The organism is Amycolatopsis sp. NPDC054798 (assembly GCF_053611505.1).
Window position 1 is genome coordinate 56,994 of record NZ_JBSHAM010000025.1, and the last position, 44,266, is coordinate 101,259.

42 protein-coding genes (1 of these 42 running past the window's edge) are annotated in these 44,266 nt (G+C 69.0%); 24 read left to right on the plus strand and 18 right to left on the minus strand.

The genetic code is table 11. From position 1 onward, the window contains the following. Positions 1–60, minus strand: partial view of a thioredoxin domain-containing protein gene (locus ACWGIC_RS17850; RefSeq protein WP_452077030.1) — the 5' end (the start) only. It extends 1,932 nt beyond the left edge of the window; only the first 60 of its 1,992 coding nucleotides appear in the window; its start codon is at positions 58–60; its stop codon lies off the left edge, out of view. A 131-nt stretch (positions 61–191) separates the two neighbouring features. Between ACWGIC_RS17850 and ACWGIC_RS17855 the strand changes: the two genes are divergently transcribed. Continuing rightward, positions 192–599 (plus strand): hypothetical protein, encoded by a 408-nt coding sequence (locus ACWGIC_RS17855; RefSeq protein WP_452077031.1) that lies wholly within the window; start codon positions 192–194, stop codon positions 597–599. Next, entirely contained in the window at positions 596–886 is a 291-nt protein-coding gene (locus ACWGIC_RS17860; protein ID WP_452077032.1) for a winged helix-turn-helix domain-containing protein, read from the plus strand. The genes ACWGIC_RS17855 and ACWGIC_RS17860 overlap by 4 nt, the downstream gene beginning before the upstream one ends. Here ACWGIC_RS17860 and ACWGIC_RS17865 read toward each other — a convergent pair. Then, on the minus strand, positions 883–2,334 hold the full coding sequence (locus tag ACWGIC_RS17865) for an MFS transporter (RefSeq protein WP_452077033.1): 1,452 nt from the start codon (positions 2,332–2,334) through the stop codon (positions 883–885). The two genes, ACWGIC_RS17860 and ACWGIC_RS17865, sit on opposite strands and share 4 nt — an antisense overlap. A 78-nt stretch (positions 2,335–2,412) precedes the next feature. Here ACWGIC_RS17865 and ACWGIC_RS17870 point away from each other — a divergent pair, with 78 nt between their 5' ends. From ACWGIC_RS17870 to ACWGIC_RS17895, 6 genes are all read left to right on the plus strand, one after another. After that, positions 2,413–2,574 carry a hypothetical protein gene (locus ACWGIC_RS17870; protein WP_452077034.1) on the plus strand — a complete coding sequence of 54 codons (162 nt, stop codon included), beginning with the start codon at positions 2,413–2,415 and terminating at the stop codon, positions 2,572–2,574. 11 nt (positions 2,575–2,585) lie between these two features. Continuing rightward, positions 2,586–4,133: a hypothetical protein gene (locus ACWGIC_RS17875; RefSeq protein ID WP_452077035.1), complete on the plus strand. Its 1,548-nt coding sequence runs from the start codon at positions 2,586–2,588 to the stop codon at positions 4,131–4,133. A gap of 250 nt (positions 4,134–4,383) precedes the next feature. Continuing rightward, on the plus strand, positions 4,384–4,785 hold the full coding sequence (locus tag ACWGIC_RS17880) for a hypothetical protein (protein ID WP_452077036.1): 402 nt from the start codon (positions 4,384–4,386) through the stop codon (positions 4,783–4,785). Beyond that, positions 4,782–5,393, plus strand: coding sequence for a DUF3558 domain-containing protein (locus tag ACWGIC_RS17885; RefSeq protein WP_452077037.1), 612 nt, complete (start codon positions 4,782–4,784; stop codon positions 5,391–5,393). The genes ACWGIC_RS17880 and ACWGIC_RS17885 overlap by 4 nt, the downstream gene beginning before the upstream one ends. After that, entirely contained in the window at positions 5,393–6,589 is a 1,197-nt protein-coding gene (locus ACWGIC_RS17890) for a PPE domain-containing protein (protein WP_452077038.1), read from the plus strand. Before ACWGIC_RS17885 ends, ACWGIC_RS17890 begins: the two co-directional genes overlap by 1 nt. Before the next feature lie 21 nt (positions 6,590–6,610). Further along, a complete protein-coding gene (locus tag ACWGIC_RS17895) occupies positions 6,611–7,324 on the plus strand; it encodes an ESX secretion-associated protein EspG (protein WP_452077039.1) in 714 nt (237 codons plus the stop codon). A 20-nt stretch (positions 7,325–7,344) separates the two neighbouring features. Here the strand turns inward: ACWGIC_RS17895 and ACWGIC_RS17900 are convergent, their stop codons facing one another. Both ACWGIC_RS17900 and mca read right to left on the minus strand, forming a co-directional pair. Further along, entirely contained in the window at positions 7,345–7,692 is a 348-nt protein-coding gene (locus ACWGIC_RS17900) for a hypothetical protein (RefSeq protein WP_452077040.1), read from the minus strand. After that, positions 7,689–8,603 carry a mycothiol conjugate amidase Mca gene (gene mca / locus ACWGIC_RS17905; RefSeq protein ID WP_452077041.1) on the minus strand — a complete coding sequence of 305 codons (915 nt, stop codon included), beginning with the start codon at positions 8,601–8,603 and terminating at the stop codon, positions 7,689–7,691. The genes ACWGIC_RS17900 and mca overlap by 4 nt, the downstream gene beginning before the upstream one ends. Before the next feature lie 159 nt (positions 8,604–8,762). Here mca and ACWGIC_RS17910 point away from each other — a divergent pair, with 159 nt between their 5' ends. From ACWGIC_RS17910 to ACWGIC_RS17920, 3 genes are all read left to right on the plus strand, one after another. After that, a complete protein-coding gene (locus tag ACWGIC_RS17910; RefSeq protein WP_452077042.1) occupies positions 8,763–9,239 on the plus strand; it encodes a DUF4307 domain-containing protein in 477 nt (158 codons plus the stop codon). A gap of 187 nt (positions 9,240–9,426) precedes the next feature. Beyond that, positions 9,427–9,927 carry a transcription elongation factor GreA gene (gene greA / locus ACWGIC_RS17915; RefSeq protein WP_037816721.1) on the plus strand — a complete coding sequence of 167 codons (501 nt, stop codon included), beginning with the start codon at positions 9,427–9,429 and terminating at the stop codon, positions 9,925–9,927. A gap of 98 nt (positions 9,928–10,025) precedes the next feature. Further along, a complete protein-coding gene (locus ACWGIC_RS17920; protein ID WP_452077043.1) occupies positions 10,026–10,829 on the plus strand; it encodes an MBL fold metallo-hydrolase in 804 nt (267 codons plus the stop codon). Here the strand turns inward: ACWGIC_RS17920 and ACWGIC_RS17925 are convergent. Continuing rightward, positions 10,813–11,283 (minus strand): Lrp/AsnC family transcriptional regulator, encoded by a 471-nt coding sequence (locus ACWGIC_RS17925; protein ID WP_009083170.1) that lies wholly within the window; start codon positions 11,281–11,283, stop codon positions 10,813–10,815. The two genes, ACWGIC_RS17920 and ACWGIC_RS17925, sit on opposite strands and share 17 nt — an antisense overlap. A gap of 122 nt (positions 11,284–11,405) precedes the next feature. On the opposite strand from ACWGIC_RS17925, the gene hppD reads away from it, so the two are divergent. The 6 genes from hppD (at position 11,406) to ACWGIC_RS17955 (ending at position 20,813) form a co-directional block, all read left to right on the plus strand. Then, positions 11,406–12,605 carry a 4-hydroxyphenylpyruvate dioxygenase gene (hppD, locus tag ACWGIC_RS17930; RefSeq protein WP_452077044.1) on the plus strand — a complete coding sequence of 400 codons (1,200 nt, stop codon included), beginning with the start codon at positions 11,406–11,408 and terminating at the stop codon, positions 12,603–12,605. Positions 12,606–12,801: 196 nt separating this feature from the next. Further along, positions 12,802–13,362 carry a YbaB/EbfC family nucleoid-associated protein gene (locus ACWGIC_RS17935; protein ID WP_452077045.1) on the plus strand — a complete coding sequence of 187 codons (561 nt, stop codon included), beginning with the start codon at positions 12,802–12,804 and terminating at the stop codon, positions 13,360–13,362. 30 nt (positions 13,363–13,392) lie between these two features. Further along, the gene (locus ACWGIC_RS17940; RefSeq protein ID WP_452077046.1) at positions 13,393–13,698 is read left to right on the plus strand and encodes a type VII secretion target; all 306 of its coding nucleotides are present in this window, start codon (positions 13,393–13,395) and stop codon (positions 13,696–13,698) included. Then, positions 13,698–18,050 carry a hypothetical protein gene (locus tag ACWGIC_RS17945; RefSeq protein ID WP_452077047.1) on the plus strand — a complete coding sequence of 1,451 codons (4,353 nt, stop codon included), beginning with the start codon at positions 13,698–13,700 and terminating at the stop codon, positions 18,048–18,050. The genes ACWGIC_RS17940 and ACWGIC_RS17945 overlap by 1 nt, the downstream gene beginning before the upstream one ends. 5 nt (positions 18,051–18,055) lie before the next feature. Then, the gene (locus tag ACWGIC_RS17950; RefSeq protein ID WP_452077048.1) at positions 18,056–18,907 is read left to right on the plus strand and encodes an immunity 49 family protein; all 852 of its coding nucleotides are present in this window, start codon (positions 18,056–18,058) and stop codon (positions 18,905–18,907) included. Between the two features lie 40 nt (positions 18,908–18,947). After that, positions 18,948–20,813 (plus strand): hypothetical protein, encoded by a 1,866-nt coding sequence (locus ACWGIC_RS17955; protein WP_452077049.1) that lies wholly within the window; start codon positions 18,948–18,950, stop codon positions 20,811–20,813. A 4-nt stretch (positions 20,814–20,817) separates the two neighbouring features. Here ACWGIC_RS17955 and ilvA read toward each other — a convergent pair whose 3' ends face one another. Continuing rightward, on the minus strand, positions 20,818–22,023 hold the full coding sequence (ilvA, locus tag ACWGIC_RS17960) for a threonine ammonia-lyase (protein WP_452077050.1): 1,206 nt from the start codon (positions 22,021–22,023) through the stop codon (positions 20,818–20,820). 96 nt (positions 22,024–22,119) lie between these two features. Between ilvA and ACWGIC_RS17965 the strand changes: the two genes are divergently transcribed. Then, complete coding sequence (locus ACWGIC_RS17965) at positions 22,120–22,383, plus strand: hypothetical protein (protein ID WP_452077051.1); 264 nt, start codon at positions 22,120–22,122, stop codon at positions 22,381–22,383. Between the two features lie 673 nt (positions 22,384–23,056). Here the strand turns inward: ACWGIC_RS17965 and ACWGIC_RS17970 are convergent. The 7 genes from ACWGIC_RS17970 to ACWGIC_RS18000 form a co-directional block, all read right to left on the minus strand. Continuing rightward, the gene (locus tag ACWGIC_RS17970) at positions 23,057–24,214 is read right to left on the minus strand and encodes a cystathionine gamma-synthase (protein ID WP_452077052.1); all 1,158 of its coding nucleotides are present in this window, start codon (positions 24,212–24,214) and stop codon (positions 23,057–23,059) included. Positions 24,215–24,310: 96 nt separating this feature from the next. Further along, entirely contained in the window at positions 24,311–24,967 is a 657-nt protein-coding gene (locus ACWGIC_RS17975) for a hypothetical protein (protein ID WP_452077053.1), read from the minus strand. An 86-nt stretch (positions 24,968–25,053) separates the two neighbouring features. Continuing rightward, complete coding sequence (locus ACWGIC_RS17980; RefSeq protein WP_452077054.1) at positions 25,054–25,599, minus strand: hypothetical protein; 546 nt, start codon at positions 25,597–25,599, stop codon at positions 25,054–25,056. Between the two features lie 228 nt (positions 25,600–25,827). Beyond that, positions 25,828–27,129: a hypothetical protein gene (locus ACWGIC_RS17985; protein ID WP_452077055.1), complete on the minus strand. Its 1,302-nt coding sequence runs from the start codon at positions 27,127–27,129 to the stop codon at positions 25,828–25,830. A gap of 235 nt (positions 27,130–27,364) precedes the next feature. Beyond that, the gene (locus ACWGIC_RS17990; protein ID WP_452077056.1) at positions 27,365–28,735 is read right to left on the minus strand and encodes a cystathionine beta-synthase; all 1,371 of its coding nucleotides are present in this window, start codon (positions 28,733–28,735) and stop codon (positions 27,365–27,367) included. Positions 28,736–28,855: 120 nt separating this feature from the next. Further along, the gene (locus ACWGIC_RS17995) at positions 28,856–28,984 is read right to left on the minus strand and encodes a hypothetical protein (protein WP_452077057.1); all 129 of its coding nucleotides are present in this window, start codon (positions 28,982–28,984) and stop codon (positions 28,856–28,858) included. Positions 28,985–29,052: 68 nt separating this feature from the next. Further along, a complete protein-coding gene (locus ACWGIC_RS18000; RefSeq protein WP_452077058.1) occupies positions 29,053–29,967 on the minus strand; it encodes a pentapeptide repeat-containing protein in 915 nt (304 codons plus the stop codon). Positions 29,968–30,087: 120 nt separating this feature from the next. On the opposite strand from ACWGIC_RS18000, the gene ACWGIC_RS18005 reads away from it, so the two are divergent. After that, on the plus strand, positions 30,088–31,308 hold the full coding sequence (locus ACWGIC_RS18005; protein ID WP_452077059.1) for an acetyl-CoA C-acetyltransferase: 1,221 nt from the start codon (positions 30,088–30,090) through the stop codon (positions 31,306–31,308). A 60-nt stretch (positions 31,309–31,368) separates the two neighbouring features. On the opposite strand, the gene ACWGIC_RS18010 is transcribed toward ACWGIC_RS18005, so the two are convergent. Next, positions 31,369–31,842, minus strand: coding sequence for a MarR family winged helix-turn-helix transcriptional regulator (locus ACWGIC_RS18010; protein ID WP_452077060.1), 474 nt, complete (start codon positions 31,840–31,842; stop codon positions 31,369–31,371). Positions 31,843–31,893: 51 nt separating this feature from the next. Between ACWGIC_RS18010 and ACWGIC_RS18015 the strand changes: the two genes are divergently transcribed. Beyond that, the gene (locus ACWGIC_RS18015; protein WP_452077061.1) at positions 31,894–33,267 is read left to right on the plus strand and encodes an MFS transporter; all 1,374 of its coding nucleotides are present in this window, start codon (positions 31,894–31,896) and stop codon (positions 33,265–33,267) included. 50 nt (positions 33,268–33,317) lie between these two features. Here ACWGIC_RS18015 and ACWGIC_RS18020 read toward each other — a convergent pair whose 3' ends face one another. The 4 genes from ACWGIC_RS18020 to ACWGIC_RS18035 form a co-directional block, all read right to left on the minus strand. Next, a complete protein-coding gene (locus ACWGIC_RS18020; RefSeq protein WP_452077062.1) occupies positions 33,318–34,847 on the minus strand; it encodes a DHA2 family efflux MFS transporter permease subunit in 1,530 nt (509 codons plus the stop codon). A gap of 185 nt (positions 34,848–35,032) precedes the next feature. Beyond that, positions 35,033–36,310, minus strand: coding sequence for a YeeE/YedE family protein (locus tag ACWGIC_RS18025; RefSeq protein ID WP_452077063.1), 1,278 nt, complete (start codon positions 36,308–36,310; stop codon positions 35,033–35,035). A gap of 151 nt (positions 36,311–36,461) precedes the next feature. Further along, positions 36,462–37,079 carry an LppU/SCO3897 family protein gene (locus ACWGIC_RS18030; RefSeq protein WP_452077064.1) on the minus strand — a complete coding sequence of 206 codons (618 nt, stop codon included), beginning with the start codon at positions 37,077–37,079 and terminating at the stop codon, positions 36,462–36,464. 146 nt (positions 37,080–37,225) lie between these two features. Beyond that, a complete protein-coding gene (locus ACWGIC_RS18035) occupies positions 37,226–38,086 on the minus strand; it encodes a Bax inhibitor-1/YccA family protein (RefSeq protein WP_452077065.1) in 861 nt (286 codons plus the stop codon). 318 nt (positions 38,087–38,404) lie between these two features. Here ACWGIC_RS18035 and ACWGIC_RS18040 point away from each other — a divergent pair, with 318 nt between their 5' ends. From ACWGIC_RS18040 to ACWGIC_RS18055, 4 genes are all read left to right on the plus strand, one after another. Further along, positions 38,405–39,904, plus strand: coding sequence for an MSCRAMM family protein (locus tag ACWGIC_RS18040; protein WP_452077066.1), 1,500 nt, complete (start codon positions 38,405–38,407; stop codon positions 39,902–39,904). Between the two features lie 19 nt (positions 39,905–39,923). Beyond that, the gene (locus ACWGIC_RS18045; protein ID WP_452077067.1) at positions 39,924–40,637 is read left to right on the plus strand and encodes a class F sortase; all 714 of its coding nucleotides are present in this window, start codon (positions 39,924–39,926) and stop codon (positions 40,635–40,637) included. A gap of 239 nt (positions 40,638–40,876) precedes the next feature. Next, complete coding sequence (locus tag ACWGIC_RS18050) at positions 40,877–42,868, plus strand: SDR family oxidoreductase (RefSeq protein ID WP_452077068.1); 1,992 nt, start codon at positions 40,877–40,879, stop codon at positions 42,866–42,868. A 120-nt stretch (positions 42,869–42,988) separates the two neighbouring features. Next, a complete protein-coding gene (locus tag ACWGIC_RS18055; protein WP_452077069.1) occupies positions 42,989–44,179 on the plus strand; it encodes a cell division protein DivIVA in 1,191 nt (396 codons plus the stop codon). The last annotated feature ends 87 nt before the right edge of the window (positions 44,180–44,266 follow it).

Consider the following 44,266-nt stretch of genomic DNA (forward strand, 5'->3'; position numbering starts at 1 on the left):
GGGGTTGCCGGCGTGTTGCAGGAGGTAGGGGGACGTCGCATCGGCGAGGCGGTTCGTCATGGTGCCGAGTGTGCCTCATGCCGCTGGAGACCGGTCCCGTCCCCGCCTCGTCGGTAGTTTCCAACTTGGAAAGTACCTGCTAGTTTGGTAGGTACTTGATGGAGTGCCATCAGCCAAGGGGGTCTGGCGACATGGACAAAGCAGCGGCCGAACAGGCGTTACGCACCGCCGAATCGGCGTCGTCGAAGGTGCTCGCACAGGGACGGTGGCACCCGATGGCGTTGCTCGCGCTTGGTGTGCTCGAGGCCGCCGTCCTGCTGGTCGGCGGGCTTGGAAACATGGGACTGCTGCTCATGCCGGGAAGTCTGGTCCCGCTTTTCGTCTTCATCGTCTACACCGCGACCCGCCCGGTGGTCGGCCGGCACCAGCGCGTCCTTTATCCGATCCTCGGCGCGGGCGTCAGCTTGGTCATCGCGATCGCCGCCCCGCTCGGACAGGTGCGTTTCGCCGCGAATCCGGCCTGGTGGGTCCCTGCCGCGGTGCTCGGCGCGATCCCGTTCGCGGTCGCCGCCTGGTTCGAAACGCGGGGCCGCCGATGAACCACCCCCGGCTCGCGCTGGATTCGGTGATCCACTCGCCGATCCGGTTCTCCATCACCGCGGCCCTCGCAGCGGTCGACGAAGCCGATTTCAAATCGGTTCGGGACGCGGTGGAAATCTCCGATTCCGTGCTGTCCAAACAGATCTCGACGCTTGAAGCGGCGGGGTACGTCGCAGTCCGCAAGATCTTCGTCGGCAAACGCCCCCGCACCTACCTGTCGCTGACCTCGCAGGGGCGCAAGGCCTGGGACGCCCACGTCCGGGCCTTGCGCGAGATCGCCGGTTAAAGCGAGTTTCCAGCTGGCTGCTCCGAAAACGCAGCCTTCCGTCGCCAAGCAGCGGTACCCCGCCAGACACACCACGCGCCCGCCACTCCAGCCAATCCGATGCCGCAGAGCGCGACTCGGGCCTGTCCTGCCGGAGCCGGTCCGCCGAGGTGGACCAATACCCCCGCGACGGCGGACCCGATGGCGTTCGAGACGAGTTGCACGGTGTTGATCGCCGCGGCGGCGGTGTCGCCCTCGTCGTCGGAACCGACCCCGCCCATGATCCGCGCGGCCACGTGCGGCCAAGCGATGCCGATTCCGGCCCCGCCCACCAGGAGCGCCGCCGTCCAGGCCACCGTCGCTCCGGTTCCCATGGCGTCGCCTACCAGCAGTCCAGCGGCCACGAAACCGACGGTGATCAACAGCGGTCCCGCCGACGCCACCCGGCTTTTGGCCCGCAGCCCCGTGACGCCCGCGCTGGGCACCTCGCCCAGAGTCCAGCCCAGCGCGATCGCGGCGCCCACGAATCCGGCCAGTAACGGGGCGAGCCCCGCCAGGCGTTGCCCGAACAGCGGAATGAACGCCTCGATCTGCGAAGCGAGAGCCAGCAACGCGACGGCGCCGTAGCACCACGGAAGCGGAGACGAGAGGGAGAAAGCCGACCGCGGCAGAATCCGTCCGCCGCGTCGCTTGTCGTCAGCGAACGCCAAGCCGAGGCCGAGCAGGGCCACCACGAGCAGCACGCCGAGCAGGACCGTGGAATCCACGATGTTGGCGATGCTGACCAGCAGCGCGGAGACGACCAAAAGTCCCACCGTGAGCGGGGACGGTACGGGCGGCAAATCGCCTGCGCGCGTCGCGGGCACGGTGAGCGGAACGAGGATCGCCACCAGCGCCGTCACGACCAGGAGCGTGACCATCGCCCCGCGCCACATGCCGTACTGCGCGAAGACCCCGCCGACCGCCGGTCCCAAGAACGTGCCGACGCCCCACATCCCGGAAACCAGTGCGGCACCAAGGGACCACAAGCGTTCCGGCAACAGCGATCGGATCAGCGCGTACCCCAACCCGCACAACAGACCGCCGCCGAGCCCCTGAACGAACCGTCCAGTCAGCAGCACCTCCATGACCGGGGCGGCTGCGCAGATCACTGTGCCGAGCGCGAACGCGCCGAGGGCCACGAAATAGGTATTGCGCGCGCCGAGTCGTGGCAGCGCCGTGCTCACCAAGGCCGACGAAATGACTGACGCCACCAGGAAAACTGTGGTCACCCAGGCGTAATAGCGACCGCCTCCGATGTCCTGCACCGCGGCGGGGAGCAGGCTGGTCGTCAGGAATACATTGGTCGCGTACAGCCCCACGCCTCCGGCTAGTACGGCGGCTACGCGACGATGTCTGCCGGTGAGCAGGTCACGCCAACTTCCTTTGGTTGCCGGGTTTTCGGCGTTCTGAGCAGAAGAGCTGGACATCAGGCGAACCTAAAACCTCTAGTTTGATAGAGGTCAATGCCGGACGATCCGTTTGCCCGGACGGATACTGTGATCTTCATGGCAACGGAGGACGCCGTCAGGAAGGTCTACGCGCTGCTGCCGTCGGCGGAGCCCTCCCTGCCCGGCCGCCTGCGTGCCCAGCAGGCGCGAGACTGGCTCGACGGGGACCGCCGAGAAATCCGACCATTGGCCTTGGCCGCGCGGCGAGGAAATCGCTAAGGTCCGCACCTATGAAGCGATTCCCCGGAGCTGGCTCGCTGAAATCCATCACCGCGATCGTATTCATCGGATGTCTAGGTTTGTCCGGTTGCAGCACTCCTGCGGCATCCGCAGCGCCGAACTGGCTCACCTTCACGAACGGCCGCCTCTCCTACGGCACCGACGCCCAAGGCAACCGGATCCCCGACTTCTCCCGCGTCGGCTATCGCAACGGCGATGCCCCGCCGCCTGAACTGCCAGTCGCGGCCACCGTCGGGCCACAGCCGTCCGACGATGACACCGCGCGTATTCAGCAGGCCATCAACCAGGTCGCGAGCAGCGGCAAGCCAGGCGCGGTCCAGCTGACAGCCGGCAACTACCGGCTCGAAGGCACGTTGCGGATCAACGCCAGCAACGTCGAACTGCGCGGCGCGGGCAGAGGAGCAAACGGGACCAGACTGGTCGCGGCAGGCAAACTGCACACCCTGGTCACCATCGCCGGAACCGGTTCGCGCGCCACCGCCGGTTCGGCGATCCCGGTCACCAGCAGCTATGTCCCGGTCGGCGCGGATCGGCTCGACGTAAGCGATGCCTCGTCCCTGCACGTCGGCGACCACGTCATCGTGCAGCGTCCGCAGGAACAACCGTGGATTCACGCGATCGGCATGGACAAGATCCCGCCGCGGCCCGACGGCACCCCGAGCAAGCAGTGGACACCGAACGCAGGCCTCCAGTTCGACCGGACAATCACCGCCGTCAACGGCAAAACCGTCCAATTCGACGTGCCGCTGACCAACGCACTGGAAAGCCAGTACACGCACGCGACTGTCACGCGCTACTCGTATCCCGGCCGGATCAGCGGCTCCGGCCTCACGCACCTGTCCGCGGACGGCGCCGAGTTCGAGAAGGACCCCGCCTGGCACGACAACGGCTACTTCAATTCCCAGCTGGTATCCGTCGACGCCGCGCAGGACAGCTGGGTCGACGACGTGATCGCGACCCACTTCGGCTCCGCCTTCGGAATCGGGCAGAACGCGATCCGGGTCAGCCTGCTGCACACGTCGTCCCTCGACGAATCCGTCCCTCAGGACATCCACGCCCAGCCCGCCGCCTACACCATCAGCGGCCAGGAAACCCTGGTGCGGCAATGCGTTGTCACCGGCAGCAACCTGCACGCCTGGATCACGCAGGCGAGGGTGCCCGGCCCGAACGTGGTCAGCCACTGCACCGCGACCAACACCGGCTCCCGGATCCTCGACGCCGGACCGCACCAGCGCTGGGCCAGCGGGACGCTGTACGACGACGTCACGATGAGCCCGCCGTCAGGCCATCTTGAGTTGTCCGACCGCCAATGGATGGGCAGCGGCCAGGGCTGGGCCGGGGCGAATTCGGTGCTGTGGAACTGCGGGACCGGCTCGTATCTTGTGGAGAATCCGCCTACCGCGCACAATTGGGCGCTGGGTTGCACGGGCGCGCAGAGTAAGCCTCCGTCGGGGCATCGGCCCGGCGAGATCGGGTCGCCGGGCAAGCATCTGGCACCGGAGAGTCTTTACGAAGAGCAACTGGCGGAACGGCGCTGATCCCATCGCAGTAACGAACGGGTGAACTCCGCTGTTTATGGTTTGAGACATTCGGGTGACTCTTGCTATTGGCACCGGGACAGCCGCCCTGCTCACCTCCATAAAACGCGAACTCGGCTGCGATTTGCAGTTCGCAGTTGCAGACAGGCTTAATCGCAGCGACTACAGTAACTCTCCGGTTCCAGAGGGTGACGACGCACACCTGGGCCCATCGGACCCGGGACGGTCTACGCAAGGGGAGGCGTACATCGTGGCCGACAATCAGCAGTCCAGCCTGCCTCCGGCCCGGAGGTATGGCGGCGCGTCGATCGAGACGCTGGCGATCGCGCCGTTGCTGGGCGACGGGTACTCCTACGACGGGGCGACGCTGAAAGAAATCGCGAGACTCTATGAAAGTCTTGCTGACAAATACCACATCGATCAGAACCATGCAATTATCATCGCGCGAACACAGCCGCCCGGACTGGATTTTTCCAGCGCAGACAACGCCGCTGTATTCCAAAGTTCCGGCGAAGTCTTGCGCAGATCGTTGGAGCAATGCGAGCGGTACTGCCGCGATCAGGCCGCCAAGTATCGCGCGGCGCTCAAAAAATACACGGATACTGAGAGCACGCACTCCGCCGAAATAGGCAAGGCCAGGGGAAGCCTGTGAGACGCTCCCTAGCGCTCGCCCCATTAGCCCTGTTCGCTCTCGCTGGCTGCTCGAGCACAGCCCCAGGGCAAGCCGTCCCGGCCGAGCACACCGATCAACCGGCATCGAGCAGCACCTCGGATCAGGTGCCCGGCCCCGGCGTGCCGAAAGTTCAGAGTCCCATCGACATCACCAAGTTCAAACAGAACCCTTGCGAATCCCTGACCTCGGCGCAAATTTCAGACCTGCTCGGCGACGGAGCCCGGGTCAACCCCGATCCGCGGGGCCCTGGCGGACCTGGCTGCGGCTGGTTCTCCCAGGCTCAGATCGTGGTTGTGTTCCCGAACGTCGACAAGCTGGGCCTGACCTCAGTCTATCGCGCGAAAGGCGGCGCGTATCCGTTCTTCATGCCCCTCGCTCCGGTCGACGGATACCCCGTCGTGGCCTATGGCACAGCCGACCTGCGGGGAAGGCTCGGCGAATGCAACGTCGCGCTGGGAACCAGCGACCGCGAAACCCTCGACGTATCGATCACTCAATCGGCAGCGCACAAAGGCGAGAAGGATCCGTGCGAATCTGCCCGCGAGGTCGCGGAGAAGGTACTCGGCAATCTGCGAGGAGGACGCTGATGCCCGGTCGATCATTGACCCCGGCGGAGATTTACCAGCAAATCACCGGCGGACAAGGTCCCGAATCGCTCGGCGAGACCCATAAAGCCGCGAAAGACCTTAGCCAGCGACTGCTGGAACGTGCCGACGAAATCGCCCGTCTCGTGGATAAAATGCGCGCCGGCTGGCATGGAGCCTCCGCTGAGGGGGCCGCGAATTCGGCTGCCCCGCTGATGGCTGTCTCTGGGGACCACAGCGCGAACCTGACCTTCGCGCAGAGCGCGGCGGACGGGCAAATCTCTGCTTTTCAGACCGTCAAGCACACGGTGAGACCGATCGGTGCACGACCGGAAATCACCGCGCAGGACGTGTACGACCTGCTCAGCGGGAAGCTTGGCTACTTCGCCAAGCTCGACCAATGGCAGGCCGACGCCCAGCACAACGTCGACGCCTACACCGGCTATCACGCAACGACGGGGATGAACTCCGATCGCATTCCAGCGCGCTACGCGGAGTTAGACGAGACCGGCGCACCCATCGACCTCACCAGGACCAGCGGGTCTCCGAAGCACCCGCGCAAGGGCCCCGTCGGACCGGGTGGGAAACCGCCCGATGGCCACCGTCCCGGAGCGCACCATCCCAGGGCGATCGAAACACCTCCGACCGTGGAAGTACCGGTTCCGAAACCACGTACGCCGATACCCGAAACAGGCAGCAAAAGCCCGGCTGCGCACCCGCACAAGCCTGGGCCTGAGCCGTCCGGCGACCGCTCATCCGCCTCGTCCCCGAAGGCAATCACCGCGCAACCAGACGCGACTCACGTCAGTTCGTCCGAACCCGGTTCGCCCGCGTTGCCGCCCGGCTATCAGTTCGGGCCGTCCGGTCGGGCGGTCAATCCCCTCGGGTCCAGTGGGTTCGTTCCGCTCGGCGTTCCCGGATCAGGCAACGGCGACAGGCGCGGCGGTCTAGGCGCGGGGAACCGCGTCGGCGCACGCGTACCCGGCGAATCGGTACCGGCACGCGGTGGCACCGCCGGAACCCCTGGCGCGACGGGGAAATCCGGCAGCGTGGTGGGCAGCGGAATGCCGGGAAAGAACAAAGAAAAGGACGCGGAAAGAACAGCTCCGCCCTATCTCCGGGAGACCGACCCGGAAGTATTCGGCGGAAGCGACATCAAACCGACACCCCCGGTGATCGGGGACCGACCGGCCCGCTAGGCCGTCGGGGAGGAATCAGCGGTGCGCACGACCGAGCTGTCCCTCGACGCCCTTCTCGGCGCGCTCCGGGAAGCCGGGTTCGACGAGCCGCATCCGGTGTTCTCGGGGCGGCTCCGGTTCACTGCCGAGCGGTTCGACGAGGCCGTCCGGGAAGAGCTGGCCTGGCTGGGGCTCCTCGACCACGGACGGTTCATCGACGAGTTCGAGGACCTGCTCTACGCGCTGGGCCGCGCCGACACCGAGTACGTCGCCCACGTGGAAAACCAGGACACTCGCTACGGCGTGCTGGTCGCCGTCCGTGGCCGGACGGGCGTCAAGGCGTTGTGCTCCGGCGATCGGGTGCGGCTGAAGGTCCTCGACGGCACCCGCTCCCCGGCCGGCGCGCTGGTCGCGAGCCTGCCGCGGTACCGGCCGGCTCAGCTGACCGCGTTCTCCCTGCTCCAGGAGGACTTCCAGGCGGACCTCACCGACCACCGCAGCGCAGCCGCGCGCGCGGTCGACGCCTTGTTCCAGGAGACCTGGTTCGGCGTCGGCGAGATGACCGTCGCGGTGCGCGAGCCGGCGAAACCAGGGCGCGTCGAAGCCGGGCCGCTGAGCTACCTCGACCTCACCGACGGCCGCGTCGCGTTCGAGGTGTCCGGGCCTGAGGAAAACCGGTACATCACGGTGCTGCCCGGCGAGGACAACCTGCTCACGGACAAGCTCGCTGCCCTCCGCGACGGGCTGACCAGCTAGTTCAGGCCCGTCGCCGGAGGTCAGTCGCTCTTCTTGGCCGCCGCCGCGTCCGGCTTCTTTTCCGCGGCCGCAGCCGCAGCCGGGTTCTCCGGTGCCTCTTCAGCCGTCTCCGACCCGGCCTCGGCAGCCTCCGAACCGGCCTCTTCCTTGTCGAACGTCTCCGGCACCTTCTTGAGGTGCTTGCTCATCGACCGGACCAGGAAGACCACCGCGACCAGGAACAGGATCAGCACCAGCAGGCCGACCGGCGAGGACTTGCCGAAGTCCTCGCCCTGGCCGCCGTTGTCCCCGCTGTCCGGCTGCTGGGCCAGCACCAGCGCCGACGCGGTGAGCGGGACGACCGCTGCGGCCGGCACACCGAAACTCATGGGCTCACCTTCTCCTTGATGCCTGCGAACAGATCGTCCTCCGGCAGCGTGCTGTCCACCAGGGAGCGGTTCAGCTCGTACTCCTCAGTGGGCCACACCTCGCGCTGGATCTCCAGCGGAACGGCGAACCAGCGGCTGGTCGGGTCGATCTGCGTGGCGTGCGCCTTCAGCGCCTCGTCGCGCACCTCGAAGTATTCCCCGCACTCGATCCGGGTCGTCACCCGCTCCATGATGTCGGCGCGCTCCGGGTCCCAGGACTTGAGCCACTCCTCGTACGGCGACTCCAGCCCGGCCTCCTTGAGCGCGGTGTCGAACGCCACCATCCTGGCCTTGGAGAACCCGTGCATGTAGTACAGCTTGAGCGGCTGCCACGGCTCGCCCGCCTGCGGGAACCGCTCCGGGTCGCCCGCCGCGTCGAACGCTGCCATCGACACCTCGTGGGTGCGGATGTGGTCCGGGTGCGGGTACCCGCCGTTCTCGTCGTAGGTCGTGATGACGTGCGGGCGGAACTCGCGGATCACGCGCACCAGCGCCTCGGTCGACTCCTCCAGCGGGATCACCGCGAAGGTGCCCTCCGGCACCGGCGGAAGCGGGTCGCCCTCGGGCAGCCCGGAGTCGATGAATCCCAGCCAGCGGTGGCTCACGCCGAGGATCTTCGCCGCGCGGGCCATCTCTTCGCGGCGGATCTCGGTCATGTTCGCCAGCACGTCCGGACGGTCCATGGCCGGGTTGAGAATGCTGCCGGCCTCGCCTCCGGTGCAGGTCACCACCATGACCTCGTGCCCGTCGGCGACGTATTTGGCCATCGTGGCGGCGCCCTTGCTCGACTCGTCGTCGGGATGGGCGTGCACCGCCATCAGGCGCAGTCGCTGCTTGCGGTCTTCTGTTGTCAGCTCGTCGGCTCCCACCATGGTCCGAACGGCCCTTTCCTGTCCTGTTATTCCGTGACACCTGGTTGCGCCGCGGTAAACCGCCCCGGCTCCGCGCCGCCGGAACGGGTCGCGGATACTCGACCAGGGTGGTGCCCCGGACCGGCCGCACCACCCATTGTCCTCAGGGGTACGACAAGTTTGACCGGAGGCCCGGATTTGCCGAGCGGGGAGACCGTGACCGCCGAGGGCGGCGCCGTGCCGGCGCGGCCCTCGGACCGGTACGGCACCGCGGGCAAGGGCAAACCGCCGAAGCGCTGGCGGAGGTGGCTTTTCGTGGCCGTCGCGCTGGTCGTGAGCTGCGCGATCGGCTGGATCTACTACCTCAACCTCGGCAAAACCCCGATTGAAGCCGAGCGCGTCGGCTTCAAGGAACTGCCGAACGACGCGATGGAAGTCACGCTCAACGTCACCCGGGACGACGACAGCAAGCCCGGCGTGTGCGTGGTGCGCGTGCGCGACAAGTCCGGCGCGGAAAGCGGCCGCCGGGAGGTGCTGGTTCCCGCCGGGGCCGGCCACAGCAGGGTGAACACAGTGGTGAAGAGCATCGGAGCCCCGGTGACCGCCGACGTGTTCGGCTGCTCGTATTCCATACCACGCTATCTGTCAACCCCGTAGCGGCCAACGGAGTGAAATGCGCGGCGAGCGTCCGCGCGGCGTGAAATGGACCGGCGTCGACCAGTCGTGCCGTGATAAGCTCGTACACCAGCACGGCCCCCGACGGGCCGTGTTTTTCCTTTATCTCAGCCGCGTGCGTACGCGGTGGCCGGCTTGTACACCCAAGCCTGGCAGGCCCTACGAGGAGATGGTGACCGTGAGCGACACCAAGGTGACCTGGCTGACCCAGGATGCCTACGACAGGCTCAAGCACGAGCTCGACGAAATGATCGAGAATCGTCCGGTCATCGCCGCCCGCATCAACGACAGCCGCGAAGAGGGCGACCTCAAGGAGAACGGCGGCTACCACGCTGCCCGCGAGGAGCAGGGCCAGGCTGAAGCCCGGATCCGGCACCTGCAGGAACTGCTGCGCAACGCGAAGGTCGGCGAGGCTCCGGACGACGACGGCACGGCGGGCCCCGGCAAGGTGCTGACCGTCAAGTACGACGGGGACGACGAGGAGGAGAAGTTCCTGCTTGCCACCCGTGAGGAAGGCGCGGAGGGCGCGCTCGACGTGTACTCCCCCGAATCGCCGCTCGGGAAGGCGCTGCTCGGCGCCAAGGAGGGCGAGTCCCGCGAGTACGAGCTGCCGAACGGCAAGACCATGAAGGTCACCCTGGTCAAGGCGGTGCCCTACAGCGAGTCCTGACTCGTTCCTGCCGAACGCGCGCCCGCCCGGTTTTTCCGTGGCCCGGCGCGCGTTCGGCGGTCTAGCGTGTCTTCCAGAGAAACTCTGGAAGGACACCGATGAGCACCGAACCACTCTGCCTGACTTGCGGAATGCAGTACGCCGCCCCGCGCGCCGACTGCCCGATCTGCGAGGACGAACGCCAATACGTGCCGCCGGGCGGACAGCAGTGGACTGACCTCGCGACGCTCCGCTCGAGCGGAGAGCTCAAACCGCGGATCGAGGAGCAGGGACCGGGCCTCATCGGCGTCGGCTCGGATCCGAAATTCGCGATCGGCCAGCGCGCGCTGCTGGTCCGCGCGGCGAGCGGCAACTTCCTCTGGGACTGCTCCGCCTACCTCGACGACGAGCTGATCGGCAAGATCACCGAACTCGGCGGCATCACCGGCATCGCGATCAGCCACCCGCACTACTACACGACCATGGTCGAGTGGGCGCGCGCCTTCGACGTCCCGGTCTATCTGCACGAGAACGACCGGCAGTGGATCGGCCGTCCGGACCCGGCCATCCAGCTGTGGACCGGCACGACGCTCGACGTCTCGCCGGATCTCCAGCTGATCAACCTCGGCGTGCACTTCCCCGGCGGCACCGTGCTGCACTGGCCCGCCGGCGAAGAAGGCCGCGGCGCGCTGCTGACTGGCGACATCGTGCAGGTGGTCCCGGACCGTACGCACGTCGGCTTCATGTACAGCTATCCGAACCTCGTCCCGGAGCGGCCGAGCATCGTACGGCGCGCTGCGGAACTGCTGGAGCCGTACGCGTTTGAAGCCATTTACGGCGCGTGGTGGGACGCCATTGTGCGTACCGACGGCCATGACGTCGTACAGCGCTCTGCGAAGCGCTATCTCACGTACGTGTCCTAGCCGTCCGTTCGAGCAGCGGCCGCACTCGCGGTGGCACTGGTGTCGACAACGCGATCGAAGTCGACGTACGCAAGACATCCGGCACGCCAACCACTTCGTCAATGACGCGTTGCAGATCGTCGTTGTCGCGCGCGACAAGACGTACGAAGAGGTCGCCTTGTCCGGTGGTGGCGTGCACTTCGCACACTTCGTCGATCGCAGCCAGTGCCTCCGCGACACCGGCCCGTTTGCCCTGCGCGATTTCCAGCACGGCGAACGCGGTGAGGCTGTATCCCATCGCGGCCAGATCGAGTTCCGGCGGGAAGCCGCCGAGGATGCCGCGTTCGGTCAGCCGGTCCAGCCGGGCCTGCACGGTGCCGCGCGCGACGCCGAGCCGGCGCGCGCATTCGAGCACGCCCAGCCGGGGCGAGTCGGTGAGCAACAGCAGCAGCCGCGCGTCGAGCGAGTCAAGCACCGGTTTTCTCCCTGCACAGGTTGTCCAAGATGACCGAGTATCTCCAGGATAAGCTGAGCACATTGTCCAGCTGAAACGGAAACCGTTGCGCAGCTTGCCGGGCGCGACTCATGCTTCAGTGCATGACCTCCACGATGGATCCGCACGGCGCACTCGACGACGTCAGCTACGACCAGCTCCGCCAGCTCGTCGGACTGGTGGACCACGACGCCTCGACCGACCCGTTCCCGGTCAAGGCACTGGACGCGGTGGTGTTCATCGCGGGCAACGCCACCCAGACCGCGTGGTTCTACCAGGTCGCGTTCGGCATGCAGCTGGTCGCGTACTCCGGCCCCGAAACGGGACAGCTCGACCACAAGGCCTTCGTGCTCAAGTCCGGCTCCGCGCGCTTCGTGATCACCGGTGGCGTGAAGCCGGACTCGAAGCTGCTCGACCACCACCGCCGCCACGGCGACGGCGTGATCGACCTCGCACTGGAGACCACCGACGTCGACAAGTGCGTCGAGCACGCCCGCAAGGAGGGCGCGACGATCCTCGAAGAGCCGCACGACGTCACCGACGAACACGGCACGATCCGCCGCGCCGCCATCGCGACCTACGGCGAGACCCGGCACACGCTCATCGACCGGTCCCGCTACAACGGCATCTACCTGCCCGGCTTCGAGCCGCGCGAGGGCACCGTCAAGCGGCCCGAGGGCGCGCCGAAGCGGCTGTTCCAGGCGGTCGACCACTGCGTCGGCAACGTCGAACTCGGCAAGATGGACTACTGGGTCGACTGGTACCACCGCGTCATGGGCTTCGTGAACATGGCGGAGTTCGTCGGCGACGACATCGCCACCGACTACTCGGCGCTGATGAGCAAGGTGGTGTCGAACGGCAACCACCGGGTCAAGTTCCCGCTCAACGAGCCGGCGATCGCGAAGAAGAAGTCGCAGATCGACGAGTACCTCGAGTTCTACGAGGGCGCGGGCTGCCAGCACATCGCGTTGGCCACCAACGACATCATCGCCACCATCACCGCGATGCGCGCGGCGGGCGTCGAATTCCTCGACACCCCGGACTCGTACTACGACGACCCCGAGCTGCGCGCCCGGATCGGCGAGGTGCGCGTGCCGATCGAAACGCTGAAGGAGCACCGGATCCTGGTCGACCGCGACGAGGACGGCTACCTGCTGCAGGTCTTCACCAAGCCGATCGGCGACCGGCCCACCGTGTTCTACGAGCTCATCGAGCGGCACGGTTCGCTCGGCTTCGGCAAGGGCAACTTCAAGGCCCTGTTCGAGGCCATCGAACGGGAGCAGGAGCGCCGCGGCAACCTCTGATCCGCTTCCTCCCTTCCCGGCCCGTCCGCGATCTCGCGGGCGGGCCGGTTTTTGTTACGGCGCGCTACTTGAAGTTCGCGTACAGTAGTCGGCATCACAGGAAAAACCGCGCCGCGCGGACAATTCGGAACCGCGCGGAACCGACGGGGTCGCGCGTCCGTCATTCTGGAGAAGTCACCGTGGAGAAAGGGGCCCGATGCCCGACAGCATCGACGCCAGCGAGCAGATGGTCGAGGGCTGGACGAAACAGCTCCAGCAGACCGCCGCCCGCTATCAGGCGATGGCCGAGCGTATGCAGGGCCAAACCGTCACCGAGCGCTCGAAGGACGGCTCGGTCGAGGTCACCGTGGACGCCAAGGGACTGCTGAAGAACCTGGTGCTCGCGGACTCCGCGGCAGGCAAGAAGATGGCCGACGTTTCCGCCGAGGTGATGCGGCTCGTGCAGCGCGCGCAGGCCCGGATCCCCGAACTGCTGCAGCAGGCTGCGGCCGAGACGGTCGGCGGCGATCAGACCACGGAAACACTGGTGGCCGACGCGCAGCGGACGTTCCCCGCGCCGCCCGCCGAGGAGCCGGACGAGTCCGGACCGGACCGGGTGCGCCGGTTTTTGCCGGAGGACGCCGAAGAAACGGGCGCCGCCGCGCCGCCGCCACCGCCGCGCCCGGCGGCCCCGCCGACTCCTCCGCCGCAGCCGCAACGCCGCCGCCGGAGCTCGTCGGACGATGACGACGACTTCGGCGGATCGATCCTGTCCTGACCGGAAGCCGTTCCAGGGGGAAGAAAAACCATGGCACCCAGGGGTTATGAGATCGGCGGCGATCTCGAGGCGCACGCCCGTCAGCTCGACGGGCTCGCCGACGGATTGAAGCAGGCTGTCGATGCCGCGAACCAGGTCAGCATGCCCACCGACGCGTACGGCATTCTCTGCCAGCCGTTCCGGATGATGCTCGACCCGGTCGAGAACTACGGGATCGAAGCGCTGCAGAACACCGTCACCGCGATGGACGCGCAGGCGCAGAAGGTGCGCGACGCGGCGAAGGCGTACGACAACTACGAAGGCGAAGCCGCCGGTTCGATGAAGGCGAGCGACTGATGCCCGACGCCAATCCGCTGGTCGCAGAGTCCAAAAAGGACGGCGACGGGCCGGGGCCGTTCACCGAGGGCAACGGTGATTACGGTTACGCCACCGGCATCAACATCGCCGAATCGGCGACCGACGCGTTCAAGGGAATCGCGGACGGCGACTGGGTTTCCGGCGGTCTCGGCGTCGCGAGCCTCGCCGGCGAGATCGCGGGCGCGGCGATCGACCCGTTCGGCTACCTGATGTCGTCGGTGGCGTCGTTCCTGATGGAGCACGTGCAGCCGCTGAAGGACATGTTGGACTCGGTCGCGGGCAATCCGCCGGTGATCCAGTCCTATGCCGACACCTGGGGCAACGTCGCGAAGTCGTTGCAGGAGCGGCAGAAAGACCTCGAGAACGCGGTCAAGACCGGCACCGCGGAGTGGAAGGGCGACGGCGCGGACGCCTACCGCAAGTCCGCGGCGGAGGCGGCCGAGGCGATCGGCGGCGCGGCGACGGTCGCGAGCGCGATCGGCACCGTCACCATGATCATGGGCCAGGTCGTCGCCTTCGTGCGCGGGCTGGTGCGCCAGCTCATCGCGGATCTGGTGGGCAAGTTGATCTCCTGGGTGATGGAGGAGGTGTTCTCGCTCGGGTTCGGGACGCCGCTGGTGGTCGCGCAGGCCGTCACGGCGATCTCCAAATGGGGCGAGAAGATCAGCGAGCTGCTGACGAAGCTGTGCGAGACGATGCGCCGGGTCTCGCCGCTGCTCGGCAAGCTCGCCGAGGTTTTCACGAAGATCATCAAGGTGCTGGGCAAGCTGGCCGGCAAGGTCACCGGCCTCGACGTGATCAGCACGAAGAACATCAAGGCGGGCGGCTTCTTCCACCGCGGCGGCTCCGGTGGCGGGGGCGGTGCGGGCGGCGGTCATCACGGCGGTTCCGGAGACGGCGACGCGGACCCCGGCTCGCCGTCCGGTTCACGCCGCTCCAACGGGTCGGACAGCGCGGACGGCGGCGACGGTTCGAATGGCAGCCACAACAGTTCGGACGGTTCCGACTCGCCGGGCGACCACTCGGGCGATTCCGGCAGCCACAACGGATCCGACAGTCCCAGCAGCGACAGTTCGTCGCCGTCCGGCTCGCATTCCTCGTCACCGAACGGTTCCGGTCCGTCCACAACAGACACTCCGACGTCGTCGTCCCGGCGCGGCTCCGACAGCTCAGGCGGGAGCCATGCCGACTCCAGCCCGTCGACCTCCAGCCCGTCGACGTTCGCCGGTGATTCGAGCCCGTCCTCCCGCGGCGGGAGCAGTTCCTCGGATAGTTCGTACTCGCCGCAAAGCTCTTCGCACAGCGACAGCCCGTCCTCGGTCAGCGCGCCGCCCAGTTCTCCGCACTCCGGCGGGGCACCGCACTCCGGCGGGTCCGCGTCGTCGGGCGGCGGCACGCATTCCGGCGGCAACGAGCCGACTCCGCATCACTCGAGCAGCAACGACTCGACGTCGGCGAGCGGGTACGCCCCGCCCCGCGCGGACGCCCCTGCTCCGCAATCCGCTCCCCCGCAGCACATTCGCTCGAACGACGGGGGCGGTTCGGCTCCGAACCAGAGTCCGGCGGGCGGCGGAATTCCGCAGCAGGGTGGCGGCGGCAATCCGACCAGCGCCCCGGCCGGTGGCGGCGGTCCGGCACCACGGCCTGGCGGCAGCGGTTGGACCGGGACGCCGGGGACGCGGGCTCCCGAGGTGGCACCGAACCGGGTTCCGGACAGCGGTCCTTCCAGTCGGCGGCCGAGCGGCGGCCCGAGCCCGGCGGACAGCGGCGCGCCGAGTCGCACGCCGGACCGTTCCGGCCCTGGTCCGCAGCGGCCCGGTGACGGCGGCGCTGGCCCGCAACGACCTTCTGACGGTGGCTCCGGCCCGCAGCGCACTGGCGATTCCACCCCGCAGCGGCCTGAAGGCGGCAGCTCAAACCCGCAACGCACAAGCGACTCCACCCCACAGCGCCTTGAAGGCGGCGGTGGTTCTTCGCCGCAGCGTCCGGCCGATTCGTCGAACAGCGGTCCGCAGCGCCCTGGCGACGGCGGCGATGCCGGGCAGCCCAAACGCCCCGGTGCGGACCCGGGTCTCGGCCGTTCGGAGCCAGCACCGGCATCCGGCGGCGGATCGCCAGCGCACCGCGGGTCCGGTGACGGCTCCGCGCCCCCGGCCGCGGCCGTCGCGACCGGCCCCGGTGGCCAGCGCGGCCCGGAGACAGGCGGCGCGCGACGTCCCGACGGCTCCCCCGAGCCCGTCGCGCGCGGCGGTGCGCGTACCGACGCGCCTCCGGCCAGCACCAAACCCGGCGACAGTCCACAACGGACCGGGAAAGAATCCCCGGCGCAGAACGGCAAACCGAACGTCGACGAGTCCGGGAAGCCGAAGGACGGCGACAAGCCGGGCAAGCCCGACAACACCGCCCCGGACAAGAAGCCCACGCCGCACGACGACGCGGAACGCAAGCCGGGCAACGACAAGTCCGACCACCGCCCGGACCGCGACGCGCCCGAACGCAAGCCGGACCACGCCGACCCGGAGCCGAAACCCGAGCACCACAATCCGAACCAGAACGACCCGAACCACCACGACCCGGACGGGTCGAACCACCACGACAACCCGGACCACGACGGCACCCCGCCGCACCACGACGAGCCGCTGTCGCCGGACGAGGTCAACCACCGGCACGCCGAGGACACCCCGGCAGGCAGTTCGTACCACCGCGACGACCCGGAACTCGGCGACCTGCCGCACCGCGTCCAGCCGGACCCGGACGGGCGCTACACGGTGGACGTGCACGTCACGGCGGACGGCCACGCCCGCATCGGCGACCGGCTGTACACGCCGGAAGAGTTCGCCGACATCCTGCGGCGCAACGGAAACTACGACGGCGGGCCGATCCGGCTGATCGGCTGCGATGCGGGATCGAACGATTTCGCGCACCGGCTGTCGCGCGACCTCGACACCGAGGTGATGGCTCCGAGCAAGCCGGCGTGGACCGACTCGAACGGCCGCGTCTTCTCCTCCGACTACGAAATCGGCCCGGACGGACGGATGCGGCCGCGGATCCCGCCGGACGGCGAATGGTCGGTGCACCGTCCCGACGGCACGGCGCACCGCGTCGGCGACGACGGTTTCGCCCCGGACGGCAAGCATCACGACCCACACGACGTCGACGCCGACAGCTCCCGCCACCGCGGCGAAGACGGGGACGACGACGACCTCGACTGGCGCGACCGGCCCGGTCCGGACGGCCGCACGCCGAGGGAAAACCTTGCCGACCCGGAGTACATGAAGAAGCACTACTACGAGTGGACCGACCAGAAAACCGGGCGCACGGAGCTGCGGATCAAGCATTCCGCGGTCGATCCGGAGAACCCGCCGCACCCGGTGGACCTCGTCGACGGCAAGCCGGTGTTCAAGCACGACCGGCCGGCGGCGGAGTTCATGGGGTACGACGACGCCCGGTCGGGCACGCACGCGCCGAAGCACGAAAACGGGACCGCTCCGGAGCACGACGCGGGCAGCGGCCAGCACCAGGGCGACGGCACCGGGCAGCACGACCGGCACGACTCCGGGGACGGCCAGCACGACCAGCATCCCGGCGAGCAGCACGTGCCGGGAACGCATTCCGACACGTCGAACTGGCGGGAGAAGGACTACGAGGCGATCGACGAGAAGGTGCGCGATCGCGAAACCAAGTACCACGAGCTGAACGACACCCCGAAGGATTCTCCGGAGTGGAAGGACGCGCACAACGCGAAGAACGACGCGTCCGAGAAGCTGGGCGAGGAGGCGTCCGGGCACGCGGTGCGCGACCGGCTGCACCGCGAGTTCACCCAGGCCCACCCCGGCCAGGACTTCGACGTCCGGGAGCATCCGGACGCGCCGGAGGGCAGTCACCGCTACCAGATCGTCGACGGCGACGGGAACGTGCGCGCCGACATCACGCCGCGGCACCCGATCGACGGCGAGAAGCCGGGAGCCGGGAACTTCGACCACATCTGGGAGGTCGACTACCACAACGGCGGCGAGCCGCACTACATCGTGCACGAGGCGAAGGGTCCGGGCGGCCAGCCCAGCACCCGGTACGTGCCCGAGGACATGCGCACCTACCGGCAGGGCCACCCGAAGTACTTCGACGACATCGTGAAGAAGATGGCGCACACCGACCCCGACCTCGCGGACGCGCTCGAGCGTGCGAAGCTCGAGAAGAGGCTCGATTATGTGGAGGTGCGAGCGTTGGTCGACCAAACCGAGCGCACGCACAAGAACCTCGGCTACGCCTACAAACCCTTCAACGGTTACGACTACAAGTCGCCGCTGACCCCAGCGTCCGGTGAGGAATGAGATAGATGACCGCCGTTCCCAGGCATTCCGTCAGCATCGACGTCGCGTGGAAGCAGATCGAGAAGTTGTCGCCGCAGGTGGCCTTCTACTTCGACTACATCACGAAGGACACCAGCGCGCTGGCGAACGTTCTGCGCCGGGAGCTGATGCTCGCGCAGTACCGCAGCGTCGTCGATCCGGACGCCGAGGACCCGGACACGTGGGGCGACCTCGGCCTCGCCGCACAGGCCGCGGCCGCCGCTTTCACCGCGGCGTGCGCGCCGGAGGGGCAGGAGGTCGACGCGGTGATCGGCCGCCCGCGGCGCTTCGCCGCCACCGGACCGACCCCGCGCACCGACCCGGCCGCCTGGCTCACCGCGGCCTGGCTCGCCGTGATCCAGCGGGACGACGTGCTGATCCAGCAGCTGGCCGCGGTGCCGCTCGACGTGCTGCGCGAGTCCGGCATCGAGCACGACGCCTACATGTACCCGTGGGTCGAGACGCTGCAGACGTTCCTCGCGCACCGCGAGGTCACCCCGGAGATGTTCCTGCCCGCGATGGACGGGACCGACCCGGACACCGCGCAGTTCACGCCGCCCGCGGCGATGCTGCAGCTCGTGTACCCGCCGATCCGGATGTTCTATTACGTGCTGCGCCGGGACTCGGAGAAGTTCGCCGAGGCGTTCGTCTCCGCGCTGGAGCGGCACCGCGAGTACTGGACCGCGCAGGACCGCGACACCGACCCGGACGGTTTCCTCGCGCTGGCCCCGCTGGCGGTGGCGGTGCTCGCCCGTTCGGTCGGGATGACGTTCGACGTGCAGTCCGGTTACACGCCGGCCAACCTGCTCGCGGGCATCCTCCCGCCGCAGAACGGCTGATCGGAATGAAGCGTTCGCCCGGCGAGGAGCCGCTGAAATCATGACCCGGCCACCGGTGCCGCTCACCCCTGCCCAGCAGCAGGATCTCGTCCAGCAGATCGGCCAGGCGGCCGCGGCCGCGCTGCCCGCGGGCTGGCAGCAGCTGCACGTCGTCTGCCGCGCCGCGGGACGGCACGTGGAAGTCGACGTCGCCGTGCTCGCCCCGGACAACCGGACCTACCCGGTCCAGCCGCATCCGGAACTGCCGCGGCTGTTCGGCGTGCTGCGGACCGGGATGTACCAGCCGGGCCGGGGCACGTGGCTGAGCGCGACACTGGTGTTCTCCCCGCAGCGGCCGCCGTTCGCGGACTACCAGCCGGACGTCGAACCGCGGTGGCGGCAACTGCCCCCGCCGATCGGTTTCCAGGACGAGCTGCGGTTCTTCCCGCGCGAGGACCGGTTCGTGCCGCCGTGGTTGCGGCAGCGGGCCGGTGCGGCGGCGATGCCTCCGCCGGTGCCGGGTGCGCCCATGCCGCCTGGCGCTCCCGGACAACCGGTTCCGCCGCAGGCCCCTGGCGCGAGCCCTGCCGTGCCTCCGCCGCTGCCGGACTCGGGGCAGGTCCCGCCGCCCTTGCCGGGCACGGAAAATCCGGCTCAGCCGCCTTCGGGTGGGCCCGTCACTCCTCCGCCGCTGCCTGAGGCGGAACCGCCCGCGGAACGCTCTGTTCCCGCGCTCCCGGTGGACGAACCCGGCACGCCTTCGCCGCTGCCCGATGCGGAACAGCCCGCAAACGCCGTCGCCGCACTCCCTGTGGACGAACCCAGCGCACCTGCGCCGCTGCCCAATGCAGAACAACCTGCGAACGCCGAGCACGCCGTCCCCGCGCTCCCTGTGGACGAGCCCGGCACGCCTCCGCCGCTGCCCGATGACGAGCAGCCGGTATCCCCTTCCCTCCAGGAAGCAGCTGCTGTCCCGGCGTCGAATGGCGACGAGGCGCAGTCCGAACCGAGCGAAATCGCGGCGGCCGAGATCGCGCACGAGGCTTCCGAACCGGAATCCGTTGTCTCCAAAGGGAATTCAACCACCGGAGCGAGCCCGGCAGCCGAGCTGCGCACTCCGCGCGTGTACGACGGCTTCGACGAGGCGGGGAATCCGGTCGTCGAACGGGAAACGTTGTCGCCGGAGGAGCGGGAGCGAGTTCTCGCCTACCTCGACAGCGCGCCGGTCATCCTGGCGTCCCGCAGCAATGACATCGACGCCTTCGATCCGTCCCGCACGGACGCGGTTCCGCTGAATTTCCGGACCGACGGCAGCTGGGTGTGGCCCGGCGCGGTCGGCTATTACCTGCGTGAGCACGGGATTTCGCCGGATCCGGAACTGGTCGAGCACATCCGGGCGGCCGGGTACGCCGTGCCTGAGGTGGACGAAGCGACGCAGCAACGGATGCTGGCGGCGATGACCAGTCCGCCCGCCGAGGAAAGCCGTCCCAGCGAGGCAGAAAGTGCGTCGCCGGATCCGGACCAGCTGTTGAGCGAGATTTCGGCGGCGCTCGTCGCGGCGGCTCCGCAGGGGTGGCAGCAGATCGTGTTCGACTTCATGGCGCTGGGCAGGCACGCGAACCTCGCGTGCGGTGCGCGGATGGCCGACGGGAGCACGCAGCAGGTTCCGGTCGCGCGCGAGCTGTCGAAGCCGTTGGCTCAGCTGCGGCGGAGCAAGTACGTCCAAGGCCGGGGCACCTGGTACACGCTGTCGCTGGTCATCGACCCGCCGTCGAGCTACCAAGCCAGCTTCAACGAGGACGACGAGCCGGCCTTCCACACTCCGCCCCGGCCCGAGGACTACGCACTGGACCAGGAGCTTTACCCGCGCGACGAGGATTACCTCCCGCTGTGGTTCAGCGCCCGGCTTCCGGATAGTCCGCAGTAGACAGTCAGGGGACGATCGTGAACCCGGCGCCGGCGAGGGCGGCTTCGACCTCCTTGCAGTGTTCCGGGCCGCGCGTTTCCAGGGCGAGGGCGACGTCGACCTCGCCAAGGGCCAGGCTGCCGGAGATGCGGGAGTGCTCGACGTCGAGGACGTTCGCGCCCAGCTCCTTCACGCACGACAGCACCGAAACCAGCGAGCCCGGCCGGTCCGGCACTCGCAGATGCAGCTTCAGGTAGCGGCCGCCGGCGGTCATGCCGTGCTGGATGATCTGTTGCAGCAGCACGGGATCCACGTTGCCGCCGGAGAGGATCGCCACCACTGGCGGTTCGAAAGCGCCGGGATGCTGCAAAAGCGCGGCCACTGAAGCCGCCCCGGCCGGTTCCACCACCAGCTTTCGCCGCTCCAGGCACAGCAGCACCGCGCGCGACAAGGATTCCTCGGTCACTGTCACGACATCGTCGACCAGCGACTGGACGTGCGTGTAACTGACTTTGCCCGGCTCGCCGACCGCGATTCCGTCCGCCATCGTGTGCACCTCGCGCAGCCGGACCGGTACGCCCGCCGCCAGCGAAGACGGATAGGCGGCCGCGTTTTCGGCCTGCACGCCGATCACCCGGATCTCCGGGTGCAGCGCCTTCACCGCCGCCGCGACCCCGCCGACCAGCCCGCCGCCGCCGGTCGGGACGAGGATCGTTTTCACTCCCGGCACCTGCTCGAGAATCTCCAGGCCGACAGTGCCCTGGCCGGCGATGACGTCGGCGTGGTCGAACGGGTGGATGAAGACCGCACCGGTGCGTTCCGAGAACGCGATCGCCTCAGCGAGGGTTTCGTCGACGACATTGCCGTGAAGGTGCACTTCCGCGCCGTAACCGCGGGTCGCGGCGAGTTTCGGCAGCGGAGCGCGCTGGGGCATGAAGACGGTCGAGGAAATGCCTAGCAGCGACGACGCCAGCGCGACGCCCTGCGCGTGGTTGCCGGCACTGGCCGCGACGACGCCGCGGGCGCGTTCTTCAGCGGTCAGGCCGTGGATGCGGGTGTAGGCGCCGCGGATCTTGAAAGAACCGGTGCGCTGCAGGTTCTCGCACTTGAGGTACACCGGGCCGCCGTGCAGCCGGCGCAGGTCGCGGGCATGCTCCATCGGCGTGACGCGGGTGATGCCCTCGAGAAGCTTCCGAGCTTCCTGGATGCTCTCGACGCTGACCAGTTCCATGGCGCCGATGATGCCACCGACGGACGGCCGGGGTGCGCCGCCCGGCGGACCGGTACCCTGGATAACGGCAGCCACACATGATCAGGGAGTGCGACCATGGCACGCGCGCAGCACGGGACCACCGCCCGGGCGAAGTCCCGCACCGGTCTGCTGCCGCTCGCCGCGGGCATCCTGTCCGCCGTGGCCCTCACCGGAGCCGCCTACGCGACGGTCGAGGCGGCCGCCTGCACCGGCTCCGCCCAGTACATCCGGCACGACAACCACATCGAACTGGTCGGCGGCTGCGTCAGCGGAGCCGAACTCCCGGCGACGACCGGAACCCGGCAGGCCAACGCGCAGCCGGAGAACAGCAAGCCCTGACGCTGGGCTGGTTTTTCGCTGAGCGGGGCTGGGGGCTGAGGCTCGGGCGGCAATGGCTTTCGGCTAGGCGCACTGGGGGCTGGGCAGTGTGGGCGCTTGGTCTCGCGGGGCCGGGGGCATGGGCGCCAAGAGTTTTCTGCTGAACGACGCCGAAAACTGGACGACATGGGCATTTGGCCTGACGGCACCGGAGACTTGAGCGGCAGATCGGCTGAGCAGCGCTGCGGACTCCGACGACACAAGCTTCCCGCCGAACGACGCTGAAACCCCGACGACACAGGCATTCGGCCTAACAGGGCTCGAGACCTAAGCGGCAAGAAATCTGGGCTGAGCGACACCAGAACCTTAGGCAGCAAGAGGTTTCGCCAGTCTTGCTAGGCGAATCAGCGGAAACGGCTCGCCGAGACAGCGAATTATGCGTGATCCCGCCTCATCAGACCGCACTGAGCGAGCGAGAACTCGACGCGGCGGACAGCTCACGGCCAGAGCGACCCCAGCTGAAGCCGAGACTCAGATCCGAGGCGCTGGGGCAGCCTGACCAGCGCGAGCGCGCCAGAAAGCGCCACCACCCCGGCAACCTCAGCTCACCAACGCATCCCAGGCCGGGAAGGCGCACCGGAAACCCGGCCAGCGCCCCTCCCCGCCCCGTCCACGAGCCAAGCTGAAGCCAGGATCAGCCCAGCGCCTGTGTAAGGTCCGCCACCAGGTCGCGCCCGTCCTCGATACCCACCGAAAGCCGGACCAGGTCCTCCGGGACTTCCAGCGTCGAGCCCGCGGTGGAGGCGTGTGTCATCTTCCCCGGGTGCTCGATCAGGCTCTCGATGCCGCCAAGCGACTCCGCCAGCACGAACAGCTTCGTGCGGGACGCGACCTCCAGCGCGGCCTTTTCGCCGCCGGCCACGCGGAACGACACCATCCCGCCGAAGCGGCGCATCTGCTTCGCCGCCACCTCGTGGCCGGGGTGTTCCGGCAGGCCGGGGTAGTAGACCTGGGTGACCTTCGGGTGCTTCGCCAAGGTACGAGCGACCAGGTCGGCGTTGTCGCTGTGCCGTTCCATCCGCAGGGCCAGCGTCTTGATGCCGCGCAGGGTCAGCCAGGCGTCGAACGGACCCGGCACCGCACCGGCGGCGTTGCGCAGGTAGAAGAGCTGCTCGCGCAGTTCGTCCTCGTTGGTGACGACCGCGCCGCCGACGACGTCCGAGTGGCCGCCGAGGTACTTGGTGGTCGAGTGCACCACGATGTCCGCGCCGAGGGCCAGCGGGGTCTGCAGGTACGGCGTGGCGAAGGTGTTGTCCACGACCAGCCGGGCTCCCCCGTCGTGGGCCGCGCCAGCCAAGGCGGCGATGTCGGCGACGCCCAGCAGCGGGTTGGTCGGCGATTCGCACCAGATCAGCTTGGTTTCCGGGCGCATCGCGGCCCGTACGTCGTCGATCCGGCTCAGGTCGGCGACCGTGTGCTCGACGCCCCACAGGCTGAGCACCTTGTCGATCAGCCGGAACGTGCCGCCGTACGCGTCGTTGCCCAGCACTAGGTGGTCGCCGGGGCGCAGGACCGTGCGCAGCACCGCGTCGGACGCTGCCATGCCGGACGCGAACGCCAGCGTGTGCCGGGCGCCTTCGAGCGAGGCGAGCGCTTCCTCCAGCGCGGTCCGCGTGGGGTTCGCGGTGCGCGAGTACTCGTAGCCGCCTTCGCGGGTGCCGCCCACGCCGTCCTGCGCGTACGTGGACGTCTGGTAAATCGGCACGATGACCGCACCCGTGCGGGGATCGGGCTGCTGCCCGGCGTGGATCGCGCGTGTTTCAAAACCCAGGACGGAGTAGTCGTCGGCCATGGTCCCCAGGGTACGGGGCACCCCCGACAATCCCATCAGCTGGGAGGCAACTCACCATGCGGGAGGGCTGCCGGTACAAAACCGGCAGCCCCTCCGTCACCAGCCCTGCGGCGCCGGGTATCCGCCCTGTGCGGGCGCGCCCGGACGGTGGTTGACCCAGTCCGCGGTCGGCTTCACGATCGCCAGCACCAGGGTCGCGATCGGCGGGATCAGCGCGATCAGGGAACCTCCGATGCCCCGGCCCAGCATCCGTGCGCTCTCCGAGTAACCCGAGTACTCGACTCCGGCGGCGACGACGCTCAGGACGGTGTACGCGATCACCACCCCGCAGCCGACGATCGTGCACAGCCGGGCGGCGGGCTTGTGCAGGAACAGGCCGATGCCGCCGAAGAACAGCAGGCCGACCAGCGCCGCGTTCACCACGATCGACACGTACAGCTGCCACACCGTGATGTGGATGGCCGACAGCGCGATCACGGCGACGATGAGCTGGATGATCGCGAAAACGCCGCCGATGATCGCGAGGATCCCGGCGATGATCGCGGTCGCCCCGTTCGGCTTCGGCTGGTACACACCAGGCCCGCCCGGATAAGCCGGGTACGGCTGCCCGCCGGCCGGCGGGCCGAACGGCGGCTGCGGCGCGCCCGGGTACGGCTGCGCCGGCGTCGGCTGGCTCGCCGGGTACGGCTGCCCCGGCAACGGGCCGCTCTGCGGCTGCTGGGGCTGACCCTGCGGGTTCTGGGGGTAAGTCACGGGGAGTCCTCGGTATATCTGGTCCCGCCGGCGGCGGGTGGAGTGCCTGTATCGTGCCAGGTCCGCTCCGGTTACGGGGACGGATTTCACCACTGTCGCGAGGGTGACGAAGCGGGCACCACGGGTACGCGATAACGCAGGTAGCCGAAGGTCCGCGGAAGCCCGGCCAGCACGAGCACCAGCAGCACCGCCGCCGTCAGCGCGACGCGGTCGAGCGCGGCGAAATTCTCGAACCGCAGCAGCGTCCGGAAGTATTCGAGGTACGCCGGGGAACCGTCGAGCGCGGGCTCCAGCAGGAGCGCGCCGAGAGCGAGCAACGAGCCCGCGATGAGCAGCACCGCGCCGGCTGTCGCCCGGAAGAAAGTGGCGATCGCGCCGACCAGCAAAACCAGCGAAGCGGCCAAGTACGCAGCGAGATCGACGAGGGTCAACGACGAGAGATCGCCAAGACTGAATCCGGACGGAATGTCGAGAAACAGCCGCGCCGGAAGATAGCCGGACGTCGCGGCGGCGACGAGCCCGAACAGCGCGGCCGCGATCGCGGTGCTCCCGTTCGGCCGGTACGGCACCGGCTCCGCCACCGAATATTCCCGTTCCCGCTGCCGTGCCGGAAGTCCGTGCAGGCCGCTCACAGCAGGTCCCCCTCGGGCTGGGAAGGCGTTTTCGGACGGCGCTCACCCTAGCCCGGAAATGCACGGTTGGGGACCGGCTCGAGCGCATGGGCGCCGCAATTCCCCCGGCTGTCGGAATGGCCGGGAAAAGGCCACCACTTAGCCGTGAATCCCGCGAAAAAAGGACCGGAAACGACGAAGGGCACCGCCGTCGTGAGACGGAGGCGCCCTTCGCGGAGATTCAGCGGCTCACCACTGCTGCGGCGGCTGCTGCTGGCCCGGCTGGCCGTAGCCAGGAGGCGGCTGCTGCCCGCCCGGCGGCGGGTACTGGCCCGGCTGGCCGTAACCCGGCTGCTGCGGCGGCTGGCCGTAGCCCGGCTGCTGGCCCGGCTGGCCGTAGCCGGGAGGCGGCTGCTGCCCGAAGCCCTGCTGCGGGAAGCCTCCGCTGCCCGTGTTCGGGCCGCCCGGCTGCGGGAAGCCCCCGCTGTTCGGGTTCGGTCCGCCCGGAGGCGGGAAACCGCCGGACTGCGGCTGGCCGAAGCCCGGCTGTCCGCCGCCGAAACCGCCCGGCTGCTGCGGGCCGCCGGGACCGCCCTGGCCGCCCTGGGACGAACCGAGGCCGACGTACTGCGAGGTGGCCGGGATGACCGCGACCACGCCGATGATCAGGATGATGATGCCGAGGATCAGCGTCAGCATGCCGCCGCCGCTCGTCGCGCTGGAGCTGCCGCCGTACTTGTCGGCGAACGAGCTGCTGACCGAGGTCCCGGACTTCGCCAGGATCGAGAACAGCAGCAGCAGGACGCCGCCGACGAGCACGCCGATCGGGGCCAGCTTGCGCATCACGGCCGCGCGCGAGGCGAGCGCCAGCGCGACACCGCCGGCCAGCGCGACCACCGCGCCGACGAGGATCATGATCACGTAGAACCACAGCGTGCCCGGCGAGGCGAGACCGGCCTCGTCGAACAGCTTCTGGTACCGGCTCGAGCTGTCGTACAGCTTCGAGTAGTCGCTGGTGTCGCTCATGTAGCTGAACGAGACGATCAGCGCGATCAGGCCGAGCACCGCGGTGACGCCGCCGGCGATGTAGCCGTACAGCGCGTTGCCGCCGCCGCTCGCGGGCGCGGCGGACGCGCCGAACGGGGCGGGCTGGCCGAAGCCCTGCGGACCCGGCTGGCCGTACGCGCCCTGCGGCGGGGCGCCGAAGCCGCCCTGGTCGAAACCGCCCGGCTGGCCGAAGCCCTGCGGCGGCTGACCCGGCTGCCCGGGCTGACCCTGCTGGCCGAAGCCCTGCGGGGCGCCGAAACCGGCGACCGCGGCCGGGTTGTCCGCCGCGCTCGGCGGCGGGGCGTACGGGATGTTCTGCGGCTGCTGGCTCGGCGGGACCAGCTGCGTCGACTCGGCGTTGCCCTCGGCGCTCACCGGGTTCACCACCTGGGTGGCGTTCGAGTCAGCCGGCTGGCCGGGCTGCACGACCTGCGTCGGCTCCGGGGTGTCGCCGAACGCGCCGCCGCCCTGTGCGGGCTGCTGCGGCTGGCCCGGCTGGACCACCTGGGTCGGCTCCGACGCTCCGAAGGGACTGTCCTGTTGCGGTGTAGGACCACTCGACGGGCCCTGCGGCGGCTGCTGTCCGCCGTCCCAGGGCTGGTTCGGTGGCTGCGGAGCACTCATGTGGGTCTTGAACCCCCTTGACGAGGACGCGAAAAAGTTCTATTCGGCCGTAACGCTATCGGATGCCCGGTCAGGACGCGCGCAGACGCCCCGGCCGGAACCCGTGAGCTTCGGCCTACCGGCCCGCGAGGAACGCGAGCAAATCGTGCCTGGTGACGACGCCCGCCGGCTTGCCGTCGATCAGCACCAGCGCGCCGTCGGCCCCTTCGAGCGCCTTCATCGCGGCGCTCACCTGCTCGCCGGCCCCGATCGTGGGCAGCGGCGGCGACATGTGCGTTTCGAGCCGGTCGGCGAGCTGTGCCTTGCCGGTGAACAGCGCGTCGAGCAGATCGCGCTCGTTGACCGCGCCGACCACCTCGGCGGCCATCACCGGCGGTTCCGCGCTGACGACGGGCATCTGGCTCACGCCGAATTCCGCCAGGATGGCCACTGCTTCGGCGACCGTCTCGTTCGGATGCGAGTGCACGAGGCTGGGCAGCGCACCGGACTTGCGGGTGAGCACGTCGCCGACGGTCCCGCCGGACGAGTCCGGCGGGAGGAAGCCGTAGGACGACATCCAGGCGTCGTTGAAGACCTTGGTGAGGTAGCCGCGGCCGCCGTCGGGCAGCAGCACGACCACCACGTCGTCCTCGGTGAGGCCCTCGGCCAGCCTCAGCGCGGCGGCCACGGCCATCCCGCACGAACCGCCGACCAGCAGGCCTTCCTCGGTCGCGAGCCGGCGCGTGATCTCGAAGGAGTGCGCGTCGCTGATCGGGATGATCTGGTCCGCGACGTTCCGGTCGTAGGTTTCCGGCCAGAAATCCTCGCCGACGCCCTCGACCAGATACGGCCGTCCGGTGCCGCCGGAGTACACCGAGCCCTCGGGATCAGCCCCGACGACCTGGACGCGGCCGTCGCTGACCTCCTTCAGGTACTTGCCGGTGCCGGAGATCGTGCCGCCGGTGCCGACACCCGCGACGAAGTGGGTGATCTTGCCGTCGGTCTGCCGCCAGAGCTCCGGGCCGGTGGAGTGGTAGTGGCTGGCCGGGTTCTCCGGGTTGGCGTACTGGTTGGGCTTCCAGGCGCCCTCGATCTCGCGCACGAGCCGGTCGGACACGTTGTAGTAGGAGTCGGGATGCTCAGGCGCGACCGCGGTCGGGCACACGACGACGCGGGCGCCGTACGCGCGCAGCACGTTCCGCTTGTCCTCGCTCACCTTGTCCGGGCAGACGAAGACGCACTGGTAGCCCTTGCGCTGGGCGACCATGGCGAGCCCGACGCCGGTGTTGCCCGAGGTGGGCTCGACGATCGTGCCGCCAGGGCGCAGCTCTCCGGAGGCCTCGGCGGCCTCGATCATCCGCAGCGCGATCCGGTCCTTCACGCTGCCGCCCGGGTTGACGTACTCGACCTTGGCGAGCACGAGCGGCTTGAGCCCCCGCGTAAGCGAATTCAGCTTGACCAGCGGGGTGTTGCCCACGAGGTCCACGATGTGTTCTGCGTACTCCACGCGACCAGCCTAAACAGCCGGGCCCCTGACGGGCTAGCGCGGGACCGGCTGGCGGTCTCCGGGTGCGCGTCGGTGCCACGGGCGGCGCCAGGCGAGGTCAGGCCTCCCCCGGCGCGGACCTCAGGCAGCCACCAAGCCGCGCGTCGGCACCGGGGTCGGCCCGAGGGCCGCCGCACGCCGATCCGTGATCCCGTCCCGGAGATCCGTCCCGGCCCGCAGTGCCATGCAGTACCGCGTAAGGGTTGCCATGACCGGGTCACCTCCTGAATAGGGATCCTCTTCTTGTCGACTCTTCACGGATCCTAGTGGTTCCGCCGTTATTCCGGAACGCCCGAAGGAATGAGCCGGAGCCATCCGTCGTCGCCGCGCTCTTCGGCCCAGCCGGGCGGCCAGGTGCGTTTGTACCCGGGCTTCGCGAGCGCTCCGGCCAGCCGGGCTTTCGAGTTCACCCCGAATTCCGCGTGCTCCTCGAACTTCGTGCCGCGGAAGACGTCGTGCTCGCCGCCGAAGACGGTGCTGCGGAAATCCGCGCGGTTGCGGAAGGTGGCTTCGTGAAAATCGGCTTTGGTGCGGAATTCCGTACCGCGAAAGGTCGCGGTTTCCGTAAATTCGGTCTGATAACAGACAATGGAACGGATTCGGCAGTGCGTGAGAGTCAGCGCGACGAGCGTGGCTCCGGAGAAGTCGAGGTCGATGTCCGGCCAGTACGACCCGAGCGGTTCCTCGCCGCTGCCCGTACGCAGATGCAGCATCAGGATCCGCTGCGCGGCCTTGCGCACCTGCACCTCTTCGACGGTCCCGTCCAGTGGCATCCGCAGGTACGCGCAGAGGACGTTGACGATGGTCTGCCGCTGCTCCGGGTAGTCCTGGGCGAGCCGTTCGAGGGCGTACAGCCCGGCCAGCCGGACCGGGGCCTTGTCGTTGCCGAGCTGGTCGGCGGCCTTGCCGTACATCTCGGTGATCCGGCGCTGGGTGGCGTCGTGATCTTTCTGTTCGAGGTCCAGTTCCGCGGACCGCTGGCGGCGCGCGGCGAGCAGGAGCGCGGCCGCGCCACCAGTGCCGACGACGATGCTCGAGGCCGTGCGCAGCGCGTCGAGCCGCGACGAATCGGCCGGGGTCCCGCCGCCGAGCAGCCACAGCAGCAGCGCCGCCGCGACGGCCGCAAGCAGGACGATGCCGGTCCCCCACCACGCGATCGTGCGCGTGGACAACACCCGGTTGCGCTCTGTCACGGCAGAAATCCTCCCACGGGCGCAAGGTGGTGCATGTCGCCTTCGGCTTTCGGACGGCCGCCGGACGCGGCAAGATGGTGAGCAACCGCTTAGTGCCGCCGACCCGAGGATGTGTCTGTCATGCCCGAAGCTGTCATCGTCTCCACCGCCCGCTCCCCGATCGGCCGCGCCGGGAAGGGCTCGCTGGTCGGGATGCGCCCGGACGACCTGGCCGTGCAGATGGTGCGCGCGGCGCTGGACAAGGTGCCCCAGCTGGACCCGGCCGACATCGACGACCTGATGCTCGGCTGCGGCCTGCCCGGCGGCGAGTCCGGCTTCAACATGGGCCGCGCGGTGGCCGTCGAACTCGGCTACGACCACCTGCCCGGCTGCACGATCACCCGGTACTGCTCCTCCAGCTTGCAGACCACCCGGATGGCGCTGCACGCGATCAAGGCCGGCGAGGGCGACGTCTTCGTCTCGGCGGGCGTCGAGACCGTGTCGCGGTTCGCGAACGGCAGCTCCGACTCCTGGCCGGACACGCACAACCCGCTGTTCGCCGACGCCGAGGCGCGCACCAAGGCCACCGCCGAGTCCGGCGCGGACAGCTGGCAGGACCCGCGCGAGAACGGGCAACTCCCGGACGTCTACATCGCGATGGGCCAGACCGCGGAGAACCTCGCGCGGCTCAAGGGCATCACCCGCGAGGAGATGGACGAGTTCGGCGTGCGGTCGCAGAACCTCGCCGAGAAGGCCATCGCGGACGGCTTCTGGGCCAAGGACATCACGCCGGTCACGCTGCCGGACGGCACGGTCGTGTCGAAGGACGACGGGCCGCGCGCGGGCGTCACGCTCGAGGGCGTGTCCGGGCTGAAGCCGGTCTTCCGCCCCGATGGCCGGATCACCGCGGGCAACTGCTGCCCGCTCAACGACGGCGCGGCGGCCGTCGTGATCATGTCCGACACGAAGGCGCGCGAGCTGGGCCTGACGCCGCTGGCGCGCGTCGTGTCCACCGGCGTCACCGGGCTTTCGCCGGAGATCATGGGCTACGGCCCGGTCGAGGCGTCGAAGCAGGCGCTGTCCCGCGCCGGTCTGTCCATTTCGGACATCGACCTGGTCGAGATCAACGAGGCGTTCGCCGCGCAGGTCATCCCGTCCTACCGCGACCTCGGCATCGACCTCGACCGGCTGAACGTCAACGGCGGCGCGATCGCGGTCGGCCACCCGTTCGGCATGACCGGCGCGCGGATCACCTCGACGCTGATCAACTCCCTGCAGCACCACGACAAGCAGTTCGGCCTCGAGACGATGTGCGTCGGCGGCGGCCAGGGCATGGCGATGGTGCTGGAGCGGCTTTCCTGAGTTTCCGGCAACGAAAAGGGCCGCCCGCGAGCGCAATGCGGGCGGCCCTTTTCGGGTCCGTCAACGGTCGAGCTGGCTCTCCAGGCGGAGCAGGTAGCCCGCGAACCGGTGCCGGTCGGCAGGCGGCCAGTCGGCGGTCAGCTCGTCGAACGTCTGACGCTGCCATCGGTGGGATCCGGCTAGCAGTTCGCGACCGGTCTCGGTGAGCTGGAGCGAAGCGCGGCGGCGGTCCTGACCCGAGGTGTCCCGGACGAGATACCCGGCTGCGGTGGCGTCTCGGACCATGCGGCTGGCTCCGGAGTGATCGAGGCTCAGGTGGTCCGCGACGGTCGCGACGGTGACCTCGCCAGTGCGCGCGCTGGCGGTGTCGACCGCCTCGACGGCGAGGATGTGCTGCACGTGCCGCATTTCGCCGGTGAGTTCGTTGGAGGTGCGCAGAATCCACCGCCGCGACCAGTACCGGACCAGCCGGAACAGGGCGGGCCCGGCTTCGGAAAGGGGCGCGCTCGCGGACTTGTCGTTGGAGGCGGTCATCCCGGCACCCTACCTTGACTACATGCGATACGCACACATAACGTGTGCGATATGCATACATTTTCGCGGCTGGCTCACAGCCGCACCGCCGCGTTCGCCGCGCTCCTGACGGGGATGCTCATGGCGGCGCTGGACACCAACGTGGTCGTCGCGGCGTTGCCGTCGATCGGTGCCGACCTGGGGAATCCGGGTGCGGTGGGCGGCGTCACCGCGGCGTATTTGCTGGCAGTCGCGGTGGCCACCCCGGTGCACGGGAGTCTTGGCGACCGCTGGGGCCGGCGGAGGATGTTCGTCGGCTCGGTGGCGGTCTTCGCGGTCGCTTCGCTCGGATGCGCGCTGGCGCCGAACCTGACCGCTCTAATCGTTTTGCGCGCGGTGCAGGGGCTTGGCGGCAGCGGGTTGATCGTCGCCGCGGTCGCCGCGATGGCCGAACTGTTCGACCGGACGGAAATGGTGCGCAGGCAAGGTTGGCTGACCGCGGTGTTCGCGGTGTCCTCGATCGGCGGCGCTCCGTCGGGCGGGCTGCTGGCGGCCAGCGCGGGGTGGCCGTCGATCTTTCTGGTCAATCTCCCGGTCAGCGTTCTGGCGCTGGCGCTGGGAATCGGGTCGGTGCCGGGCAAGCGTGACCGTGCTGAGCGACGCGGGTTCGATGTGACCGGCGCGTTTCTGGTCGCGATGGTCGGCGGCAGCATCGTCGTTCTGGGCAGCAGCGACTCGCTCGCCCGCAATCCGGTGGCAGCGCCGTTGCTGATCGCGGTCGCGCTCGCAGGAACGGTGGCGTTCGTCCGGGTCGAACGGCGCGCCGCGGCTCCGTTCGTTCCGCTCAGGTTGTTCGCCGACCCCGCTGTGGCCCGTGCAGTCGTGGTCACTTTGCTGACCGGCGTGGCGTTGTTCGGCAGCTTCACCTACGTGCCGTTGGCCATCGGCGGCGAAAACCCCGCCGCCACGGGCTTTCTGTTGCTGCCCATGAGTATCGGACAGGTGGTGGTCACCAGCGGGTTCGCGCTGCTGGCTCGACGGTGGCCGCGCGTCACTGCGTGGGGAAGGCTCGGCCTCGTCCTCGGCGTCGTGGGATTGCTCTGCACAGCTTTGCTTCCGCTGCTGGGACCGGGCGGGTTGCGCTTGCTGGCCGTGGTGGCCGGGTTGGCGTGCAACGGTGCCGCGCTCGGACTGTCTATGCAGGCCTACACATTGCTCGCGCAGTCCATAGTGCCGAAGGACATTCTCGGGGCCGGAATGGCGACACTGACCTTCGCCCGCCAGATCGGCGGATCGCTGGGCATCGCGGTGTTCGGGTGGATCACGCTGGTGATCGACAACAGCGCGGCGTTGCCGATCGTGTTCCTTCTGGCCGCCGCGGCACTGCTGGCCGGGGTGCTCCTCGCGCCCCGAGCCGCGCACGACCCAGTCTCGGTGTCCCCATAGAAAAGGGCCGCCCGCGAGCGCAACGCGGGCGGCCCTTTCTCCTGAACGCGTCAGTGCATCAGCACCGGCGGAGCGACCTCGCCGGATTCCTCCTCGGCCGCCACGCGCTTCTTCGGCAGGAAGAACGCGGGCACCAGGCACAGCACCAGCAGGACCGTTCCCCACAGGAACGTCGTCGCGAACGACTCGCCCGCCAAACCGGCCGCGGCGTCGTGGGTCGCCGGGTTCATCGTGGCCGCGGTGGCGACCAGCTGGCCCTGGCTCGTCGGCACGCCGAACTTCCCGGCGAGCAGCGCCGCCAGGATGATCGACATCACCGCGGACCCGATCGCGCCCGCGGTCTGCTGCAGGATGTTCGTCGCGGTCGAGGCTTTCGCCATGTCCTTGGACTGCAACGTCTGCAGCGCGGCCGAGGTGATCGGCATCATCGTGCAGCCCATGCCGATGCCCATCACGAACAGCGCCGCCATCAGCTGCCAGTACGGCGTGGTCGCGCTGACCTGCGTGAACACCACCATGGCCAGCGCGATCAGGACCAGGCCGGGCAGCACGATCCGGCGCGGCGCGATCTTGTCGGCGAGCCGTCCGGTGACCGGCATCGCCAGCATCGCGCCGAGGCCCTGCGGGGCCAGCAGAAGACCCGCGTTCAGCGCGGACTCGCCGCGCACCAGCACGAAATACGTGGGCAGCAACAGCATCGCGCCGAAGAACCCGACGCAGAACACCGCCATGGTGATCATCGCGACCGAGAACGACCGGTTGCGGAACAGCTTCAGGTCGATCAGCGGGTGCTCCATGGTCCGCGCCCGCAGCACGAAGGCGACCAGCAGCGCGAGCCCGGCCAGCGCGGGCAGCCACACCTCGACGTCGGCGACGGTGCCGGTGGACGGAATCCGGGAGACGCCGAAGATCAGCGCGGCCAGTCCCGGCGACACCATCAGCATGCCGAGGAAGTCGAAGCGGTTGCCCGGCTCCGGGTTGTCCTTCGGCAGCAGGCGAAGCGCGAGCAGGAAGGCGATCAGCCCGATCGGGACGTTGATGTAGAAGATCCAGCGCCAGCTCACCGAATCGACCAGCCAGCCGCCGAGGATCGGGCCGCAGATCGGGCCGAGCAGCATCGGCACGCCGAGCACGGCCATCACCCGGCCGATCCGGTGCGGGCCCGCCGCGCGGGTCAGGATCGTCATGCCCGCCGGCATCAGCATGCCGCCGCCGAGGCCCTGCACGACGCGGAACGCGATCAGCGATTCGACGTTCCAGGCGAGCCCGGCCAGCATCGAGCCGACCAGGAAGGTGCCGATCGCGAGCAGGTACAGCCGTTTCGTGCCGAACCGGTCGGACGCCCATCCGGTGACCGGGATGACCGTCGCCAGCGCCAGCATGTAGCCGGTCGCGACCCACTGGATGGTGTCGAAGGACGTGGTGAACTGAATGGTGAGTTTCTGAAGCGCGACGTTGACCACGGTGGTGTCGAGGATCGCCATGATGGCGCCGAGCACCACCACGGAAGCGACCTTCAGCACTCCCCGGTCGAGTTTGTCACCGGCCCCCGGCGCGGCCGGAGTCGCTGGTGCGGACATGCGGAACCCCATCTGCTAGTGGTGAAGCGCAAGCCCGCGGCGCGACAATTACGACCGCGGTTCCCCCTTGCGCGCGCTCCACACTAGCCGGGCGGCAAGCGGCGACGCAGCCTATTTCGGTTGCGAATGAAATACGTGGGGACTTTTCGCACACTCACGATGACCTGCGAAAAGTCCCCCTTGCCTCAGCAGATACTGTCCGTGCGCGCAGGGTTGCCCAAACCGAACAACGGCCGCAGTTTCAGCCCGATCCAGGTGCCGAAAAGCGCGAACGCGCCCCACAGCCAGCCGTGCAGGCTGCCGACGGAAATGCCGCCGAGGTAGGCGCCGATATTGCAGCCGCCCGCCAGCCGCGCGCCGATGCCCATCAGGATTCCGCCGAGAATCGCGGCGACGGCGGTGCGCCACGGGATCGAGCTGTGGATCTTCCACGCGCCCGCGGCCGCGGCGGCGACGAACGCGCCGATCATGATGCCGATGTCGGTGAGGCTCGTTTTGTCCTGCCAGATCGGCTTGGACAGCGACGTCGCGTTCGCCTTCAGCTGCCAGAATTCCCACTGCTCCGGGTGCAGTCCGAACACCTGGAGAATTTTCGCGCCCCACAAGCTGAACGCGCTCGTAACACCCCAGATGCCGCCGGAAACCAGGTACACCGCCCCGGCCAGCACGCCGAGCACCACCGCCCCGACGAGAATCGGCCAGGAGCCGCGGAAAATCCGGGCGAACCCGCGCGCGGTGGGCACCGTGTCGACCGGCGGCGGGACCCGGCGCTTCTGCACCAGCCGGGTCGCGAAGACGATCGCGACGAGGACCACGATCGTGATCGCCCACGAGCCGAACCAGCCGACGTGGTCCGACAGCAGAACTCCGGAAACCTGCGGCCAGCCGGTGAAAAGCGGGTAACCCCAGGTGTAGAGGACCGAGCCGGCGATGAAACCGCCGAGGGTCAGCACGATCGTCGACTGCCCGGCCCCGACCGCGAACAGCGTCCCGGACGCGCACGCGCCGCCGAGCTGCATGCCGATCGCGAACAACGTGGCCCCGGCGAACAACGCGAGCCCGATCGGACCGACGTTCGAGACCGGCACCGGCTTGCTTCCGAAGAGGCCCGCGCCGGTGCCGCAGATGAGGGCGATGAGCGTCGCGGCCGTGCCGAGCAGGAGGGTGTGCGCGCGGAGGCCCTGCCCGTTGCCGACGGCGATCAGCTGCCGCCAGGCGGAGGTGAAACCGAAGCGGGAGTGGAAAAGCGCGAGTCCGAGCAGCAGCCCGAGTACGAGCAGGACCCCGAACTTCGCGCCGTGCGCGGCCCAGACGTAGCCGGTCAGCCCGACCGCGAGCACCGCGGCGACGGCGAGCGGAACGATCTTGACCGGCTCTTCCGGTTTGGGTGCCGGAGCCTCGCAGGAGGTCGGGAAGTCGAGCAGTTTTCGCTCGTCGACAGGGGAATCGGTGGTCGCCACCACGTCTCCTGGGGGTGTCGGGGATCAACGGGGTCCGCCCGGCGGCGGGCGGCGATCCACGTTAGGTCCGCGCGAGCGCCGGACGCAGCCTGTCCCACAGAGTGCGACGAACGGCCGAAACCGGGCGTCCGGACGGCCCCTTTGTACCGCCCCGTCAGCTCTTGACGCAGATGACTTCCTCCGGCTCGGAGTACGAACGAGCAGAGGTCGAACCACTGCCGTCGCACGCCGAACGGTCCGTCGTGCCGGTCACCAGCTTGACGATTTCCGCGTTCTTCCGCGGATCGGTGCACGGGACCTTCTGGTAGGTCGTCGTGGCGGGTTCGAGTCCGGACAGGCAATCCCCTTGCTGCACATTGGGAATGAGGCAGAGCACGCGCCGGTTCTTGCCGCCGGTGGTGTAGCGGTAGTAGTCCCCGCGCGGGCACCTGTCGCCCCGGTTCGGGCGAGCGACCGCGACCCTCACGTTCGCCCCCGGGTCAGCGCAGTCGATGGACCTCATCGCGGTGGACGAACCGGACTTCTCGATGTGCATGCAGTCGCTCGCGTGAACGTTGCTGGTCGAGTTGCCGAATGTGAAGAAGCCGATGACGACCCCCGCCGCCACGACCACCACCGCGACGGCGATCAGCACCACGGTCCTGGTCGGGAACTTGCGCTTCGGGCCCGGCTGAGGCGGCATCCCGCCCGGGCCGTAGTGCTGCTGAAACGGCGACGGGCCGTTCTGTCCGTAGCCCTGCTGCGGTCCGTGCCCGTGCGGCGGAACGCTCACCTGATGCCTCGCAAACCCGAAAGAAAGATTCCGACCGGGCACATCCAACACGACCGCCGCGGGGGCTCGCAGCGGTACGGGGCAGAAAAACAGAAAAGGCGCTCCGCGTAACGCGGAGCGCCCCTTCCAGGAAACCTGTGCGACGGCTAGTCGCGCAGGTAGTACAGCAGACGCAGGATCTCGAGGTACAGCCACACCAGCGTGGTCATCAGGCCGAAGGCGGCGTACCAGGCCCACTTCGACGGCATGCCGGCGCGGATCATCTTGTCGGCCTGGTCGAAGTCGAGCAGGAAGCTGAACGCGGCGATGCCGATGACCACCAGGCTGAAGACGATGGCCAGCGGGCTGCCGTCGCGCAGCGGGTTGAAGCCGAAGAACACCGCGGTGATCAGGTTGACCAGCATCAGGATGGCCACACCGGCGACCGCGCCGACGATCCACTTGGTGAGCTTCGGCGTGACCTTCACCGCGCCGGTCTTGTAGACGACCAGCATCGCGACGAACACGCCCGCGGTGCCGATGAGCGCCTGCAGGGCGATGCCCGGCAGGAACAGTTCGATCATGCCGCTGAGCGCACCGAGGAACAGGCCCTCGGCACCGGAGTAGACGAGCGTGAGCGGACCGCTCGGCTTCTGCTTGAAGATGATCACGAGCGAGACGACGAGGCCCACCACGAGCCCGCCGATCAGCGCGCCGAGAAGCGGACCGCTCGGCGAAAGCTTGCCGACGGAGTCGCGCACGAGCTGGGTCTGCGCCCAGATCGCGGTGAGCACGCCGACGACGAGCGCGACGCCGAGCGACATGCCGGTCTTGACGACGACGTCGTCGACCGTCATCGGACGGTCGGCGGAGGCGGTACCCATCTGGCCAGGGCCGTAACCCGGGACGCCACCTTGGCCCTGCGGCTGGCCGTAGGGCTGGTCGAAGCCGACGTTCGGCCCGTACTGCCCGGTCGCGGCCGCGCCGCGCGGGAGCTTGCGGAACGCCGGGTTGCTGCTGGAACGCACCTGTCCTCCTGGACTTTCTGGCACCTTGCATCGGGTTCAACGACCGCGGCGGCCCGCTGGTTCCCGTCGGGTAAAGCCAATTTTACTCATCACCCGCACGGGTGGGCGACCCCCGTTACGGCCACCGTAGGCGATGAAGGTCACGACCGTTCACCGCAGGTCACCCGATGGTCTCTAGACAACCCCCATGGTGACCCGCGAACCTTCACCTCGCGTGTCCGGGAAGTGACCGAACGCGCGTCGGGGAGTTGTTCGATCAGGTGAACTGCGAGGACGCCGTTCAGGCGACGGCAGGCACGTCGAAGGAGCCAACACACCATGGGGTGGATCTCACGCCCGCGCGCTCGCTGGCGCGCGGCCACCGGGCTGGTCGCGACCGCACTGCTCGGCGCACTCTCCGTAACCGCGCTGGGGGCCGCCCCGGCCTCGGCCGACGACCCTCCTAAGCCCAAGGAACACATCGGGCACACGGTCACTCTCGCGAACGAGCACACGGACTGGCTTGGCACTTACCAGGTGAACGGCAAGGACGTGTTCTGCGTCAGCTTCCACCTGAAGGCGCCGAACAGCAACGAGGCGTACAAGCCGGGCGACGAACTTCTGACGAAGTGGGGCACGAAGCTGCCCGCCGACGTCGCGGCCAACATCTCGTACCTGCTGCTGCGCTATGGCAATACCCAAAACAACGACGAGGCCGCCGCGCTGGCGCATCTGCTCCACTCGTGGACCGCCCCATCGCGCACGCCCGGCGACACCGACCCGAGCCTGCCCAAGAAGGACGTCGCCTATCCCGAGGCCGACTACTTCGGATATCTCAAGAAGGCTTCCCAGGCCGCGGCCGACGACGTGACCAAGATGAAGGCTGAGGCCGAAGCCAACCGCGGCCCGTGGACCGCGTCGGTGACCGCGCCGAAGGGAGACCAGCACCTCGGCCAGCCCGCGAACTGGACCGTCACGGTGAAGAACTCCAAGGGCAAAGGCATCCCGGACGTTCCGGTGAAGCTGACCGCCACTGACGGGACTATCGGCCAAGCGGACAAGCAGGCGGCCACGGAGAAGGCGTCCGACTCTTCGTCCGGCAACTCCGCGCCGCAGGCCGCGCAGAAAGACACGACGCTGAAGACCGATGCGAACGGCACGGTCACGGTGAAGGTCACGCCTACCGGCGACCAGCCGAAGCTCGTCGCATCGTTGTCCGCACCGGCGGACAAGCCGGTCGTGCAGAACCCGGTCGACCGCAACGGCGAAGTGCAAAACGTTGTGGGCACCGGCGGTGAAAAGCAACTGACCGCCCAAGGCGTTGTCGCCGTGGCGAAGCCCGGCAAGGTTCAGGTCACCAAGACCGACGCCAAGACCGGCAAGGGCATCGGCGGCGCGACGCTGCGGATCACCGGCAAGGACCGCAAGAGCGCGGCCACCAGCCAGGACGGCAAGGCGCTCACCGGTCCGGACGGGCAGCCCGCGGTGGTCACCACCAGCGGCGAAAACGGCACCGCGACCGTCGAGAACCTGCTGGCCCCGCAGGAGGTCTGCGTGGTCGAGGTGAACGCGCCGCCGGGTTACACCAACGCGTTCGACCCGAACAACCCGCCCGCCGCGTGCGGGTCGCTGCAGCCGGGCGGCACACTTGCGCTGACTGTGGCCAACACGCCGAACGAGGTGCCGCACGCGATTCCCGCCGGCGACCTGCCGGTGACGATGGCGAAGGGCACCGTCGAAACGAGCTTCTCCACGGCTGGCATCGCGGGTCTCGCGGCGCTGGTGCTCGTCGGATCGGCGCTGGTCGGGTTCGCCGCTCGGCGGTCGGCGCGGCGGTAATCGAAAGCAGCAAGGGCACATGAGCGGAAAAGGACGGCTGATCGGCGGGTTCGTGCTCGGCGCGGCAAGCGTGCTGGCAGTGGAACTCGCGACGGTCGTGATCAGTTCGCCGCCGACGACGGTGGTGGCCGGGAGCGCGTCCCCGGTCGCCGCCGCCGTACCGGCCGCTTCCCCGCAGCAGCTGGCTCCCGCGCCGCCGCCGTCGAGCAGTTCGGCGGCACCGCCGCCCAGCAGTTCAGCGGCAGCGCCGCCCGCCGCGCCCGCGGAGCATCGGCAAGCTCCGGAGCCGGGACCGCAGGCGCCGGGCACGATCCGGCTGCCGGGCGGCGGGACCGCGACGATGGTGCGCCAGGATCTCGGGCCGGGCAACACGCTGCCGGTGCCGTCGAACATCGGCCAGGCGGCGTGGTGGGGCGCGGAGCTGGAAGCGGTCAGCGGCGCGAGCGTGTTCGCGGGCCACGTGAACTGGCGCGGGGCGACCGGGCCGTTCTCGGAGCTGTGGAGCGAGCGCATCGGCGGCGTGGTGACGATCGTGGACCGCGCGGGCAAGACGAGCCGGTACCGGATTTCCCAGCTGGTCACCGTGCACAAGAACGATCTGCCGAGCCGCGCCGACGATCTTTTCGGGCAGGCCGGTCCGCACCGGGTGGTTCTGGTGACCTGCGGCGGGCGCTGGATCGGCGGGAGCGACGGATACGAGGAGAACCGCGTGGTGATCGCGGACCCGGCGTAAAGGTCCGCGACGCCCGCGCGAGGGGTCCCCTCGTGCCCCGGAAAACCTGCGCGAGGAGACCCTTCGCGCAGGTTTTCCGTCTTCTCCCGCCGCGCAAAAACCCGCCGCCACCTGCTGACCCCGGTCGCGAAGCTAAGTTACTTGCGGGTAACATCACCCTGCCGCGTTGTGGTCAGGGCGGCGTCCATGCAGCAGAATGCCCATGGGTTCAGGCGGCGGCACGGCGGAGGGTGATGGAGATGGCGACGTTCTTGGTGACAGGCGCGACCGGGTTGATCGGGCGCCAGGTCACCCGGCAGCTGCTCACCCGGCCGGACGTGGAGCGGGTCGCGCTCGTGGTGCGCGCGTCGTCGCGGGAGAAGCTGGCCGCGCTCGTCGACGGATGGCCGCATCCGGACCGCGTCACGCTCGTGACCGGCGACCTCGGCGAACCGCTGATGGGAGTGTCCGAAGCGGACCGGGAGACGCTGCGCGGCGTCGACCACGTCATCCACCTCGCCGCCCTTTACGACCTCACCGCCGACGACGAAACCAGCATCCGGGCCAATGTGGAGGGCACGCAGAACGTCCTCGACCTCGCCGCGGACCTGAACGCCGGCTGCCTGCACCACGTTTCGTCGGTCGCCGTCGCCGGGGACCACGAAGGACTGTTCACCGAGGACATGTTCGACGTGGGCCAGCGGCTCATCACGCCGTACCACCGCACCAAATTCGAGGCCGAGAAGCTCGTCCGGGAACAGCACGAGGTGCCGTGGCGGGTGTACCGGCCCGCGGTCGTGGTCGGCGATTCGCAGACCGGCGAGATGGACAAGATCGACGGCCCGTACTACCTCTTCCCCGCGATCAGCAGGCTCGCCGGGCTGCCCGACCTCCCGACCGCGGGCCCGGATCTGGGCGACACCAACGTGGTTCCGGTCGACTACGTCGCGAAGGCCCTGCTGGAACTGGTCACCACGCCGGGTCTCGACGGCCGCGCCTTCCACCTCGTGAACCCCGAACCGCAGCCGGTGGTGTCGGTCTACAACGCGTTCGCCCGTGCCGCCGGGGCGCCGACGATCACCGTGCAGCTCGGCGACAAGGTGTCGAAGGGAATCGTCGGGCTGGTCAAGCTCAGCGAGCACATTCCCGGGTTCACCATCGCCCGCGACGCGGTGCTGGAGCGGCTCGGCATTCCGCCGGTGCTGCTGGAAACGATGGCCTTCCCCTCGGTGTTCGCTTCGGCGGAAACGCGAAAGGCGCTGGCCGGCAGCGGCGTGGAGGTGCCCCGGCTCGAGGAGTACGCCCCGACGCTGTGGCGTTACTGGCGCGAACACCTCGACCCGTTCCGCGCGCGCAAGCACGGCCCGCGCGGCGAACTGGACGGCCGCCGGGTGATCATCACCGGCGCGTCGTCGGGCATCGGGCGGGCCACCGCGCTGAAGGTCGCCGCGGCCGGCGGGGTGCCGCTGCTGGTCGCGCGCCGGCAGCACGAACTGGAAGAAGTGCGGGACGAGATCATCGCGGCCGGCGGCACCGCGTCGGTGTACCCGGCGGACCTCACCGACGAGGATTCGGTGCGCAAGGCGGTGGACGCGATGCTCTCCGAACACGGCCGGATCGACATGCTCGTGAACAACGCCGGCCGGTCGATCCGGCGGTCGATCAAGCTGTCGTACGACCGGATGCACGACTACGAGCGCGCGATGGCGATCAACTACTTCGGCGCGGTGCGGCTGATCCTGGCGGTCCTCCCGCACATGTCGGAGCGGAAATTCGGGCACATCGTGAACGTTTCGTCGATCGGCGTGCAGGGAATCGCGCCGCGGTTCTCCGCCTATGCCGCGTCGAAGGCCGCGCTCGACTACTTCTCCCGGATCGCGGCGACCGAAACGCACGGCGACGGGATCACCTTCACCACCATCCACATGCCGCTCGTGCGCACGCCGATGATCCGGCCGACGAAGATCTACGACGCCTTCCCGACGAAATCGCCGGAGCAGGCGGCGGACATGGTGCTGAAAGCGCTGATCCAGCGGCCCAAGCACATCGGCACCCCGGCGGGCCAGGCGATCGGGCTGACCTACACGCTCGCGCCGGGGCTCACCGACGCGATCGCGTACCAGGGTTTCCGGATTTTCCCGGACTCCGCGGCGGCGGGCGGCAGCGGGAAACTGAAGATCGGGCGGGGCGAAAAACACCTGTCGCGCGCGGCGATGGCGCTGGCCCGGCTGTCGCGCGGGTTCCACTGGTAGTGACGGCTTCGCGCGGCGGGTGAGGCCGTTCAGGCGAGATCGCCGCGCAGAATCGACCCGGGGCGGTGATTCACCACTCCTGGCGGCACGCACGCCAGGTGCGCGGGTACGGTCGTGGGCATGGTTCCCGAGCGAGACAACGGCCTCCTCCCGCTGCGGCGCGAGTACACCGAAGCCTGGCGCGGCTTCGACCGCAACGAGGTGCGGCAGTACCTCGACCACCTCGAAGGTCAGCTGCACCGGCTGATCACCGACCGCGACGCGGCGGCCTCGCAGGTCGCCACGCTGTCGCGGGAACTCGAGGCGACGCGCGGCGAGGTGTCGAAGCTGCAGGCCCGGGTCGAAGAGCTGTTGAAGCCGCCGGAGCGTCTTGAGGACCTGGACGAGCGGATGCAGCGCACCGTCACGCTCGCGCAAGCGCGGGCCGAGGAGATCACCAAGCGCGCGCAGGTGGCGGCCGAGAAGCACTGGGCGTCGTCGACGGAGGCGTCCACGAAGCTGCGCGAGCGCTACCACCGCTTGGTCGAGGAACTGGACAAGCAGGCCGAAGCGCTGCACTCGGAGCACGAGGCCGCGCTGAAGGAAACCCGCGCCGAAGTGCAGCGGCTGACGGTCGAGGCGGCGCAGCGCCGGGAACTCCTCGACAACGAAGCCGAGCGCAAGCGCCGCAAGATCGAGCGCGACTTCGACGCGAAGATCACCGCCGAGCGCACCGCGCACGAAAAGCTGATCGCCGACCAGCGCACGGCCAGCAAAAACCAGGCCGAACGCCGCATCGCGGAAGCCACCGCGGAGGCGACCCGCCGCGTCGAGGAGGCGACGGCGGAGGCCAAGCGCCGTCTCGACGAGGCGACCACGCAGGCGGCGCAGCGCACCACCGCGGCGGCGCGCAAGGTCGAGCGGCTGGCCGAGATCCGCGAACAGGCCCGCAAGAACCTGGCGATGGCGGACGAGGTCCTCGGCCGGAGCGAAGGTCTGCTGACGGCGCTGCCGTCGGAATCGGTGCTGCCCGCCGCGTCGAAGCTGGTGGGCGGCGACGACCCGGCCAAGCCGGACCCGTCGCCGGGGCCGGTCGAGACGAAGGCCGCGCCGTCGCCCAAGCCGAAGGCCGGGAACGGTTCCGCCGCGAAGTCCACGACGGGGAACGGCGCGTCGGCGAAGGGCGGAAACGGCGGGTCGGCGGAAAGCGCGGCGGGGAACGGCGCGAAGTCCGGCAACGGCTCGGCGGGGAACGGCTCGAAGAGCGAGACCGGCTCGAACGGGAACGGCGCGAAGTCTCAGCCGCAGACGGCGGGCAAGCCGAGCAGCTGAGCCACGGCGCGCAGAGCCGGGGCACTGGAACCAAGTCCGTGAAGGGCTCCTTGAGGGAATCTGATTCCCTCAAGGAGCCCTTCACGG

Coding starts and splice junctions, on each gene's coding strand:
- ACWGIC_RS17855 (WP_452077031.1), top strand. CDS start 192: ATGGACAAAGCAGCGGCCGAACAGGCGTTACGCACCGCCGAATCGGCG.
- ACWGIC_RS17860 (WP_452077032.1), top strand. CDS start 596: ATGAACCACCCCCGGCTCGCGCTGGATTCGGTGATCCACTCGCCGATC.
- ACWGIC_RS17865 (WP_452077033.1), bottom strand. CDS start 2,334: ATGTCCAGCTCTTCTGCTCAGAACGCCGAAAACCCGGCAACCAAAGGA.
- ACWGIC_RS17870 (WP_452077034.1), top strand. CDS start 2,413: ATGGCAACGGAGGACGCCGTCAGGAAGGTCTACGCGCTGCTGCCGTCG.
- ACWGIC_RS17875 (WP_452077035.1), top strand. CDS start 2,586: ATGAAGCGATTCCCCGGAGCTGGCTCGCTGAAATCCATCACCGCGATC.
- ACWGIC_RS17890 (WP_452077038.1), top strand. CDS start 5,393: ATGCCCGGTCGATCATTGACCCCGGCGGAGATTTACCAGCAAATCACC.
- ACWGIC_RS17900 (WP_452077040.1), bottom strand. CDS start 7,692: ATGAGTTTCGGTGTGCCGGCCGCAGCGGTCGTCCCGCTCACCGCGTCG.
- mca (WP_452077041.1), bottom strand. CDS start 8,603: ATGGTGGGAGCCGACGAGCTGACAACAGAAGACCGCAAGCAGCGACTG.
- greA (WP_037816721.1), top strand. CDS start 9,427: ATGGTGACCGTGAGCGACACCAAGGTGACCTGGCTGACCCAGGATGCC.
- ACWGIC_RS17920 (WP_452077043.1), top strand. CDS start 10,026: ATGAGCACCGAACCACTCTGCCTGACTTGCGGAATGCAGTACGCCGCC.
- hppD (WP_452077044.1), top strand. CDS start 11,406: ATGACCTCCACGATGGATCCGCACGGCGCACTCGACGACGTCAGCTAC.
- ACWGIC_RS17935 (WP_452077045.1), top strand. CDS start 12,802: ATGCCCGACAGCATCGACGCCAGCGAGCAGATGGTCGAGGGCTGGACG.
- ACWGIC_RS17940 (WP_452077046.1), top strand. CDS start 13,393: ATGGCACCCAGGGGTTATGAGATCGGCGGCGATCTCGAGGCGCACGCC.
- ACWGIC_RS17945 (WP_452077047.1), top strand. CDS start 13,698: ATGCCCGACGCCAATCCGCTGGTCGCAGAGTCCAAAAAGGACGGCGAC.
- ACWGIC_RS17950 (WP_452077048.1), top strand. CDS start 18,056: ATGACCGCCGTTCCCAGGCATTCCGTCAGCATCGACGTCGCGTGGAAG.
- ACWGIC_RS17955 (WP_452077049.1), top strand. CDS start 18,948: ATGACCCGGCCACCGGTGCCGCTCACCCCTGCCCAGCAGCAGGATCTC.
- ilvA (WP_452077050.1), bottom strand. CDS start 22,023: ATGGAACTGGTCAGCGTCGAGAGCATCCAGGAAGCTCGGAAGCTTCTC.
- ACWGIC_RS17965 (WP_452077051.1), top strand. CDS start 22,120: ATGGCACGCGCGCAGCACGGGACCACCGCCCGGGCGAAGTCCCGCACC.
- ACWGIC_RS17970 (WP_452077052.1), bottom strand. CDS start 24,214: ATGGCCGACGACTACTCCGTCCTGGGTTTTGAAACACGCGCGATCCAC.
- ACWGIC_RS17995 (WP_452077057.1), bottom strand. CDS start 28,984: ATGGCAACCCTTACGCGGTACTGCATGGCACTGCGGGCCGGGACGGAT.
- ACWGIC_RS18005 (WP_452077059.1), top strand. CDS start 30,088: ATGCCCGAAGCTGTCATCGTCTCCACCGCCCGCTCCCCGATCGGCCGC.
- ACWGIC_RS18010 (WP_452077060.1), bottom strand. CDS start 31,842: ATGACCGCCTCCAACGACAAGTCCGCGAGCGCGCCCCTTTCCGAAGCC.
- ACWGIC_RS18015 (WP_452077061.1), top strand. CDS start 31,894: ATGCATACATTTTCGCGGCTGGCTCACAGCCGCACCGCCGCGTTCGCC.
- ACWGIC_RS18020 (WP_452077062.1), bottom strand. CDS start 34,847: ATGTCCGCACCAGCGACTCCGGCCGCGCCGGGGGCCGGTGACAAACTC.
- ACWGIC_RS18040 (WP_452077066.1), top strand. CDS start 38,405: ATGGGGTGGATCTCACGCCCGCGCGCTCGCTGGCGCGCGGCCACCGGG.
- ACWGIC_RS18045 (WP_452077067.1), top strand. CDS start 39,924: ATGAGCGGAAAAGGACGGCTGATCGGCGGGTTCGTGCTCGGCGCGGCA.
- ACWGIC_RS18050 (WP_452077068.1), top strand. CDS start 40,877: ATGGCGACGTTCTTGGTGACAGGCGCGACCGGGTTGATCGGGCGCCAG.
- ACWGIC_RS18055 (WP_452077069.1), top strand. CDS start 42,989: ATGGTTCCCGAGCGAGACAACGGCCTCCTCCCGCTGCGGCGCGAGTAC.